The sequence below is a fragment of the Pedobacter riviphilus genome, assembly GCF_014692875.1.
In the GTDB taxonomy this organism is placed as follows: Bacteria; Bacteroidota; Bacteroidia; order Sphingobacteriales; family Sphingobacteriaceae; genus Pedobacter; species Pedobacter riviphilus.
On sequence record NZ_CP061171.1, the window covers coordinates 2824251 to 2881921 of the forward strand.

Below are 57671 nucleotides of genomic sequence, written 5' to 3' on the forward strand. Positions count from 1 at the left end.
GTAATTAATGTTCCATATAAAAAATCTTTATCGTTCATTACCTTAATCATGCCATCGGTATAGCTAGGTAAGCTCATTTTATAAAAGTTACCGAAAAACAATAAATTCACCTTCTTATTATCCATATCTTCCTGAGTGAATTCTCCCTTAGGAATAGACGGGCGGGTAGATAAAATGGAAACCACCACGCAGGTTAAACTCACCAATAATAAAATAAATGTGGGGATAATCAGGTTGCCGTGATCTTCCAACCGCCTTAACAATAAACTCACGATTAAGGAAAGCATGATCGAATTTACCGTAATCAGGATATGCGCCTTGTTATCGGCCATATCGCTTAGGCGTTGGTTATTGGCAGAGGTAATCCTAAACATCGTTTCAATACCTTTATCAGGCCGATCGTCTTTATCTTTCTTTTTTTTGTCTTTCTCTTTCTCTTTTACAATCGCTGGTGCAAAATTTACGGGTTCGGCCAATTCGGTACTAATTTCTTCCTGTGCTGTTAATTTGCTTTTCAGTTTTTCGATGTTTTTTTGTTTCTGATCGTTTAACAGCAGATTGGCATAATCGGTATGGTAATGATGCGATTCCATAAACTGGATATCCTTTTTACGCCAATCGAGCTTACTGATATCTTTTTTATAGATCAGTTCATTTTCCTTATGCATCAATTTCCCTTTTGCACGGAAATCGGGCAGACCTAAATGGAACAGATCTGCATCGCAGATAATTCTATCAATTTCATTTTTAGGTTTCTGGGGAATTTTAGTGGCCAGTATTGCGCTTTTAACATGATCACGGATTTCTTGATTAACCTGATGCTTTGCTAAAAAAGCATCAGCCAGCTCTGCTCCTTTTGCTTCGTGGTTTAATGCATCTTCAAAATAACCTGTATCATGAAAATAGGCTGCAACCGTTACAGAAAAAAAATCCTGCTCATTCAGCTGGTAATGATTGGCTATTTGCTGCGCAGCATTTACCACTTCTTGCGTGTGTTCCAGGTTATGATAAACTAAGCGTGGATCGTTATGGGTATGGAAGTAATGGCTAACATGCTTTTCTACATCTTCCTGCAATTGTTTATAGTTCATGAGCGTATTGGGGTTACGATAATTTAATATGATGAAGGAAATGCATTTCTTGAAAATCTTTAAGTCTAAAAATTATATTTTATGATTATAAAATTACGCTAATTTTTTAAAAACAATACTGATCTCTTCCTTAACAATAATAATGCCTTGTTTATTTTACAATAAGATTTAGAAATGGTTGATTTTTAAACTACAAATTATATGCAGTTAGGCCTATTCTCGTTCAAAAAAGTTTATAATCTGATATACACCTATCCATATTTTTGGTTCAATGTTTTAAACCTTTTAAGGTTTGTTTAGTCTGTAAACTTCTAGGAAATTATATGTGGAGATTATTTTCCGCCGGTCAATCGCCATTCATTTTACTGTACTGATTTAGCACGAGGAACAGAAAAAGCGTTTCAGGTTTGACTAAAATACCATCGAATTTGGCTAACACACCCTAAGCGGGTTATTTCAGCCTTTCAGAGGGTTATTTTGAACGAAATGAAAACAAAATAAGCAAGATAAATGGCCAAAAATTTTGATCGAATTATATTTTCCGGTAAGCGGTATCCTACATTATTATTATTCGACAGAAAAAAGGATATTCTAATTATTTAGAATATCCTTTCTGTTTAAATACAATATTTTTCGTTTCCTGCTGATCCGCTGAAAAGGATGTGGATTTAGATGAGTACCTGTTATTTTTCCGATGAATTATTTTACGGCATAATCAAAAGCCTTAAATTTTTGAAAAACATTAGCCGCGCAACCCAATAAACCGGCCTTATTACCTAACTTGGCGGCAACCACCAGTTCATTGCCAGGCGCAACCGGCACTGCTAAAGTTTTTATCCTTCTTTCTATTTCTCTAACATAAAAAGCTCCAGATTCACTTATGCCCCCACCAATTACAATTTTTTGCGGACTAAATACATTTATAAAACTAATAATGCCCGTAGCCAGATAATCGAAATGCGATTCCATGGCTTCAACTGCATATTCTTCTCTAGCCAGGTATTTTTCTACCATATATTTACCATCAATCTCTTCTGGTGAATTAGGGTTGATGGCATGATAATGGTTAAGCAGAGCCGATACCGATGCATACGCTTCTAAACAACCGCTGCCTCCGCAGGCACAGGCAGCCCCACGGTGTTGCACAACAATATGCCCTAACTCTGTGCCTCTATTTCTAAATCCTCCGTAAAGCTTGTTATCAATCATCACTGCGCCACCTATTCCCGTACCCACTGTAAGAAAAACCACATCACTACAATCTTTGGCAGCGCCGTAAGTCATCTCTCCTAGCCCCATTAAATTGGCATCGTTATCCATTACAATATTATAACGTGTTACTTCCTGCAGAATTTCGCCTAAAGCCAATTGTTTAAATCCTGGTAAATTATCTGCACCAGCAATAATCTTATTGTTGTAAATAATCCCCGGAAAGCCAATACCCACTCCAAGAATAGGATTTTTAATTTTTTTAGCACAGGTATTAATCGCCTCTACAATAAGTGCAATAATAGCCCCTTGCGTTTTCGCATTTTTTAACGATACAATAATGGAATATAAAATTTCGCCATTTTGATTTACTACTCCACATTTAAGCGAAGAGCCACCAACATCAATTCCGATAGCACAAGATTGTTCCACGTTGAAACTATTTAAATTAACCATATACCGAACTTAGTTTAAATCTTTTTTGCATTACTTTAATAAATATGTTTTTATCATTTTTCAATTCAGCATTTAAATATAGAATAAAATAGAATTAATGAAGCCATTAAACAACATATTTTCAACTAAAAACCTTAAATATTGATAAATTTTCAAAAAAATACCCTAAAAACTATCAATAAGCATAAAAAATATCCACTGAATTAAAATATAACTTAACCAAATACAAATATCTCTACTAATAACAAAAACATTTGCACTGTTATAGGCTAAAAAACTTACAAATACCTTTTTCTCCAAACTTGCATCATATATACATTTATTGCCCATTGGTCGGCAACTGGAAGATTGGTAAACGGAACGGTTTGCATATAACTGGGCGGGCCAAATTCAGTTAACATAGTCAGGATTTTACCCTGTTGTTTTTTTATGGCAACAACTTTGTCCCACCAGGCAAAATGCGCTTCAACTGCTTGCTTCCATTCCGGAGCTCTTGGATCGCTTACTTGTGGCCCTTCTGCATGGCCAACCCTGGCGTGAACATGATCGGTACGTGAAATGGCAAGTTCCACGGTTTCTGGTTGATCTTCGAGTAAACTTTCGCTCACATTACACCAATGAGAAATATCGAGGGTTAGCCTTAAATCAGGGTTTTCCTGTAAATATGGTAATGATGCAGGAGCCGAATAAAGCATACGCGACCGATGGGTTTCATGATAAATTGGAACACCCGTTTCCTGAGCATACTGAACTGTAAAATCAATGAATTTTTTGTTGTCTTGATATTGAAAAAAGTCCTTTCCGGAATGAACATTTATATACAATGGCTTTTGATATTGATGTTCAATGGCTTCTTTAAGTACTTTTTTAAAAGTTGCAAAATGTGGTACCGGAAGGGTTTCATCTCCACGGCAAAGAAAACCCACTTCTAATTGATATTTTTTTAATGCTTTAAATAATTCTTCGGCAATTTCTGCCGACCAAAGGATTTCTATTCCATCATAACCTGAGTCTTTAGCCTTTTTGCAAAAATCGGTTACTGAGCCATTAAAGCCCCAATAAGGCGCCATGATTTTTAGTGCGAAACCATTTGTCGATTTCTCAGATCCAGAAAAAGGCATACTAAATGTTTCCATTGACGTTAAAAATAAAGCAGATGTGAGTGCCAGGCTACCACCAATAAAATCGCGTCGGTTATATTTCATTTGATATATCTTTTAGAGGTTTAAGTTACACATTTTTAGTTTTTGAAAAATTTAGTTCATTTTGAAAGATGGTTTCATTTATAAATCAATGGAATAAAAAGCAAAAAACACCATTAATACAAAAAGAGGTTGTATCATAGGTAAAAATGATCAACCTCTTATGTACTTTAAATATTTAAACTTATTAATTTAAAATAATAAGTTTAGATGTACCCTAAAACAATTTAAATCCTACAGATAGATTAAACAGACCACTTTTTTCACCTAGTCCCTTATTAATTTTAGTAAGGCCCCTGCTGTATCTGGCATCGATACTGATGTTGCCAATATCTACCCCGGCATTAATCACTCCGCCAAAATTAAGTTTTTTATAATCAAAGCCAACTGGCCCTTTTGCTTCGTTGAGGGTATAATTAACATCAGGGCCCGCAGAAACCCTGAAATTTAAAGCTTCGGTATCGATCAGTTTGTAACCCACCATAAGCGGTAAATTAAGTTGGTTAAATTTTGGTGTATAAGTGTTAGCTGCATAAACATAGGAACTCTTAAAGCTAACATAGTTCAACTCTGGTTGAAAATATAGTGATTTACCAACACGTGCAAATACCCCCAAATTATAACCTACCTTTCCTTTTTTATCCGTTATAGCCTTTAAACTTGTTGGTAATGTTCCATAGTTTACACCAGCTTTTACACCAAATACCAGGTCAGAATCTTGTGCTTTTGCCGCCCCCGCTGTAATAACCATAACAGCAACTAATAAATAAAACTTGTTCATTTTCATACTTTTTGTTTTTTAAATAATTGAATATTTATTGTGTTTTTGAAAGTATGACAACAACATTTGTATTTACCCCTACGCCATTTTAAAAAAATATGAATTGATCTTAGGAAGACTATACCCCTTAAAATTGCCTATGTAGCACAAAACAAACAGGCTGTTATAAGTCCTGAAAAATAGTTATTAGGCAAATAGACTCTTATTGTTGATGTGGGTTTATGGTTCTCTCCTGCATATCGCGCTAATGGATGATTTAAGCCCGCGCATATTTTCGTTTGTATTCTACAGGCGATAGCCCCGTAATGCGTTTAAAGATTTTCCTAAATGCTTTCAAATCGTTATAGCCTGTATCTTCCATAATAAATGGCAGGTCTTTATGGTTCATTTCGATGGCTTTTTTTGCTGATTCTATCCTTACCCTTTGCAGATATTCGAAGGGTGTATTATTGGTGGCGGCCTTAAACCGACGGATAAAATTACGCTTACCCATATTAACCAGACTGGATACCTCGTCCATCGCGATTTCGTTCTGGTAGTTTTCTTCAATATACTGTTGGGCTTTCAAAATGTCTTTATCATCATGTTGATGCTGACCGGTAAATACCTTAAAATGTGCCTGACTGGTCCTATCCATCTCAATAGCAAACATCTTGCTGATCCATAAAGCAGCTTCGCGGCCACAAAATTTCTCGATCAGGTAAAGGATCAGTTTAAGTGAAGAAAATGCCCCACCACTGGTATAAACGCCATCCTGATCAGTAGTAACCAAATCGCTTTTCATCCTGATTTTAGGGTAACGTTTCTGCATATCGGCTGCTACCGCCCAGTGTGAGGTTACTTCCTTATCATCAAGCAAACCTGCTTCGGCCAAAAAGTAACTGCCAACGCATAAACTGGCCACCTCAGTTCGGGAGGCATACCTCTCCTTGATCCACCTGATGGCTGCTTGATTTCTGTCTAAAACGCCTTCATTGCCTACACTGAATGAGGGGATTATAATCAGGTTAACCTCTTGTACCTCCTCATAATTTAACAACTGAATATTGGCATTGTTAAAATGAAAAGGGATTTCGTGGTCTTTCTCTGCCACCAAACTTAGCGCAAATACAGGCTTTTTACCAACACGTTCCATATAACGGTTGGCACCACTCAATAAATCTACCACACCCGTAACCGATGAAGGAACAGCTTCATCGAAGATATAAAGGCAAACATTTAACATAATAAATAGTTATTTTAAGGATACCTAAATTAGGCATTTTTTTTGTCACTTTCATGCCTCTAAGTTGTCATTTATGCCACCTAAATGGTATCCATAATCCGTAGAGATTTGTAAACAGATAAAGCAATAGAAACAATGGGCAAATTAAATGTATTCAATTTTATCAGTTTGGATGGCTATTATAAGGATGCCAACAATGGCATAAACTGGCATCAACACGGCCAGGAAGAGGCCGAATTTAGTGCAAAAAATCTGGAGTACGATAGTATCCTGCTCTTCGGCCGGATAACTTATGAAATGATGGCATCGTGGTGGCCATCGCAAAACGCTATTAATGCAATGCCCGGGGTAGCCAATGGTATGAACCGGGCCGAAAAGATTGTATGCTCCAATACGCTGCAACACGCCTATTGGCAAAATACACGGATAATGAGTAGAGATATAGTGGCTCAGATAGCTGAACTGAAGAAAACATCGCCAAAAGATATTACCATTTTAGGCAGTGGCAATCTGAGTGCACAACTGGCTGAAGCAGGCTTGATTAACACTTATCAAATCATGATCGATCCGGTAGCCATTGGCAAAGGCACTTCCATTTTTAGTGGCATAAAAGGGCAATTGAATTTGAAATTAACCGATACCCGAAGCTTTAAAAGCGGCACCGTATTGTTGAGTTACGAAGCATTATAACTAAGAATCGATATTTAAATACGATAACCATGAAAACAAAAATTTGGGCCAATTTAGGCGTTAAAAAGGTAGAGAAAAGCAGCGCCTTTTATACCAAACTAGGCTTTGAAAAAAATGCGGGACTCGAAAGCGATGAGTTAGCCAGCTTTTTATTTGGAGCGGATAATTTTGTGATCCACTTTTTTAAAGAGGATAGTTTAAAAAAAGGCATGAAAGGCGAACTGGCCGATTTGAGCAAGGGCACTGAAGTCATTTTTACCCTTTCGGCCGAAACAAAAGAAGAGGTAGATGAATGGGCTGTAAAAGTAAAAAATGCGGGCGGTTCTGTATTCTCGCCACCAGAAGAATTTCAGGGCATGTACGGTTGCGCCTTTGCCGACCCAGACGGGCATAAGTTTAATATACTGAAGTGGAAGTAGGTATATGCAAGCGGTCTGTTTTATTAGAGGCCACGGCAGATATGTCGTAAAAGCGAGTCTCTTAGGCATGCTTTATGACCAAAAACCCCTCCAAAGTTACTTTAGAGGGGTTTAAGTTATGAGGTTAGCTGGTTTATGTATTTTAGAAAATATAATTCCTTTAAATTAAGCATCTGGTATTTCTGGCTCTACCAGCTTCGCTAGCTTTTCTAGCGATTCCTGCCAGCCCAGGTAGCACATCTCTACAGGTATAGCTGATGGAATCCCCTCTTGTGAAATTTTAATTTCGGTACCCACTAAGGTCTTTTTTAACCAAACAGAGGTAATCATCTCACCAGGCAGATTTGGATCATCAAACTGATCGGTATACTTTAGAAACTCGTTTGGTGTAATTTCAAGGTATTTCCCGCCGAATGAATGACCATTGGAAGTAGAAAAATTTTGAAAGGACATTTTAAAAGAACCTCCCAATGCCACTGTCATTTCGTGAACAGTACAAAGAAAGCCATATGGAGGTAACCATGAAGCAATTGCCAAAGGTTCGGTAAATGCACGGTATACTTTTTCTGGCGACGCTTTTAAAACTCTGTGCAATGAAACGGTGTTGTTCGACATAAAATTATTTTTTAATTCCCTACTCTTTAGGCTTTTCGGTTTCGCCCGTTTTTGGAGTGGTAGCTGCTCCACCATATGGTCAGGTTTTTAATATTAATTCCTGACTATACAAAGATGGCATGTAAATTCGGGTTTGCCAGTGGCAATATGCGACAATGTTAGTGGGGCTTTACGCCCAGACTAAGCGTATTTTTTAAAAAAAACATTGTAACTATTTGATTACATATAATTTGTTTATATATTAGATTTATCTGATCAATACATTTTAACCTAAACTAACTTAAACATGAAAAACACAAAATTTTTATCGCTAGCCATGCTATGCGCTTTATTTATCTACGCATCTTCTTGTAAAAAGAACAACACTTCAGAACAAACTGATAGCAAAGCCGAAATATCAGCAAGTACATTACAGCAAATAAAAAGTCTGGGATTTAGTGTCGAAAATGCACGTAAAGTGGATAACGGTTACCTTGTTGAAGGCGACATCGTTCTAACAGATGCCAACTTAAATGAAAAGTCTTCAAGTCCTAATTTAAACATTGCCGAAACCGAGCAGTACCGCACAACAAACGTGGTTAAATCACTACCACGTGTAATTACAATTTCTGTTACAAATTTACCACAGGTGTATAGTGATGCTGTTGATCTGATGATTTCAAGATACAACTCTTTAGGCCTGCGTATGACTTTTCAAAGAGCAAATACAGGTACTACAGGTAACATTGATGTATTTGGATTTAACGAAGGTCCAAGTGGAGGCTATATCACTTTAGGTTCATCTGGTTTTCCTACTTCGAGCGGCGAACCATTTAACCAGGTTAAAATGAATACGAATGTGAATGCCTATGGAACAAATCCTAATTTATTGTATGTTGCCTCTGTTTTACAACATGAAGTTGGACATTGTATAGGATTCCGTCATACCGACTATATGAACAGAGCGTATAGCTGTGGAGGAAGACGTTCTAACGAAGGAACAGCGGGAGTTGGCGCAATACAAATCCCAGGCACACCATCAAAAGCAGATGCAGAATCATTCATGCTGGCTTGCTCTAACGGTGGCGACCGTACATTTAATGCAAATGATGTAATTGCAATGAATTACCTTTATAAATAAACCAAATACAGATCAATAAAAAATAAAATATATAGATCAGATAAAAAAGAGGGAGCTGAAAAGCCTTCCTCTTTTTTTTGTACCTAAAAAGACTGGAAGTATCTATTTTTTTATGTTTTTAACAAAATCGTCTTTTAAAAAGCCGCAAACACAGCACAAACAACAACGAACAATATAATTCAGAAAAAAAATCGCCATTTTTCAATCAGTAACATGAGGCTCACTTCATCTTTACGTCATCGTGTTAAATTTAATCCTTAATTCTGAACCTATCAGTTGAAAATCCTTAACATTATTTTCAATTAACCTTATAATTCTTAATAATTTCTTAATTCTAATTGACAAAATCCCTAATCGGGTTAAGGCATCTTTGTGAGAAATTCACAGAGCAAGAACAATCGTTTGTTTCTGTGAATGATCCCAACAATCATAACCAATCATTCATGAAACAAAACTACAAAAAGACCTACTTGTCTTTTATTAGCAGATGGCAATGTCTTGTTGCAATGCTGCTTTTCTTTTCATTAAACACCCATGCTCAGGGCAGTAAAACAATAACGGGTAAAGTTATTGATGAAACCAACCAGCCATTACCAGGTGTAACAGTTAAAATAAAAGGCAGCAATTTAGGAACATCAACTGATACAAATGGCGTTTATACCATTCAGGCAAAACCGTCTGATATACTTACATTTTCGCTACTTGGAAGTTTAACGAAAGAAATTCCGGTTAATAACCAGGTTAAAATAAATATAACACTTGTTTCGGATAATCAAAACCTGAAAGATGTTGTGGTTATTGGTTATGGTACCGCTAACAAAAAAGATTTAACAGGTGCGGTAACTTCTGTAAAGTCAGAAGAATTTAATCAAGGCGTTTTGGTTAACCCTGCACAACTTTTACAAGGTAAAGTTGCGGGTTTAAATGTTACTAAAAGTGGCGATCCGAATGCTAAACCATCTACTATTTTACGTGGTCCATCTACTTTGCGTGAAGGTGCTGCGCAAGAACCATTTTACATTATCGATGGTGTTCCTGGAGCTTCAATTGATTTATTGGCTCCGGCTGATATAGAAAATATCGATATTTTAAAAGATGCATCTTCAACCGCAATTTATGGTTCAAGAGCTGCAAACGGTGTAATTATTGTCACCACAAAACGTTCTAAAAGCGGCCAATCCCGCCTAAATTATAGCGGTTATGCTGCAGTAGAGAAAGTTTCTAAAAAATATGATATGCTTTCAGCCCCAGAGTTAAGGCAATATCTTGCAGATAATAAGCAAACTTTAAACGCTGTAGATGATGATGGTTCGGATACAAACTGGCAATCACTTTTAGAAAGAACAGGTTATTCTCAGAATCACAATGTTTCTTATGGTGGCGCTGGTCAGACATCAGATTATGGCGCAAGTGTAAATTACCTCGATAATAAAGGAATTCTTAAAAATACATCGCTAAAGAGAACAATTGTTCGTGCCTTCCTTAACGAAAAGTTTTTTAATGACAGGCTTAAACTTGGCTTAACCATAACAAATAGTAATTCGAAAAGTTCTGATATATACCAGTCGCAAGCGCTACCCAATATGCTTTTCTATTTGCCAACAGTAAATCCTTTTAATACTGATGGCAGCTATAAAGAGAACTACAACCGCACGGGGAGCGGAACAAGAAATCCGTTATCCATTGTTGATAATAACATCATCAATAACCTGAACAACAAAACGTTGATTAATGGTATGGCCCAGGTAAATATCATAGATGGATTAAAGTTTACAGCAAGTGTTTCTTCTCAGAGAGATCAGAATAATTATAGCACTTATTTAAACAGCCAATCGGGATTAGCCAGGGGTGTAAACGGGCAAGCGCAAAAAATCGATGTGCTGAACAAAAATCAGATTTTAGAAGGTTATTTTAACTACGATAAAACTTTTGGCAAACATAGTTTAAAATTGCTTGGTGGTTATTCATGGCAAGAAGATAGAACCAATGATGGTTTTGGCGTAACTACACAAAATTTTTCAAATGATAATTTAGGTTCTAACAACCTGTTTTTATCTAACCCAACTTTACTCTCCCAAATCACTTTTAACGATGCGCCTATATCTACTTTAAGGTTAATTTCATATTACGGCAGGGTTCAGTACAACTATAATGAAAAATATTTATTCCAGGCATCTTTAAGGGACGACGGCTCTTCTGCATTCGGAAAAAACAATCGCTGGGGTTTATTCCCAGCTGTTTCTGCTGGCTGGAGAATAATTAGTGAAGATTTTATGCAATCTGTTCCGGTTATTAGCGACTTAAAACTTCGTGCTGGTTATGGCGTATCTGGTAACAGTTTAGGTTTCAATGCCTTCTCTTCGTTATTGATTTATGGAACACTTCCGGGAAGTAATAAATTTTTAAATAATGGTTCTATCAGCAATGCAATTGGCCCGGTTAGAAATCCTAATCCAGATTTAAAATGGGAAAGTACAGCAACAACCAATATTGGATTGGATTTTGGTTTATTTAAAGATAGGATTACCGGTTCGTTAGATTTTTACGTGAAGAAAACTTCAGATTTGATTTACGACCGTTACGAAGTTTCTACAACACAGTTTTTCTTACCAACCATTACAGCCAATGTTGGTAAAATGAAAAATACAGGAGTAGAGTTCTCTTTAAATGCAATTGCAGTTAAAACAGACAATTTCAAATGGACAACCTCTCCAAATATTGCACACAACAAAAACGTAGTAGAAACTTTATCTGATGATTTCTATAAAATCGCAGCCATCCAAACTGCCCAACTCGGAGGCAAAGGCCAGTCAGGTAATTTCAGTCAGCTGATTCAGCCAGGTTATGCATTGGGCACATTCAATTTATGGAACTATGCCGGTAAAAATGCGGCTGGCGTAAGTACCTATATTAATGCAGCCGGACAAACCATTGCTACACAACCCTTAACCACTGATGCTAAAATAGCAGGCGATGCCCAACCAAAATTAATTTACGGCTGGGCAAATACCTTCAACTATAAAAACTGGGATTTGAATTTCCTTGTTCGTGGGGTTTTGGGCAATAAGATTCTGAATGCTACAAAGGCATCTTTAAACAATCCTGCCGATGCAAAACTTCAAAACATTCCAAGGTTTACCCTGGGCGAATCTTTCAATGATATTAATGCTTATCTGATTTCAGACCGTTTTCTTGAAAGTGGTTCGTACCTGCGCCTGGATAACGCCACCCTTGGCTATACGGTAAAACCTAAAACACCGGCTATTAAAGCCATTAGGTTATATGTTACGGCAAATAATCTTTTTGTAATAACCAAATACAGCGGTTTAGACCCCGAAATCAACATTGGTGGATTAACGCCAGGAATTGATAACAATAACTATTACCCAAAAACAAGAACCTTCAGTTTCGGTGCAAGTGCATCATTCTAAAAAAAATAAAGATGAAAAAGATTATAATCCTATTTAATTTCCTTGCTTGCCTGATGGTTTTAGAATCATGCAGTAAGCTCGATGTTGATGTAGAATCGCAATACGTTAAAGACAATTTTCCTTTTACCAATTCAGATTACGCGGCACTTTTCGGCACCATGTATTCTAACCTTTCTTCTCAATATGGTGTTCCTTATTGGAGAATGCAAGAGCTTTCTACAGATGCCGCAATTATTCCGGCACGCGATGGAAATTTTGATGATGGAGGTCAATACCGTCAGCTCCACTACCATACCTGGACCATTGATCATCCAAATGTGAGAGATATCTGGCAGTGGGGATTTGGCGGTATCAATAACTGCAACCGCTTAATTAACCTAACCAATGAGTCTTCAATCTCAGCAACACAGAAAAGTAGCAGTATAGCCGAAGTAAAAGCAATGAGGGCCTTATACTATTATTTTATGATGGATTTATACGGTAATGTACCAATTATTGATACTTTCCCAGTGAGTACGCTCCCAGGAAACCAAAGCAGAGATAAAGTATTTGAATTTATTGAGAAAGAACTTTTATCCGTTATTCCGCAATTACCAATAAAGGATAATAACAACCGCGTATTGGTTTATGGCCGACCAACCCAGGCAATGGCTTATGCTTTATTAGAAAAAATGTACCTTAATGCTGAGGTATATACAGGCAAACCGAGATATGCAGATGCCGTAATTATGGCCGATAATATTCTGAAAAATACCAACTACGCTTTGGATAACAAGTATTCTGATATTTTTGATGTAAACAATGGGCCTCAAATTAACGAAACCATATTCGCTATTCCTTACGATCAGCAAATTCCGGGTAACCAGATTACAAGATTTGGTTTTTACCCTGCATTAGCAGCAGCTTATGGCATTAACGTAGGTTTCAGTATTGCCATGAGCACTACACCCGAATATTATAATCGTTTTAATTTAAACAATGATATCCGTAACAGTTTCTGGTTAATAGGCAAACAATATGCACCAGATGCCAACCGTAAGCCTGATTTAACTAAACCCGTTTTTGTTGCAGGAACCACTACACAAATCGAAATTACGCCAGATTTAATTCTGAAACCAGGCAAACCAATGGATTTAGGCAATACCGTTGCAGACCAAGCTAAAGGTGTTCGATCGGTAAAATACTGGCCAGATGTAAACGCAATTCAGGCCACACGTTTAAATGGTAACGATATGCCCGTATTGCGTTTAGCTGATGTGATGCTCATGAAAGCAGAAGCCATATTAAGAGGAGCAACTGCTACCACTGTTAATGGCGAGTTGCAAACGCCACTGGTACTTTTAAATAAAATAAGAAGCCGTGCAGGTGCCGAATTGGCAAGCACTGTAACATTAACGGTTTTATTAGATGAAAGAGCCCGCGAATTTAGCTGGGAAGCATGGAGAAGAAATGACTTAATCCGTTTCGGGCAATTTGAAACCGAATATCCGTTACCTAACGATGTACTTTTCATGAATAAGGATATAACCAGAAGAATTTATCCTATTCCGGCAAACGAGTTAAAGCTTAATACAAACCTGAAACAAAACCCAGGGTATTAATAATCAAAAAAGGTGTATGAGAATCATCAGTTACGTAAGCCTATTGCTGGTATTGCCAGCAATAGCGTTTATTACCGTTAAGGAAGATCCAACCATCAATCAGATTCAGGTTATTGGTTCGCACAATAGTTATAAGCAAGCCATCGATCCGGCATTATTTGCCATGTTTAAAAAAACGGACTCAGTAGCTGCCAGTAAGATCGATTATGAGCACATTTCTATACCAGAACAATTAAATATGGGCTTAAGAAATTTGGAGATTGATGTTTATGCTGATTCTGCTGGTGGCCGTTATGCGCATCCAAAAGGTTTAGATTGGGCAAAGGATCAGCCTGCCTTTGATGCCTCTGAAGAAATGAAAAAGCCCGGTTTTAAGGTTTTACACATCCCCGAACTCGATTTTAGAAGTTCTGTACCAACTTTTGTAGCGGCTTTAAAAGTGTTGCGTACCTGGTCAGAAACACATGCAGATCATACCCCGGTTTTTATTACACTAGAGGCTAAAGATGATTCGATAAAAAAACCTGGTTTTACATCACCAGAATTATTTACGCCAAAGGTTTTTGATGAACTGGATAAAGTGATTTTAGAGAATTTAGGTAAAGAACATATCATTCTTCCTGATGAAGTAAGAGGTAAATACAGTTCGCTTGAAGACGCTGTACTTCATCAGAATTGGCCAAAATTGAGCCAGGCGAAAGGCAAGTTTATTTTTGTACTGGATGCAACCGGAAAAAAAAGAGCAACTTATATTCAAAATCATCCATCACTAAAAGCCCGTGTAATGTTTACGAATTCAGACCCAGGTACACCCGAGGCTGCTTTTATGATTAGAAATAATCCGAAAGACAAACAGATTCCGGAAATGGTAAAAAAAGGTTACATCATTAGAACACGAGCCGATAACGATACGCAACAGGCTCGTAAAAATGATACAAGTGATTTCGATGCAGCATGTAACTCTGGTGCACAGGTTATCACAACAGACTATTACCTAAAAAGCACACATTTTAAGTCCAGTTACGCTGTTAGCTTTGCTAAGGGCGAATACTTTAGAGCTAACCCCCTATTTAAAGTTAGATAAAGAACAACCTGTTTGATAACTGGATTTCGAGAATTTATCCGGTAAGGGCTAATAAACTTAGCGCCTGTTTAAATTTTTATAACCAATATAAATGGCCTCTTGTTGTCAACACTGAGGAGTAATTTATTGGATGAAAATCAATATGAGTGACTGATAAATTTTAAGTATGTAATATTCCTCGAGAGATCGTCATTCCCAACTTGATTGGGAATCTTAATGCAAGCGTTCTAAGATTCCCGCATGCGCGAGAATGACAACCGCTCTAGTGGATTCTGTCAATGGTCACGTAGTCCAAGTGCATTTATTAATACGTTAATGATCTTCGACTACGCTCTCCACAGGAGTCCTTTGGACAGACTGATGTACGAAATAATTTTATTTAGTTTTTAAACGGGCCCTTAAAAGTATATTGATTTAATCTAGATTTTCGATTTTCCTAATAGCCAAACCAAAGACAATACATCGGTTAATCTATGGTTCCACTTTTCCTGGCTTTAATTTCGGGGATTTCCTTGCCATCAAGTTCCATCAATGTGGCTTCTATCATCTGGCACATTTCATTCAATGCAAGGTCATTAGATTCTGTACCAAAAGGCTGCTCAATCTCATCTGCAATGGCTTCAAAAGCGACAAAAGTATAGGCAATAAAAACAACAATAAATGGGGTTAGCCATTGGAGGCTATCTACAAGCCCAAAGGGAAGAAGAAAGCAGTAGAGGTATACTGTCCGGTGTAATAACACACGGTAACTGTAAGGTATTGGTGTTGATATGATCCGCTCACAGCCTCCGACAATTTCGGCCAGCTTGTCTAGATTTTCATCAAACCGCATCTGCTGAATTGAATCTATGCTTTCTTTGCTGCGTGCATGAGCAATCCAATCCCCCATCAGTTTAATAATTATGGTCGGTTTATAACGTGTAGCATGAATAAAGCTGAATTGGGTATCGCTGAGCCTTTTTTTAAGGTCATTTTCTGCATTTGTACCCCTTAGCTGATGTTTTAACGCATAGGTACATGATATCAAAAGATTGATGAAGCCTGTGGATTCAGATTTTTCAGATGAAGTGCGGGGAAGCGTTATGACTTGTCTGGCGAGTGAGCGGGTACAATTTAAAAGGGAGCCCCAAAGCTTTCGGGCTTCCCAGAACCTGTCATAACTCACATTATTTCGAAAGCCAAGGAACAATGCAAGTACAAAACCAAACAAGGTTAACGGTGTTGGATTTAAAGGCACTTTAAAGGAAAGGATTTTACCATGAAAGAACACCACCCCTATAGACAGTACAAAAAGTAAGATAAGCCGTGGCAATAGCCTGGGAAGAACCGAGCCATGCCACACAAAAAGCATTTTGAACCAATTTTCTTTTTTCCTGATTATCATATTATTTTGAGCTATTTATCATTTTGACAAAGGTAATTTTCATAGTCAAAGATACGATAAGGCACCATGCTTTAGGATTACTATTGCATCAGCCGATAATTTTCTTCTACTTTTTTTACCCGGTCATAAATAGTGGGTTCGTGCTTTTTAATTTTAATCTTTACGTATTTAGAAGCTGGCATATTACTTTCTTCTACCACATTGTTCACAGAAACCAAAACATTGGTTTCGGGGAAATAGGTTACCGTATTACGTTCAGGAATCTCATAAGGTACGATGATGAACAGCGGGGCAATCCGTTCAACGCCGTCGTCGAAATTAAACAAGTCTACTTTGTCTCCGGCTTTCATCCCCAGTTTTTCGATATCCTTCCTATTCATGAAGATCACACGCCGCTCATTTTTAATGCCGCGATAACGGTCATCCAGTCCATATATGGTCGTATTGAATTGATCATGTGTCCTGGTGGTTGCCATCATATACTCATCATGCTCGAGATTGTTATTGGGAATTTTTGTAAGGGTGAAGGGTGCACGGTCGCCGAATTCTTTGGTCATAAACTTTCCATCTCTTGCAGCGTTTGGCAAGTAAAACCCACCTTTTTGCCTAACTTTTTCATTGTAGTTTTCAAAGCCTGGAATGCATTTCTCTATCGCGTCGCGAACCGCGTCATAACTATCATGGTAGAGTTGCCAGTTAACAACCGATTTTTCTCCCAGTGTTGCCATTGCCATTCGGCAGGCTATCTGCGTTTCATTAATCAAGTTTTTGGATACCGCATCCAGCATCCCCTTTGAAGCCTGTACAACCCCCATAGAGTTTTCAGTAGAAATGATCTGTACCTCGCCATTTACAATATCTTTATCACTTCGGCCGTAAGTTGGCAGTATTAATGCTTCATTTCCGTGAATAAGATGGCTTCGATTGAGCTTGGTAGACACGCAAACCAGCAGATCCAGTTTTCGTACAGCATTGGCGGTATAGGTAGTATCAGGAGTTGCAGACAAAAAATTCCCGCCCATGCAAAACATAAATTTGAGCTTTCCCTCGTGCATGGCCTTGATTGCCCGGACCACATCGTAGCCATGCTCACGTGGCATTTTAAAGCCATAGTAATTTTCAAGGCGGTCGAGCTGTTCAGCTGTAGGCTTTTCATCTATAAGCATGGTTCTGTTACCCTGAACATTACTGTGCCCACGTACCGGACATACGCCGGCCCCGGGCTTTCCAATGCTTCCTTTAAGCAATAGAATATTAAGAATTTCACGGATCATTGCAACACCATTGGGCTGTTGTGTAAGTCCCATTCCCCAACAGAAAATGATTCTTTTTTTAAAGGCAATCATCTCCGCAGCCCTTAGGATATCTTCTTTGGAAACGCCACATAGCCCGGATAAATGATCAAGATTATAATCCTCATGTTCAAACTGCTTCAAAAATGCTTCGTATCCGGTTGTTTTATCTTTGATAAATTCCTGGTCAAAAACCTGTCCCGGAAATTTCTTTTCGAAATCGATCAGCAGAATTTCCAAGGCCTTAAGCAAGGCCATATCACCGTTGATTTTTACAGGGAGATATAAATCTGCCAGCTTAACCCCGCCCCCAATCATTCCCTTTATAGACTGTGGATCCTGAAAACCAAGCAATCCGGCCTCCGGCAGAGGATTAATGGCTATGATCATGGCTCCGTTTTTTTTCCCCTTAGCCAGGGCACTCATCATCCGAGGTGCATTTGTACCTGGATTATGGCCGATATCAATAATTACATCGGTTTCATAAAAGTCCTCTAGCGTAACGGTTCCCTTGCCAATGCCAATAGTTGGCCGCAGTGCAGAACCGGAAGTTTCATGGCACATATTCGAACAGTCGGGCATATTGTTGGTACCAAATTCCTTGGCAAAGAGCTGATACACAAATGATGCCTCATTGCTGGTTCTGCCCGAGGTGTAAAATGCGGCCTGGTGGGGCGACTCGAGTGCATTGAGGTGCGCTCCTATTTTCTTGAAGGCATTCTCCCAACTAATTGGTTCGTAATGCGTTCCGCCTTTGGGCATATACATTGGCTCGGTAAGTCTCCCGAACTTACCAATCTGGTAATCATCCAGCTTGGCCAGGTCAAAAACAGAATGCTTTTTAAAAAAATCAGCTGTCACTCTTTTCGTTGTTGCTTCTTCTGCAAGGGCCTTTGCACCGTTTTCACAGTATTCGCCAACAGGAGAGCGTTCATCATCAGGATCTGGCCATGCACAGCTCGGACAATCGAATCCCTTAAACTGGTTCATGTTCAAAAGTGCGTGGTTTCCCCTGAAAAATGTCTTCTCCTCTATCAAATCTCCCATGGCGGCCATTACCGCGTGCATTCCTGCTGCCGATTTCTCTACAGGTGTCAGTTTCAGATCAAGCAGCTTATATGGATTTTCTGCAGAAGGTGCCTTTTTATCTTGTTCCATAGCTTAACAGTTTATATTGGGATTGGGAAAATTATCACTCTGATCTTCTTCCACATTATCCAAACAGGTAAAATCTTTTTCAATGAGCAGGCTTACCGGACCAGATACATCGCTAAAACCGACCTTATCTGTATTGACCAGCTCCTCGATCATTTTTTCGGGCATATTCAGAACGATCCGGTTTTCCGAAAAATCGGCGGTAAGCTGTCCCTCGCTTGTTGTCATAATCGCATATTCCAGCGCCTGGCTAGCAAAGTGGGTACGTTCGGAAAGAAATCCAACCATTCCCAATGCGGCTACTTCAGACTTGGTTAAACGATATCTGAGCGAATTGCCCTTTATTCTAATTTTCATGTGATGTAGGTATTAAAATTCTGTCGTTACTGGTATAAATGTTAAAACGGTCTTCCTTTAAAAAACCTAAAAGGGTAATGCCAAATTCAGTAGCAAGTTCTACGGCAAGACTGGATGGGGCACCGATAGCGGCTACAATTGCAATTCCAGCCATGGCTGCTTTCTGAATCAGCTCAAAACTTGCCCGCCCACTCAACAATAAGATGTACTTGTTAAGGGGAAGCAGATCGCTGGCAAGTGCTGCACCAATGAGCTTATCCAAAGCATTGTGGCGGCCTACATCCTCCCTAAGCATCAGCATTTCTCCTTCAATCGTAAAAAGACCCGATGCATGGATTCCCCAGTAGCAGAGAAATTTCGCTGTGCCGACCTCAGCTTGCGTGGGAGCTGGTAGAGGATTTCAGGAGAGAGGCTGAGTTCCTGCTCACTGGCCAGACCTGAATAAATGCTTGACGTCCTGATAGACTGTATTGACCCCTTGCCGCAGACTCCGCAGCTCGATGTGGTGTAAAAATTACGGTCAGACTGCGAGAGATTAGGCGTAAATCGATCACTGAATTCAACACAAACAATGTTTTCCTTATCAAATTCACATGCCATTGCCAGGTGGGCAATAACAGTTACCTCCTCTTTGGAGGATACAATACCTTCGGTGAATAAAAAACCCAATGCCAGCTCCAGATCATTCCCGGGTGTCCGCATGGTTACAGAAATATTCTTTTTTACCCGAGCGTCTGCAGGCCCATATATTATCCGGATTTCCAGCGGTTCCTCTACAGAAAGAATGTCTAGTGCAGGGGAAGCGATAAATCCCGATACTCTTTTAACGGGCAAGTGTTTAATCGAAACCGATGGAATATCCCTCATAAAATCGTTCTAGTCAAAAATGAAATATAAAGATACTGATTGAGCAGAAAATTAGGTGCGCTAATATGTTTATTTTTTGCCGCTGTTACACAAAACCCCTAACAGGTATATCTTATTTCTCGATCAATAGTACCGTTTAAGTGGAATACGCTCCAGTTTAAACGGTACTATTTTCATTGTTTTACTTTACATCCTCAAAAGAAACGTCTGTCACATCATCCGGTCCGTCATTTGCAGGTTGGTTTACATTTTCTGCTCCCTGTGAAGGCTGATCGGTTTTGTACATCTCCTCACTGGCACTGTTCCATGCTTTGGTCAGATCTGCAAGGGAGGTATCGATAGCCGCAATATCCTGTTTTTCGTGTGCATATTTCAGGGCAGAAAGCGCACCCTCAATAGCCTGTCTGTTATCTGTAGAAAGTTTCTCTCCAAAGGTTTTCAATTGTTTCTCAGATTGGAAAATCTGGCTGTCCGCCAGGTTCAGTTTATCCACCCGCTCCCGGGCCTCCTTGTCAGAAACCTCATTGGCCTTAGCACTTTCCCTCATTTTTTCAACCTCTTCCTTACTCAGTCCGCTACCGGCCTCAATCCGTATTTTTTGTTCCTTATTGGTCCCTTTGTCTTTTGCAGTTACATTAAGTATCCCGTTGGAGTCGATATCGAATACAACCTCGATCTGAGGGATTCCCCTTGGCGCAGGTGGAAGTCCATCAAGGTTAAAGATGCCCAGGCTTTTATTATCCTTTGCCATGGTTCTATCTCCTTGCAATACATGTACCTGAACCCCTGGCTGGTTATCAGATGCAGTAGAGAACACTTCTGATTTTTTTGCCGGTATGGTTGTATTGGCCGGGATTAAGGTTGTCATTACACCACCCATTGTCTCTATCCCCAATGAGAGCGGCGTCACATCCAGTAGCACCACATCCTTTACGTCGCCAGATAACACCGCACCCTGGATTGCAGCCCCCAATGCAACCACCTCGTCAGGATTTACACCTTTACTAGGTTGCCTGCCAAAAAACTGCGCTACTATTTCCTGCACTTTTGGAATACGGGTACTTCCACCTACAAGGATAACCTCCTCAATATCTGCCGGTTTCAATTTAGCATCTTTAAGGGCCGCCTCGCAAGGTTTCAGGCAGCGCGAAAATAAACTGTCGGCTAATTTTTCAAATTTTGCACGGCTCAGTTTTTTTACCAGGTGTTTAGGAATTCCATCCACTGCAGTTACATAGGGTAGGTTAATTTCCGTTTCAGTAGCCGTTGAAAGTTCAACCTTGGCTTTCTCAGCTGCCTCCTTTAAACGCTGAAGTGCCATGGGATCCTTACGCAGATCAATCCCCTCCTCTTTCTTGAATTCATCTGCCATCCAATCTATAATTACCTTGTCAAAATCATCACCCCCAAGATGGGTATCACCATTGGTTGATTTAACCTCAAAAACACCATCCCCAAGTTCAAGTACGGAAATATCAAATGTTCCTCCTCCAAGATCGAAAACAGCTACTTTCTGGTTCTTATCTGCCTTTTGCAGGCCATAGGCTAAAGCAGCCGCAGTTGGCTCATTTACTATCCTTTTTACGTTAAGCCCTGCAATTTCACCTGCTTCCTTGGTTGCCTGCCTTTGGGCATCATTAAAATATGCCGGCACGGTAATTACAGCATCTGTTACCTCCTGCCCGAGATAATCTTCTGCGTTTTTCTTCATCTTTTGCAGGATGATGGCGGAGATCTCCTGTGGCGTGTACAACTTCCCCTCAATATCAACCCGGATAGTATCATTGTCGCCCCGAACAACTTTATAGCTACAATGTTTTATTTCTTCTGTTACTTCATCAAAACGACGACCCATAAAACGTTTGATAGACATAATCGTATTTTGCGGATTGGTAATAGCCTGCCTTTTCGCAGGATCGCCAACCTTACGTTCTCCATTTTTTAAAAAAGCCACAATCGAAGGAGTGGTTCTTTTTCCTTCATCGTTAGCGATCACTACCGGATCATTTCCTTCCATAACTGCCACGCAGCTATTGGTGGTTCCCAAGTCGATACCTATAATTTTGCCCATAATGTTAGATATAGTTTTAGTTAAAAATTTAATTATTTCAGATTAATACTTTCTTTAGCCAAAAACCCTGTCTATCGAAATCACCTGTCGTAAAATGGATGGTGATTATACGCCACAATAGAAATCCCAATTCCTAACCCCTCTCGGTGCTGGGGCATGTTCTGCATTTCTCACAACTATCAAATTTCATAACATCAGCCAATACAATATTAGATAATAAAAAAACGGCATCTTTCGATATCACTATAGAATAGCATGAAAATAGTAGCGTAAATTATCGATCCGAGAACTGCAAAAAACATCCAGACCGCTCGACCTGCAAAAATGATTTTGCAGGTCGTGGCACAGCCAGGCAAGATTTTGGATAGCAGAAAAATAAATATTAAACCTGTGTATTTTAGGCTACAGCCTGGATGAAAAGTGGTTTATTTAGGCTATTTTAAATATTAAAGTATAAAAGAAGAAACCCTAAAAACTATAAATATAGTATTTAGTGAAAATAATGTCGAATAATATGCATTTGCAGAAAATGTGAGCTGTATCACATTTACATAAACTAAATTTGGCTTATGCCTTTTAAAAACGATACCTGTGAACGTAAAAAAAATCTACTTATAAAAAAGCTACAGAAGTCTGAAATTTATTTGCATTATAGGAAGCAAAGAAATCATTGAATTCTTGTTTCGAAGTTTAAAAAAACAACAGTAATTTTTCCCATGAGCACCAACTTACTCCATTATTTTAGATCGTGTTATTGATATAATTATCGATATACCAGGCATTTTACAGGCAAGTTTTACCGTAATGGGAATTGATTTGGATAGCGTATATTTAAGATAAAAAAAAATCAGACAAAAGATAAAATTGAAAATTATAAACCCATAAGCGTGAATCAACCACAAAACGTAACAGACTATCCTAATAACAACACCATTTTTATGGTTTGGAAATTCAAAGATGGCGCAGCCATCAGGCCCGCCTTCGAGCAACTATGTGCCCTGGTAGAAAACATAAATCGCTCTTATGCAATCCGAATTGTAAAGGGACGGACAAGTTGTGTGCTGGGTGTAGGGTATGATGCCTGGAAAAAACTTAGACTACCCTCTCCCCTCCCAAAAGAGCTGGTAGAATTCGAACCCATTGTTGGAGAACGACATACCGCAGTGTCTACCCCGGGTGATCTACACCTACATTTACGGGCAATGGATATGGGCATATGTTTCGATATGGCCAGCGACATTACGGCGGTGCTAGAATCCGTAGCTGAATGCAGCCTGGAAATACATGGTTTCAGGTACTGGGACGGCCGCTCTATACTCGGCTTTGTAGATGGCACAGAAAACCCTATTGGAGATGAAAGGCAACTTTTTGCCCTTGTGGGAGATGAAGACCCGGTTTACAAAGGTGGGAGTTACTTATTTGTACAAAAGTACCTGCATGAGATGAAAAACTGGACAGCATTGTCTACCGAGGACCAGGAAAAGGTAATTGGCCGTTATAAAATGAGCGACATCGAAATGACCGATGAGGTAAAACCAAGCAATTCGCACAGTGCACTCGCCGGGATTGAAGATGCCGCAGGGAACGACCTTAAAATCATCAGAGATAACATGCCTTTTGGGCATCCGGCAAAAGGAGAAGTTGGTACCTATTTCATTGCCTATGCCAATACATTCAGTACTGTAAAAGAAATGCTCACCAGAATGTTTATTGGAAGCCCTCCGGGAAATTCTGACCGAATACTTGACTTTAGTACCGCTAAAACCGGCACACTTTATTTTGTACCAACCATTACTATGCTTCAGAATTATTCGGCAACTTCACAATAATTCAATCAAAGAAAAACGGTCACGTCTATTAAATCAAGATTCAAATTTAAGACAGCTTATTAAAGATAACCCAGCCAAATGGATTACATTGATTATTACAAAGTTCTTGGTGTTGGTAAAAATGCAACACCCGATGAGATCAAGAAGGCATATCGCAAGTTAGCCCGCCAGCATCATCCCGATCTGAACCCTAATGATCCCGCTGCAGGAAAACTTTTCCAGCAGATCAACGAGGCTAACGAAGTGCTCAGTGACCCGGAAAAAAGAAAAAAATATGATCAGTACGGAAAAGACTGGAAAAATGCAGAACAGTTTGAAGAGGCGCGCAGGCAACAGCAACAACAGTCTGCTTACAGCGGAAGTAACCCTTTTGGAGGTCAGGGCGGATATTATTCAAGCGATGATGATGGAGACTTTTCTGATTTTTTTGCTTCGATGTTCGGAAACCAGGGCAGATCAAGGGGAGGCAGACAGCCCCATTTTAAGGGGCAGGACCTTCGCGCCACGCTCCAGTTAAATCTATCAGAAGCTTATACAACCCATAAACAAACCTTTACCGTAAACGGGAAAAATATTAGGATTACCATTCCTGCGGGCGTAGAAAACGGCCAGGAAATCAAAATTAACGGGTATGGTGCCGATGGCGCTAACGGAGGGCCAAAAGGCGATCTCTATATCACAGTTGAAATTAAAAACAATACCGCTTTCATACGCAAGGGCAATGATTTGTATTTAACCGTCTTGTTGGATCTTTACAAAGCAATACTGGGAGGAGAAGAAATGATTCAAACAATGAGCGGAAAAGTTAAATTGAATATTACCCCAGAAACACAGAACGGAAAAAAAGTACGTTTAAAGGGCAAGGGATTTCCTGTTTACAAAAAAGAAGGGGCCTTTGGAGATCTTTACATCACCTTTGATGTGCAAATCCCCAAAAACCTCACCGAACGTGAAAAGGAGTTATTCGGACAACTTGCAAAAGAATCCAAAAAATAATAAAGCCGATGGAAAATTTAACGAAGATTTCAGTAGAACAGTGCTGTATCTACTATAAAATTGAATTGTCTTTTATACAAAAACTAGATCAACATGGATTAATAAGCCTTATTACATCGGGCGAAGGGGCTTTTATTACCTATGAGCAGCTGAACGACCTGGAGAAATACATTCACTTTCATTATGATCTGGAAATCAACATGGAAGGTATCGAAACGGTAGTGCACCTTTTAGAGAGGATCAAAAAGCTCCAGCAAGAAGTAAAAATCCTTCGAAATTATGGCCAAGAAGAACAATTCACAAACTTTGACACCGCGACCTAAAATAAATCAACATTACACAAGCTACATTATTAATTGTTAAATGTCTAAAACAAAGAGCTACATTGGGCATCCCGGCAGTGATCCAGGTTCCGAAAACAAAGCTTTCGTAGAATATAAGTACTTTGATAACGCCAGTATGCTCACCGCGGCTCTAGAAGGCGATTACTTTGCCCTGATACTATTTGAAAGCGGAACGGGAGAGCAAAACATCGCTTCTCAAAAACAAGTTATCAAGCCCCAGCAGATCTGCATATACCCGCCCGGAGAAATTCCGCAATGGAGGTTCCAGAATGAACCAAAGGGTCAAATCCTGCTGATAAAGCGGCCATTGATTGAGACCTTTCCCACAATCTTACAATTTTCATTTTTGGGACGTAATGCGCACTCGATCCTGGATCTGGATACGGAAATGTACGAAAAAGTCTGCGCAGAATTTTCGGCCATTAATAAGGAACTGTCCGCATCTACCGTTTTCAGTAAGCTGGTTAATGCAAGATGCCGTTTAGTCGGTCTGATGATCACCCTATGGGTAGAGCATACCTTTGGCGATCATTCGCCACAACGGTCCAAGTCCATTGCTTATAAATTCCAGGCAATGGTTGACAAGCATTTTAAAACCCAGAAATCGGTATCATTCTATGCAAACCACCTTTGCATCACATCCAATTACCTGGGAGTATTATGCAAAAAGCAGTATAAGATGTCTGCATTAGATTTTATTCAGGAACGTGTTTTACTGGAGGCAAAGAAATTGCTTCACAGTTCTGACCGATCCATCAAGGAAATTGCTTTTGATTTGGGTTTTAAGAGTCAGACCTATTTCTGTTATTTTTTCAAAGTCAAAACAAGTTTAACACCGAGAGAATACAAGATAATTTTAGGGAAATCGTAAGAAATCAAACACATCACATTCAATTTATTGACTTTAAATATATCAACCTAAAAAACAAGCAAACTAAGATCAAAAAGTGAATTAACAAACAGTCCGAAAATGAGGAGAGGCAAAATTAAAAGTATATGTTTAACAAATCGTTCTGGAATCATCATTGATGAAAACAGACAAACAATCGGCTTCAGCCGGTTAAATGATTTAGATTTGGAGTTAAATGAAACTGTGTTTTTTGAGATAGAAATGAAGGAAAATGGGCTTGAAGCGGTAAACATAAAAAAGATGCAAATACTCGCCATAGCTAAAAACTATAGTGCTGCTGAGATTCTGTTGTTGCATTAATATTTCAGTTACCTGCAATTGTAACATGTATTTATTACTTTTTTTTGAGGAGAAGTTCCTTAAATAATCTACACCATGCCTGCTACTGCCAATGATCCTGCCTACTTTACTCGAGAATGCGCCATTTACGCCTTTTGAATACCTTGCCATAATTTTTTTATTGAAAAATGTTTGTTCAAAAAAGGATTTCTGTTTACACCCCTATGTTTAAATCCATGCTCAAACCTAGCAGTTTAGCAGCATTGGCACCTCATTTTGAGCTAAAATGAGCTAAATTGAGCTAATTAAGACCATTATTGAGCTGAAATGAACCGTCACAGTTGTGGGGCTGCAATGCAAAGACCGGGCGCTTATGGCAACTCGATATCATTGGGGTAAACCATTCGGCACGAAAAATAATTTAACCACAGATAGAAAGGGTGCACACAGCTACAAAAATCTGTGTTTATCTGTGCGCATCTGTGGTTAAACGCTGAGCTTAATGACATGGAGTGGCGCCCTGCTTAAGGGCAGCATAACCCTAAGCAGTGGCCCCATTCTGCAAAAACAAACGTTGGCTTTACCTTTTAGGTAAGCAAAAGGTAAAGCAGAGGTAACCCTGGGGTAACCCTGGGGTAAGCCTGGGGTTAACCTGGTAGCAAGAAAGGGTAAACAAAGGGTAAACAACAGGTAAAGGAAGGGTAAACAAATACATTTAATATTAAATACAAAATAGCAATTCCAACGCTATGTATCGGCTTTCTTTTGAAAGTAAGTATTGCAAAAGCTCAATAAAACACAACCCAAATTCTGTAACTGATAAGTTTAAAGAACTGAAAATGAGTTTATATTAGTTTTTTCATAAAAAATTGCGAGAAACATTTTCCTAATTTCAATTCAAATTTGTAACATTGCACTCGCAAAAAAGGAATGCCTTTTTTCCGGGCCTATAGCTCAGCTGGTTAGAGTAGAAGACTCATAATCTTTTGGTCCCTGGTTCGAGCCCAGGTGGGCCCACTGCTTTAAACCCCTTTAAGGATAACTTGGAGGGGTTTTTTGTTGCCTGATCTTTTTTAATGCTTCTTTTTATAGAACCCTACTATAGGCAGGATTTTCAAAAGGTGGTAACACAAACATATGACCACTTTTTTGCGTTCCAAAAGCTCGATGTTTGATTAAAATGTTCTATTTTTTTTTACATTTTAGGAATTCACTTTTTAATGAATTAATTTGAGTTACAATTAACAAATTATTAACTTAAATCGTTTAAAAAATGAAAAAAATGAACCTACTCAGCAAAGCTGAAATGAAAAGAGTATTAGGAGGTAACACTCCTGTTGGCGGTGGCGATGATTGCCCAGCTGCAGAATGTACGAAAGATTCTGATTGCGCAAGTTCGCAATATGGAAAAACCTGCAAAATTACAAATTGCTTGTCAACTGATAAGCCTGCAAACTATTGCTATACACCATCAGTTTAATCGATTTTCCAGTGCCATTCATTTGAATGGCACTTAGATGATTATTTTATGTACTGGGGATGAATAGCTTAGAAGACTCATCATCTTTTGGTCCCTGGTTCGAGTCCAGGTGGGCCCACTGCTTTAAATCCCTTTAAGGATAACTTAGAGGGGTTTTTTGTTGCCTGATCTTTCTTAAAAGCACTTACCCACTTGGATGGTTATATGTGAGTATTATTCCAGACGAATTACCTTTTAAAGCGACAGCAAACACCACCTTTGGATCAACATAAGTACCACTAACACCACCCATTGATATATTGACAATCCCAAACACATGGTTACTTCGGTTAAGGAGTATCACTGTCTCGTCCTGTTATAACTTGCCATTTTTCTGTTCTTAGTGACAAGCCATAGCACGACGAGACAATTTTGGCATATCATATCTTTTCGTGCAACTGTGGAGGTATGAGCTTGTACATTACCGGGGTAACGATCCTTGATAATATGGTAGAGCTGATCAGCCCCCAATCAGCACAATGGCAAGTGGCGCTATCTGTGGATTGGGATTCATAGCAATCGGGATCAGACCACAAATGGCCGTAATAGAAGTAAGTACAACAGGCAGGAACCTGGTTTCACCGGCAATATGGATTGCCTCGTCTATGCTTTTTCCCTCTTCCCGCAATTGGTTGGTAAAATCAACTAATAACAGTGAATTCTTTACCTGTATGCCTGATAAACCAATGAAACCGATGATAGATACCAGCGACATCGGATTTCCTGTCATCAGCAGAAATATCACTCCACCCAAAACGCCCAAAGGAATAATTGACAAAACGATAATAATCCCTTTAAATGTCTTAAACTGTAGCAGCAGTACAGCGATAAACAGGAAGGTACTTAGGATGATCACCGAAAGGAAATTTCCGCCCAGCGCATCACCTTCCGATTCAGCCTCTCCAGATAATTTATAATAATAGCCCTTGGGCATTTTCAATTTGTTGAGTTCGGGCACAATATCCTTGAGGATATCGTTTGCCAAAACATTATCCTTGGTAAGCGAGGTAACCTTTGCAAATCGCGATTTATTGAAATGGTTGATTGCAGTTGGAGAGGTTTCAAGCCCAATGGTTGCAATCTGATCGATCTGAATTGGTGCACCCTGGATATTGTTCACATAAAGGTTCTTCAATGCATTTAAATTTGAAAACTTATCACGTGGAATGGTGATCACCACATTCCTCGAATCACCCCTGTCATCAATGTAATCCCCAACAGTCAGTCCGGCAACAGCCAGCCTGATCACCTTGTCAATGTCGCTGGTCAGTACGCCCAATGTCCGGGCCTTTGCCTTATCGATCTTAATCTTTACGTCCGACTTATAGGCATTGAGTTCATTGTTGATGAAAAAAGTACCTGGGTGTTTACGTAGCAGCTCCTCCACTTTGAACGAGAGTGATCGCAGGGTATCCTGATTCTCTCCAAAAATCCTGACTACGATATTCGCCTCTATTGGAGTGCCTTGTTCAAAATCCTTCACCTCTATTTTTGCATATGGGAAATCAGTGAATCTGCTTCTAAGTGTTTTGATCAGCTCAGTTTTGTCATTTGGGCTTGTCTCTTCTTCCAATTGCACAAAAATCTGTGCAAAATCTGGTTTTATATCTTGCTGATGCACGTTGTAATAGATCTGTGGATTACCTTTTCCTACATTTGAGGTGTAGTAAACGATTTCCTTATGCTTTTTCAGTTCCATTTCCACCAGCTTTGCCGCTTTATCGCTTTCTGGGATATTTGCCTGTAGCGGCATTTTAATATTAATCAGAAACATTGGTTTTTCTGAGGTAGGGAAAAGCTTAAAACCTGCCAGTGGGAACAGTAAAAAAGCCAATACGCTCAATGCAATAGATATACTAATGGTTACCTTTGGCCACTTTAGCGCCAACGGCATAATGCCACGATACGACCAGGTCAAAAAGCCCTGCAATTTTTTTAAGAAATAATTTCCTTCCGCATGGCTATGGGTTTTCAGGATCTTGCTGCCGATAAAAGGCACGAGCGTAAGCGCCACAATCATAGAGGCCAATACACTGGTAATAATGGCCATAGGCAGACTTCGGATAAATTCTCCGGCCATATCCGGCAGAAAGGCCAATGGTAAAAATGCGATAACAAGTGTTGCGGTACAGCCTACAACAGCTACCCCAATCTGCTTGGTGCCCTTTAAAATGGCATCCTTTCTGGAATGGCCTTCCCTTAACCACCTTTCTATATTCTCTACAACAACGATACTATCATCAACCAATAGCCCCAATGCTACCACAAGCCCAACGATACTAAGCTGGTTGAGCGAGAAGCCTAAAAGGTTCATTGCAATAAGACCAAGGGCCAGGGAGAGTGGAATGGAAATCATTACGATCAGCGATGGTCTGAAGCCCAAAGGCAACAGGGTAACCACCACTAATAGTATGGCCAATCCAAAATCAAAGCCCAAGTGCCCTAGCCGCTTTGATACCATATCTGCCTGGTCAAAATTTTTAACCATTTTAATGTTCTGAGGCAAGGTTTGGGAAAATTGTTCCAATACTGGAGTATACTCTTTCTTAACCTGACTGATATCCACGTTGTTCTTCATCGAAGAGGTAACCAATATACAGCGCTGTCCGTTGATCCGGGTAATGTGGTTAATCGTGCCGTCCATATAGCTCACATGGGCCACATCCTTCAGGTATATTATTTTTCCATTGGCATTATAAATGATCGTATTCGCCACATCTTCAATATTTTTGAATTTGCCACTGGTCTTTACGTTAAAGACCTTACTGTCCATATTGATACTTCCTCCCGGAATGTCGGCTGCCTCGCTTTGTAGGCTACCTATAACCAGGTTCAATGGTATTTTTAGCTGGGCCAGTTTATCGAGTTGCATGTCGATGCGGATTTCCTGCTCTGGCATTCCAGTATACTTTACCTCTCTCAGATTGGTGATCTTTTCCAGCTGGGTTTTCAATTTGTCTGCATTGTCGCGCAATATTTTGGACGAAGCGGTGTTTGAGATCAGCGCAACCTGAATAATCTTTACGTCTGATGAGGCAATTTTTTCGGTCTTGATCTGATAAATGTCTTTTGGAAGCTCGCCGTTTTTCAGCGCATTGATTTCCGTTGATATTTCCTGATACTTGTTATCCACATCAACCCCATACTTGAACTTGATCTGTATCGCTGCTACACCATCTTCAACCGTGGTCAGGATCTTATCGATATTCTCCAGGCTATAGATCTTATTTTCTATGGGCTTTACCACTTGTTCTTCCATATCCTTCGGACTGGTGCCTGGGTAGATAACCGTTACCAGATATTGCGGAGGGTGGGTAGTCGGATCCTCTGAGCGGGGCATGGTAAAGAGCGTAAGCAATCCTACCACTGCCACAAGCACAAATATGATCAGGGTAAACTGGTAGTTCTTTACAGCAAAATTTGTAATTTTCATCTCGTGGTTTTTATTTGATAATTTTTACGGTTGACTGTTCGTTGAGGTAGGCACTGTTAGAAATAACTATGCGATCTATTCCTTCCAGTTTATCTTTTAGGTAAACATTTTTATTGTCAAACTTCAGGATGGTTACCGGCACTTTTCTAACGCTGTTTGTACCCTTAGGAGTAAAGATGTAACCTGTCTCTCCATCTGCCTCTACAAGGGCGCTAAAGGGAATTACGGTCCTGTTTTCAGAAGTATTGGTTTCGATTTCCGCCTTCCCGAACATGCCAATTGCAGGTTTCAGATTGCCCATCTGGAGTTTCAGTTCTACCTGAAAAGATCCTATAGCGGCATCAGCAGATTGAAGTTTACGCAGTACCGTTGCCTGGAATGGCTGTTCGGGATATCCATCAAGATAAACAACAGCCCGTTGCCCTGCACTGATTCCTGCCCACTCCAGGTCAGTTACCCCAACCTTTAACAGGTAGCTATCACTTTTTTGGGTTGAGCCCGTCATCAGCACCGGCATTCCGCCACCAATCACTTCGCCTACACTGGCAACCTTTTTGGTTACAAAACCATCAGAGGCCGCATAGATCCTGGCATAACGCTGATTGAAGGCAGTTGCCTCGCTTGTTTTTTTTGCAACATCCAATGCCGTTTTGGTATTCTGCAGTTGTTCCAGCGTAAAAACGCTGTCTTTGTAAAGATTAACTGCCCTGGCATAGTCACGAGCGGCCTTATCTACACCAAGATTCGCTTGGGCCAGACCAGCCGCAATCTCGGTGGTATTCAGGGTGGCCAGCAATTGCCCCTTTTTAAAAAATTGTCCCTCATCTACCAGGATGCTGCTGATTACCCCGCCAATTTTGAAGGAATAGTTCGCTTCATTTTCGGTACCTACCAGTCCAGTGACCTGAATGGAATTTGTTATCCCAAAAGAAGAAATGAGCGCAACCTTTACAGAGATGATATCTGGCTGGCCAAGGGGATTTGTATTTTTTGGTTTTTCTTTGCAAGCGAACAATAGTGATGTAAGCGCAATAAGTGTGAGTTGTGTCTTGTTCATGATATTTATTGTATGTTGAAACTAGCGTTGGCGCGTTCGATAGCGGTAAGGGATATCCAGGTGTCAAATAGGGCAATGTTGGATTGAAGCTGCGCATCTACCCATTGGTTCTGGGCATCAAGCAGCTCTATATAAATGGCCATTCCCTCTTTGTAGAGCTTGGTCATGTCATTATAATAGGTCTGACTGGTTTTGAGTTGCGATTGGGCTGCCCGGTACTGAGCTGAAGCGCTTTGCAGGTTTGCCCTGCGCACGTTCAGTTCGGTAAGCAGTTGCTGCGTAACATGATCGGCCTGTGCCGACACAGCCCGTTCACTGGCGATAGCCTGTTTTATCTTATAACTGTTCCGTCCTGAGGAGAACAGGTTCCATTCCAATGAAACGCCCAATAGATAATATCTGCTTTTCTGGTTAAACTTCCAGTCAAAGGCCTGGGAACCCAGATCGAGCGAAGTGCCAACTTTAGGTATGAGATAAGATTTGGCAAGGCCGGTAAGGTTTTTATTTATTCCTTTGGCAATCTCAAGCTTCGCCAGTTCCTCACGGCCATTAACATCATTAAGCAACAGATTATCCTGGGCGGGCAGTAATGGAACATCATCGGTCAGAATGGGATCCGTTAATGGCCTGTTCAGTAGAAAGTTGAAATAATAACGGGCAGATTCCTCTGTTTTTTGGGCAGTAGTAAGCGATGCGTTTATTTTTGACACCTCGTTCTGGCTACGGATCACGGCTGTACGGTTGATCTTGTTGTTCTCAAAGAGTTTCCGGTTTACCCTTTCACCTTCTTCGAGCAGTTTCAGAAAGGATTGATAGATCCTTATGGCATTGGTGGCTTTAAGATAGTTATAATATGCCGTCTTGATTTCTTTGACCAGTTCGCGTTTATACATCAGTATTTCCGCTTTCTGCAGGTCTACTTGTTGTGCTTTGATCCTTTTGTTGTATACCAGTTCGGCATTCAGGATGGGAAGACTGGTGCGGAACTTGGCATCGTAGAAATTATCGGGATTGAGCAGTATACTCTGGTTCTCCAGCTGGGGGAAAGAGTTACTTCCTGTGAGCTGGTTCAACGTGGCGTAGGTGGCATTAAAAAGATCGCCTGTAGGAAAATCAATTGTTCTGCCTCCGTCGGCTTTCGTATAAGTTGTAGAAAAGGTTACGCTGGGCAGGAACATGCTTTTTGCCTCTTGTAGGGCATAGATGTTCTTTTCCAAAAGGAAGTTTTGCTCCTTGATGCTCTGGTTTGACGCTAACCCCTGTGAGATATAGTCATTCAAACGATTTTGGGCACTTAGCCCCAATGGGAGCAAGATGACTGAGAGCTGTACGATCGTCAGTCTGTAAATAGTAGGCAGATTTCGAAGATAATTAATCATTGTATTAAATTTAAACAGTGTTCAATATTATGGCAAAAAAAAGGTTTTACCCTTTTTCCAGGAGCTTAACCAAACAAGCGTAACCATTGTCCATGAGCGCTTCATTTGTCTTGTTCGTAAAACTTACGGTCCGGTCCTTACAGAACAGGGCGCAGATCCCGTGTATGGCGGAGAGGAACATAAAAGCGAAATAATCAGTATCCATATCCGTGAACCGGCCATTGTCCTGACATTGTCTTATCAGGTTATGCAGGTGGCTGATGGCGCTCTGAGCGATTTGAAAACCACCTTCTTCACCGCTTTTTAATGGTTCTTCAACCATAAACATGAGGTTATAATAATCTTTATTTTCCTGAGCAAACTGAATAAATACACGACCAACGGCTTTTAACCGTTCGAATGGATCTACGACTGAATCCAGTACATGAAGCTGTTTAAGCAACAGATTAAAGCCTTCTTTATGGAGCTCATGGAAGATTTCACCTTTATCCTTAAAATGGAAATAAATCACCCCTGCACTATAGCTGATCTCACTGGCGATGTTGCGCATACTGGTCTGCTCATAGCCGTTCTGAAGAAATACTTTTCTAGCACCATTTAATATGCGCTGCCTCATTTCTTGCTTTTCTCTTTGCTTTCTTTCTGTAATGCCCATGGATAAAATAATTTAAAAAGATATTAGCCTGATTTAGGAAATAACTTTTTCATTTGCAACTGCTCATTTTAATTGACCGTACAAATGTATTGAACACCGTTCAATAAAACAAATGTTTTTTTTAAATGATTGTATATTTTACTTAACCTTGATGATTTTGCTTCTTTCGTTCCCGTAGAAAAGCTGAAGAACAAGGTATAGGTCGATATAAAGAGCCGTACTGTGATCAATGTTAGACCGCATTTGATTTATGCATTAACTTTACTAAAAATGGTGTAGGAGTCATTCGAGCCAAAGCCCATTCAACACTAATCGAATGAGCTTATCTAATATATTTTGATTCTATTATATTCTGTATCCGCCAGAAACTACTATTCTTTTAGTATTAATCCATTTGGAATCGTCTGTACAAAGGAATGTTACTACACTTCCAATCTGAAAACTGGGAAAGGGAACTGGTACTGGATGAAAAGGGAGAAGCTTTTGCCTGTTTGCAGAATAAAGCAAGGTGGTTTTTTAGTGTAATATATTTATTTAGACTAATTTTAGATAATGTTTTTATCTTTGCCGAATATTTAGTCATCCTTATTGTATTATTTGATGAAATCATTGTACTTATTGGCCTGCTTTTTATTTGCAGGCAATATTGTTTTTGCCCAGACTTCCGGAAAGATATCTGGTAAAGTTCTTTTAGTCGATGGCCTGCCTTATGCATCAGCCTCTGTGACTGTTTTGGAAATCAGAAAAACCACGCTGACCGACGAGCAGGGAAGCTACAGTTTTTCCGGCATCGAACCTGGAAATTATACGGTGAGAATTCAGCTACTGGGATTTCCGCAGAAAGATTTAAAAGTAACTGTTGCTAACGGTGAGACCACGAGGGCAGACTACAGGCTCGAAAAGGAGAACGTACAGGCCCTTCAGGAAGTTACCGTTGCCGGTACGACCAATAAATTCATACAGAAGGAAAGCATGTATATTGCGAGGCTTCCACTTAAAAACCTGGAGAATCCACAGGTATACAATTCTGTTCCAAAAGCTTTGTTTCAGGAACAAATGGCACTGGATTTAGGAAGTATTGCCAAGAACGTACCGGGCGCAGGCATCCCAATGATTGCCAATCAGGGACGCGTGACGTTCCGTTCACGTGGTTTCGATACGGAGCCCAATGCCCGTAACGGGGTAGCCGGTGCAGCTTTTTCTTTCATTGATCCAGCGAATTTAGAACGTATTGAAGCCATCAAAGGGCCGTCTGCTACACTTTTCGGTAACAGCATTGCTAGTAGTTATGGTGGTTTGTATAACCGTGTAACCAAAAAACCTTACAACGGTTTTGGCGGTGAGGTAGCTTATACTACTGGGAGCTGGAACCTAAACAGGCTTACCGTTGACGTGAATACACCAATCAATGCCGATAGGACTGCTTTGTTCCGGTTAAACGGTGCAACTACCTGGGAGCACAGTTTTCAGGATCTTGGCTATACCAACAGCATGAGCATTGCCCCAAGCTTCTCTTATCAGATTACAGACCGTTTATCGCTGCTGCTGGATGTGGAATTTGGACAAGCCAAGGGAACTTCAGTCGTACGTTTAAATCCCTACGTGGCCGTTCCTACAGGTACCGCCGAGATTACAAGATCAATTGCCGATATCGGTTTTCCATACAACAAAACTTTCCTGAGCAATGATCTGACCTATAAAACCCAGATGATGAACATCTTTGGCCAGATTAATTATAAGATATCTGAAGAATGGACATCTCAGACCATTCTTTCAAGGGCGCGTTCTTCGATCAGTGGAGATATTACCGCGCTTAACGGAAGAAGTGAGACCACCATCCGCCCCAATGTAATTGTAGGCTACACCCAGTTTATAGCTACAGATTTTCAGCAGAATTTTATTGGTGATTTCAAGATCGCCGGACACCGTAACCGCTTAGTGGTTGGATTGGATTATTATAATAACTATAACGATTTCGACCGTGTTACGGTCAATCTTCCTGATGTAGACTTTATCAATACACCTGCGAGTTACCGTGTGAGTCAGTTTAAGGTAGATTCTTTGACTTCAAGAGGAGTGTTACGAAAGGAAACCAACCGAGACAATACCTACGCTGTTTATGCTTCAGATGTATTCAGCATTACAGAACGTTTGAATGCAATGATGAGCTTAAGGGTAAACCGCTACCAATATAAAGGTGTTTATAATATTTCTACGGGCCAGACTTCAGGTGGTTTAGGCGCAGGCGGGGTACAAAACGGGCCATTTAATCAGACCAGTTTATCTCCGAAATTTGGATTGGTATATGAGGTATACAAAGATCATGTTTCGCTTTTTGGGAACTATATGAACGGCTTTTTTAATAAAAGCGGTGTAGCAAGAGACGGAAGTGCGTTTAAGGCCGAATATGCCGACCAACTTGAATTTGGCGTAAAAGCCGATATCTTCGACCATAAATTGGTCGGTACGGTGAGTTACTATGACATTAAGGTCAAAAATATGCTGCGACCTGATCCGGTTGATCCCAATAATTACAGTGTCCAGGATGGCTCGCAGCTGAGCAGGGGGTTGGAAATCGAGTTAACGGCAAATCCAATTGCAGGATTAAACATTGTTGCAGGCTATGCTTATAACGACAGCAAGCTCACCGCCGCTGCAGACCCACGCAATAATGGTTTGCGCCCTGGGCAGTCTGGTCCGCCAAACACCTACAACTTTTGGGTCAGTTACCGCATACCTATGGGTAAATTCAGTGGTCTTGGTGCGGGTGTAGGCGGCAATATCGGTGATATGTCTTATTATACGAATGCTTATCCTACGCTTACGAGCGGTTTATCCAAGTTTATTATCCCATCGTATAAGATATTCGATGCAAGTGTTTTTTACGATCATACAAAATTCCGTATCGGCTTAAAAGTAGATAACTTAACCAGTGAAAAGGCTTGGTCTGTACGCCTTACCCCACAGGCACCGGCGAGGTTCACAGGGAACTTCATCCTAAAGTTTTAAGCTTAACCAAAAGAAAAAGGTTTCTGGATATGCATATCCAGAAACCTTTTTTATTTAGCTGTTATTTTAATTAAGCTGTAGCTGCTTTTTTCTTCTTCTTTCTCCGTCCGAGGTAAATCAATAAGCTTGTAATACCTGACGATTGACCATAAAATGCCGGAAGCAACGACAGCGTATCATCCAACCGAGATCATTTCAATTTTATGCTGTTCGGGAGTAACTTATTCTACTTTTTTTATCAGCCTCGCTGGGCATCGGAGCTACCTCATATTTGCAATTCCATTCTTTTATACTTTCTAAAATTGGCAAAAAAGCTACGCCTTTTTCAGACAACTTATATTCTACCCTGGGCGGTAATTCCTTATAGGCTATCCTTTCCAGCAATCCATCTTCTTCCAATTCTTTAAGTTGTTCGGTTAGTACTTTCCTTGAAATGTGTGGTATAATGGAATCCAGCTGACCAAAACGAACGGTGCGGGTTGAAATTACATTGATAATGATCGGCTTCCATTTATTACCAATGGTGCCAATAGCTCTCGTGAACGGGCAATTCGAATTACAAAATCTTTCGTCTCTCATATCTTTTAAAAATTGTGGTAACCTGTGCGTAACCAGTATCTATGATAATGGTTACAAATATAAACTAATGATAGTAACTTTGAGAAACAAATTTAATATTAAATTAAAAATGAACAGATTAACAAATAAAGTAGCTGTAATTACAGGCGGAAATAGCGGCATTGGATTGGGCATTGCACTAGAATTCAAGAATGAAGGTGCAAAGGGAGTTATTGTTGGCAGAAATCAGGAAACGTTAGATAGCGCTGTGGCGAAACTGGGGGATGATTTTATCGCCATCAATGCCGATGTGACCAATTTGGCCGACCTGGAGAGCGTGTTTGCTACCACCGCTGAAAAATTTGGTAAAATTGACGTGATCGTCGCCAACGCTGGTGGTGGCGCTGTAGGAACGGTGGCAACGACCAGTGAAACCGACTTTGACCAGGCCATTGAACTGAACCTGAAAAGTGTTTATTTCACCGTTCAGAAAGCACTGCCCTATATGAATGATGGTGCTTCTATTATTCTGATCGGATCAAACGCGGCACACCGGGCCTATGCGAATTTTACGCTTTATGGCGCTGCCAAAGCAGCGGTGATCTATTTAGCAAAAGGATTTTCAAGCGACCTTTTAGATAGAAAGATCAGGGTAAATGTCATTACACCAGGTACAACAGATACACCGGCATTTGACAAGTTTGTTCCTGCAGAACAAATGGAAGCAGTAAAAAAACACTTTGCAGATCAAATGCCGATAGGCAGGATCGGGCAACCGACTGACATTGGTAAAACAGCGGTTTTCCTGGCCTCTGATGATTCTTCGTTTATGTTGGGTGCCGAACTTCTTGTGGATGGCGGTATGACTTATTTATCAAAATAATTAAATAATTCTTAAAATGAATAATTCACAAAACAACGTAGCAAAAAGTTACGCAATTATCGGCTTTGGTAAGATTGGCAAGGCCTTGGCGAAGGCGTTCGCTCGTAAAGGCATCGAAGTATCCATTGCTACCACGCGTAACCCGGAAAGTTTTGCATCCGAGGCCGCCGCAATCGGACCCAGTATCATTCCCACCACACTGGCGGAAGCCCTGAAGGCAAACGTCATCTTTTTAGCGGTGCGTTTTGAGTCGCATGCAGATGTCGCAAAGACGCTGCCCAACTGGCAGGGGAAAATCATCGTCGATGTGACCAACGCCTATGGCGTACCGCTTGAGCAACTGGGAGGACAGCCTTCTGCAAGTGTCGTTGCCCAAGCCTTCACCGGCGGTAGGCTGGTGAAAGGCTTCAACCATTTGGGCGCTGCCATTCTTGAGCAAGATCCTGCCGTACATGGTGGAAGCAGAGTAGTTTATCTGGCAAGCGATGATGACACTGCAGCAGCTGAGATCGGTGAACTTGCAAAAAATCTCGGTTTTTCACCAATCCAATTAGGTGGGCTTTCGGAAGGTGGACTTCTTGTGCAGGCGCAGGGAAATAGCTGGGGTAAATTGATCTTTAAGGATCTGATCAAGTTCGACTTATAAAATCAAATATTAAATTATAAAATCATGAGTAAATTAATAAACAAAGTAGCAGTAGTTACCGGTGCTTCGAAAGGAATAGGCGCAGCGATCGCAAAACATTTCGCGGCAGCAGGCGCAAAAGTTGTTGTAAATTATGCCTCAAGTAAGGAAGGCGCAGATAAAGTGGTGAAAGCCATAACCGACAATGGTGGCATGGCCATTGCGATACAGGCTGATGTTTCGAATGAAGCCGATGTAACCAGGCTGTTTGAAGAAACAAAACAGGCTTTCGGTACCTTGGACATTTTGGTCAACAATGCGGTTTATCAGGGATATGCACCTATTGAACTGATATCTGCAGAAACATTTCATAATAGTTTCAATGTTAATGTACTTGGCCCCATACTAACTATCCAAGCAGCTTTGAAACTGTTTGGCGATAAGGGTGGGAATGTCATCAATATCAGTTCGGGTGCCAGCAAGATGCCTCTTCCGGGAGCTTCTTTATATTCTGCAACTAAAGCCGCATTAGATGCCATAACGATCTCTTTGTCAAAAGAGCTGGGTGCAAAAAACATTCGTATCAATTCTATTTTGCCGGGTGCTACAGAAACAGAAGGTGCAATTAGTGCGGGTGTCACCGCTGGCAGTGAGTATGAAAAAATGTTCATTGCCAATACACCGCTCGGTCGCAGAGGTAAGCCCGAAGACATTGCTAAAGCCGCAGTATTCCTTGCTTCCGATGAGTCGGCTTGGATTACGGGAGAGCAGATTTCCGTTTCGGGCGGTATGTATGGTTTTTAAATTGATAAACTCAAAAAAGAAAGACTGCTTTAAACCCCTTTAAGGATAACTTAGAGGGGTTTTCGTAGTGCTAAATAAATCTAAGAACATTGTGGTAACTATACTTAAATCATATAACAACCATCTTTTTAGACATTTTCTCTACTTTCAGCTATTGACCAATCATTTTATAATCAATATTTTTACGCGCTAACGCTCTATACCCAATGATGTTAACACGCATACTCCTGTTTCTGTTCTTCTGGTCGTTTATTATTAAAGTACAAGCTCAGGCTCCAGTGAATGACGATATAAAAACAGCCACACCAATTAAAAACATTACGGTATACTGTTCTAACGATGCCGCCTTTACCAGTATTAATGCTACACCAAGTGGTTATAGAAAGGGCTTTTTTTGGAATAGCGAGGGAAAAGACATCTGGTATAGCTTTACAGCCATTGGTACCGATATTACGGCCACGGTAACCGGGCAATCGGTAGGAAACAGCAACACATTGGTTAATCCGCTCATTGCCTTTTACACATACAAAGACAATGTACTTACCGAACAGATCGGTTCGATGACTTCAGAAAGTAATATTACAATGGCTTATAAAGGTGGCTTGGTTATAGGTGAAACTTATTATCTGCGTATCAGTGCAGATAATAATGCCACAGGAAGTTTTAAGCTCTGTGTAAACAGCTACAATCCGCCGAATAAACCTGGTCAGGATTTCACATCTGCTTCTTACCTATGCAGTAAAGACAGTTTTACCGAGCTTAAAGTAACGGGTGCAGGCCCAAACAACCACGAAGCTGCCGGTACCTGTTTAAGCGTCGAATCGAACAGTGCCTGGTATACCTGGATAGCAGCCAATAATGGTACTTTAGGTTTTACCATTACGCCTACTGCTGTTACCGATGATATAGATTGGGTATTATTTGATTTAGGCCCCTCAACAAGCGCTGCCACACCATCTTCTGTTAATGCCATCCGCTGCGCTGCAGGTAGTGGTGTCGATTGCAGTCCGAGGTATTACATTACAGGCGCCAACAGCGCTTCGGCAGACCTAACTGAGCACGGTGGCTGTTCCCCGGATCAAGATGGTTTTGTAAAGGCAGTAGATATGATTGAAGGTCACCAGTATGCTTTGCTGATCGACAATTTTTCGAACAGAAACAACGGTTTTAGTCTCGCCTTTGATGGTAACGGGGAATTTGCAGGACCAAAATCAGCTATAAATATAAAAACCGAGAATGCCTGTCTCAGTACACAAAAATTTATATTTACAGCCGATGCCAGTAACTACAGCAGCTTAAAATGGAGCTTTGGTGAAGGTGCCAGCATTGCCAATGCCAGTACCACAGGTCCTGTTGAAATTACTTATGCTACGCCAGGTACCAAAACAGTAGTGCTCGAAGCCTTTTCTGTAAGGGGATGCCGCACCGTAAGCAGTTATTCTTTTTATGTGGCTTTAAAACCCGATAAACCAATTATTTCTGCCAATAGAACCAATTTTTGCTTGGGTACAACGATGGAACTTAGCATAGCAGAAGTACCGGATGCTACCTACCAATGGACTGGGCCTGCCAATTTTAGCGACTCAACAGCAGTAATTAGTGTACCCATAACCGATTTTGCACAGGCCGGCGACTATGCGGTAACCGTAAAAGTGGGCAATTGTTATAGCGAAATGGCCACAATCAATATTCCAACCATCGTGAGAAACCCTGTAGCAGATTTCAAGACAGATCCTATTGTGCCTGGTAAATTTGCAGCCCCTGTTCCCATCACTTTTTTAAACCATTCGCGAAATGCCGATTATTTTGAATGGAGTTTTGGTGATGATGAAATCTCTTCCGATTACCAGCCCACACATGTTTACCAGAAAAAAGGAAATTATACTGTAATACTTAAGGCTTTTACAAACAATGGCTGTGTAGATATATTTACGCTCCACAACCTGATGGTGCTGGATGGAAGTGAACTGCAGATCCCAAACTCTTTTTCGCCGAATGGAGATGGCATTAACGACCTGCTGAATATTAATGTAAGCAATTTAAAAAGATTTAATTTTAAAATCTTTAACCGTTATGGTGATGAAGTTTTCTTTACTACTAATATTTTCGACTCCTGGGATGGTACCTGGCGTAATAAACCTGTACCGGTTGGCGCTTACTATTATGTACTAAACGGAACCAACGTTTTTAATCAAGAGGTGCGTTTTACGGGGTCTATTACATTGATCAGATAACTACCATTGCCGTTGCGGACATACCACTTTATAAACGTTATTGAGCAATAAACCCAACACAATTTCATGGCTCCCTTTACTGGCCTGATTAAGCGTAGAAGTGGTAACATCATAACTATAGCTGAGGTTAAAGAGGTGGCTGATATTAAAACCAGCCATCATATTTAAGGCATCCTGTTTTCTATAACCTGCACCAATCCAGATGCGGTCTTTAAAACCCATCTTTACATTTATATCTACCGATAGCGGTATGTTTGGTGTGTACTTAAACAATAAGGAAGGAGTAATATTCAGATCTTCGGCCAGGTAAAACTTATAACCACTATTAAGAAAAACATGCTGAACCTGTTTGCCTGTTTGATATTGTTTATCTCCAGAAAAGCTTAATTTCTGTGGCAAAATCTGCTGCACGGAAAGTCCCGAAAAAAAATTGGCTCCATACAACCATGCGCCTACAGAAAGATCGGGTAAAAGCCTCGCATTAACGGCATTGTTTAAAGCCGGATCCTGTGGATTTTCGAACAGAAGGGCATTAATATCGATCGCTATGCGGCTGATACCGCCGGCAACGCCCAATGAAAGATTTAATTGATTGTTTAACTGCAAGTGGTAGGCATAACTCATATCAAAAGTAGTGGTAGTGAGCTGACCAGCTTTATCGGATACGGCGATAAAACCTACGCCATGGTGTGCAGGAGAAGCAGTGTAGTTTTGGGTATAACTCCTGGCACGTGGATCATTACCATCCGTTTCAAATGATAAGGCATTAGACCACAAGTATTCATCGCCAAGTGCCCAATGTGCAGATACAAAAGCCGTTTTAGGTGCATCCTGCAATCCAGCCCATTGCTGCCTGTACCCCACTTTTACATCCGTATAGTTTTCAATGCCACTTAGCGCAGGGTTTAACAGGTAACTATTAAGCAGATATTGGGTATACTGTGGCCGTTGCTGTGCGTAAAGCCTTACATTTGCACACAATATTAACAACAGCAGCCACTTTTTCATTACCGGTTTTTATTTACTATTTGGTTCTACCCACGTTACTATTTGTCTAGCTTTTTCTCTAATAAGCGAAGACGTAACTCCTGCTTTTTTACATCATTGAGCAATTCGCCATATTGTTTATCTTTTTCGATCAAATGCAGCGTAAGCTCCTCTATCTTTTTCAGTAACAGTTTGTTCATCTCTCCAACTGCGATTCCATCTCGTTCAAATTCTTTTGCAGATGGTATTTCGGGAAGGTGTTTGTTCGCTTTGATATACCTTTCGAGCTCTGCCAAGGTTACAACCTTATAATTTTCTTCAAATACATAATCAGGTGCATTGGTACCATCTACCCTGATTTCGTTGGCCTTAATTTTACCGTTAACGGTGAGTTTTTCATTTGGAAAAAGCGTACCAATTCCAACCCGTCCGTTTAAATCCATAAACATGGCCGTATGATAATCGAGCATTTCATAACTGGTTTTGCCCTGTGCATATTGAAATTGCAGACCAGGTCCGCCATTATCAATATTGGCCATTAATCTTATACCATAAGAACTTTCTGTTGAGTTATGGTTAACCATTTCTAAAGCAGAATTTCCATTCCCTAACTGCCCAAGTTGGATTCTCTCAAAATTGTAAGTACCAGGAACGAGAACATACTTTGGCTGATTAGAATTATTGAAATCACCTAATTGTAGTAATGCCATCGGATTTTTTGTTCCTATGCCAACGTTGCCATCCCATGCTAACCTCATTTTTTCTGTTTCACCCGAATAAAAAGATAAAGCGGTTTTATTACTGTGCAAATTCTCTGCTACACTGGCTATACCTGCCCATTTATCATCTCCTATATATCCTGAATAAAACTTTACCCCATTAATATCGCCAGGGTTAAAAGCATTGGTTCGCAAGCTTAATGGCCAGCCGCTACCAGTGGTTTGTACCTCAAGCTTCGAAGTCGGAGTAAGTGTTCCCAGGCCTAAGTTACCTCCCGAAAGCATCATAAAAGTTTGTCCCATATCTCCCCACATCTGCGCTCCTGTAACAGGGTTTCGCTCCCACCACGTCCTGGTATTTACCTGTGGCTGTAAAAAAGAAACATCCACCGCAATACCGTCATGTAATGATGTAGTAAGCCAATCGTTACCAGCTTGATTGCGATAAAGCCATATTTTGCGCATCATATTATTACTTACTGTTGAGCCGCCGATATTCGATATTTCGAATATGTCGCCCTTAGCAATTCCTAACTGGGCCTTTACACTATTTAAAAAGCTGCCTAAGAATGTTAATAGCAATATTATTTTCTTCATTTTGTTATTTTCTGGCTTTAAATAATGTTTCCAGCTTTGCAATTCTTTCTTCCTGCGATTGATTTTTTTCTTTTTCCTGAGCAAGTTGTTTATCCTTTTCAATCAGATGCAACGTAAGCTCTTCTATCTTTTTTAGTAACAATTTGTTCATCTCTCCAACTGCGATTCCATCTCGTTCAAATTCTTTTGCAGAAGGCACTTCGGGTAGGTGTTTGTTCTTTTTAATATAGCTTTCCAACGCTTCCAACGTTGCAATCTTGTAGCTATCTTCAAATACATAATCGGGTGCCCCCTGCCCATCCACTCTGATCTCGTTCGCTTTTATTTTGCCATTAACGGTAAGCCTTTCAGTTGGTGTAGTTATACCAATTCCAACGTAGCCTAGTGCAGTACCATCTGTTTTTGTTGCTAAAATGGTACTGCCATTCATCGATTTGATCACATCCAAATCGCCCCCATCAGCATTACTATTAACTCCACTTCCATACTGGTAAACACTTCTTAATGCCCAGTTTTTTGCACCTGTAATGCCTGCATACCCTAGGGCAACTATGTTTACTACATTTTTTGCAGGAAAAGCACCTTGATCCAGAATAAGCCTAAAATTACCGTTTACAACCAGTTTTTCGCTGGCTTCAGTAGTGCCTATTCCAACATTTCCATTTTGTAAAAAACTAAAAACATAGGGTTACCGGCATTAGAAAAATTACCTGTATGCCCGCCGAAACCATAATCCATTGCCTGCAATTTAAACACTCCGTTGCTTGTTCCCATTTTAAATGATGATATACCTGGCTGATGAAAAGTGATAACAGGCTGGTTGGCTTTAATTTCGAACAATTCTTCTGGTGTTCTAGTACCGATCCCAACATTCCCGTTAGGAGCTACAGCAAGGCCATTGGTGTACGAATTGTTGCTAAAAAAGGCCACTCCTTCGCTTGAGCCAATTACTGCGGTGCCATTGTGATCGGCTCCTGTTACACTGATATTCCCGCCCCATATGTCTAGTTTTTCTCTTGGAGATAAAGTATTAACCCCCATATTTCCATTTAGATCGATATATGTTCGAGGAAGGCCTCCAGTAAAAAACTTGATTCCAGAATAAGAAGACAGGTAAGCATAAGGTGGCCAATCTACAGATTCATTATACCAACCAAGGCTATAAAAAGATACATCTTTTCCCAGATAGTTAAAGTGATCATTTGGTGCAACAGCAATACCTGCCTGGTTAGCATTGGTATTAAAGGTTTGCGCACAAAGGTTAAATCCAGATAGACACAACAAAAAGCTTAAGAAAATCTTACTTAAGTGATAATAGCTCATGATGATTATTTTTTATTCTTTTCTAATTTCAACAGCCGCTTTTGCACATCAATAAGTACCTTATCCTTTTCAATCAGATGCAACGTAAGCTCTTCTATTTTTTTCAACAACAGTTTGTTCATCTCCCCAACTGCCATTCCATCGCGTTCAAACTCCTTTGCAGATGGCATTTCAGGCAGGTGTTTGTTCGCTTTAATATAACTTTCCAACGCTTGTAGCGTTTCAACTTTATATCCATCATCAAACACATAATCAGGAGCATTGGTACCGTCTACCCTGATTTCGTTGGCTTTTATTTTGCCGTTAACGGTAAGTCTTTCTGTAGGATTGGTTACACCAATACCCACATTACCCCAGGGATCTATCCGCATGCGTTCTGTATTGTTATTGGTACTAAAGGTCATAAAGCCACCCGTTTGACTACCACCCCTATAAAAATTCACCGCACTATTGGTTTGTCCGTAAAAACTATGTTCCAGGGCGAAAGTTTTGCCATTGTAATTCGAAAATGTGGTTTCATAACCTTTAATGCCAAGGTAAGTTCCGGTGCCAGACGCATCTCCTTCTGGCATTCTGGAAAGTACACTGGCCAGGCCACCAGAACCAGAATATGTGGCAACGTCCAATAGTGCCCTTGGGCTACCCGTACCTACCCCAACGTGACCAAAATAATCTATGGCTATTCCATTATTAAGCTGATTATTAGCAAAATAAGAAGTACCGCCCGAAGAAGATATGATTGCTGTTCCATTGTGATCTGTTCCGGTTACCGAAATATCACCACCCCAAACATCAAACTTAGTGCGTGGAGTGGTTAAACCCAATCCGATAAATCCGTTTTGTGCCATTACCAAATTAGGTATACTTCCCATTTGTTTGGAAAGAAAACCCAGTGATCGGGAATTTCCTTCCAGCTGGATTGAAAATTTTTCATCGCCTGGCACCCCTACATCCACACCCGAATCGGCTTCATTTTGTGCAAACACGATAGCATTTCGGGCACCAGAACCAAATGTCCAGGCATCATTTAGCGCCTGAAAACGTCCTGTTATGATAAAGCTTGTCCGCCCAAAATCAGTGGCATTATTCGTAAGGTAAAATTTAGTTGAAGCATCGAACCAGGAATCGCCCCTTACCTGAAAATGACCGATAGGATTTAGCGTATTCACGCCTGCCGGGCCTGTACTGGTAAAAGTATTTTGAGCTTTTACCGTGTTTAAGACCGAAATAATTAGACTGGCCAGGGCTGTAATGTGGGTTCGTACACTCATTTTTTTTGTGCTTTTAAAATTTGTTCAAGTTCCGTAATTTTAGTTTTCTGATCGAGTAAGAGGCGATCTCTCGTCAGGTTTTGTTTACGTTCTTCAATGATGTAAAGCGTAAGTTCTTCTATCTTTTTCAACAACAGCTTGTTCATCTCCCCAACAGCAATGCCATCACGCTCAAACTCTTTTGCCGAAGGCACTTCTGGCAAATGTTTGTTCGCTTTAATATAGCTTTCCAACTCTGCTAAGGTTGCAACTTTGTAACTATCCTCGAATACATAGTCAGGTGCACCAGAGCCATTAACCCTGATTTCGTTGGCTTTGATTTTTCCATTAACGGTAAATTTTTCTTCAGGTGTTATGGTTCCTATTCCCACATTTCCATTTGGTCTGATTGACATCGCAGTCATCTTACTATCCGCAACCTCAGGATTGAGATGCACATTAAAATTCAAAGCAATATTCTTAATGCCCGGATAGCCTGCACCAGGATATCCACAGCATAGCCATTCTGGCACGGCTTCGATGGATGCACCGAAATAGTTTGGCACAACATCTCTAAAGCCGGCAAAATGGATCCCTTTTAGGCCGTTACTGCTATCATAACTGCCCAATGTAATAAATTCGTCGCCGGCAATATGAAGTTTGCTAGCAGGAAGCGGGGTACCAATACCCAGGTTTCCATTTTTATTTATCGAAAATACTTCCTGCTCCGGACTTTGCCCGCCATTTAAAGAAAAAAAACCTAAACGCTCATAGTCGCTGTTGATGCTGTTCATTTCGATTCTGAAACGTCTTGAATTATCAGAAGCGTGAAAACCAATGCGTGGACGTTCGGGGCTTCAGCTCCAATAGCAACACCCGAGTTATTATCAAAATTGTAAGCCTTGATGTCGCCACCCGCAACCGCTAGCTTATAAGCAGGATTTTGTGTACCAATACCCAAACCTGCAGCAAAATACCCTTGTCCATCTGCCCGCACCGTAAAATTTGTTACGCCTGCTGTAACACCTTCATAAAAAAAATTACTCGGTCCGTTAGGATTATCCGTAATGGCTTTAAAAATCCCACCAGGAAAGCTGTAGGTTCCACCAGCCTGATGGCCGGTAAAAAAATTTTGCCCACCTGAGGTAAGCATGTATATCTTTCCGTTAAGGTTGCCATTGGTCTCGGTAAGTACCCTCGACCATTCGGTATTAGGCACATTATTGGTCTTTCTAAACCAAAGGCTCTGGTCAAAAAAGCTGCCCGCAAACTGCATGGCGAAATTATTGTTCACATTACTGTGCCGCACATCAAGCAAATGCCACCAACCATTTGCGCCTGCAGGAAAATTGACAGGATTATACGTTTCAAAAAAACCGGATATACCACCCATTTGGCCCGCATCATCTTTTGGTTTGGTTTCCTGCGCCAAAAGAAAATAAGGGATGCCTAAAAAAAATAAAAATGTAATAAATTTCATCATAACTTTGTTTGATATTTGCGACTCAAAAGAATTAAATGAGGTTAGTTATGCCTCCAACAGACGTAATGAGCCAATCTAAAATCTTCAATTAAAACCACAAAAAAAACCGTGTTTGATGAAACCAAGGGTTTTGACAGTCGAAAGCAATAAAGTAAATGACTAATCTATATATTGCTATCTCTTACTTTTCTCCAATTTCAATAATCTTTCCTGTACATTATTTAGCACTTTATCTTTTTCTATGAGGTGTAAAGTCAGCTCTTCTATTTTCTTTAACAGTAATTTATTCATTTCACCGAGTGCAATCCCATTTTCGGCAGCTTCAGAAGCCGATGGAATTTCGGGCAGGTGTTTGTTTTTTTTGATGTATTGCTCGATTTCTTTAAGTGATAAATTCTTGTAATCCTCCTCAAAAACATAATCGGGTGTTCCTGCACCATCAACCCTGATTTCTTTTGCTTTTATCTTACCGTTAACCGTAAATTTTTCTGAAGGGTTGTTAATACCGATACCAACATAACCAGAACCATCAATGGTAATATCATCACCATAATACCACTGTTGTCCGCTACCATTTTTATCGAACATTCTTCTGGTCCCTAAAATCATCCTTCCTGTAGCATTATAACTTTGATCGTTAGCGGCAACTGTAATAATCCGGCCCTGGCTATATATATTATTACCATCCGTATTGGCTGGTATGGCAAACTCCAGCTGCGCACCATTTATTTGAGACCTCCCCCCGGTATTGGCCTGAATTACCAGCCCACCTGAAGTGATTGGATTTTCGTTACCAGCATTTTTTGAAACCCCTGCATCAACAATATGGAGTTTACCATAAGGGCTGGTTGTACCAATACCCAAATTCCCTGCGGCGCTCCATATTCCGTTAGGCAATCCGATATTTGCCTTGCCAAATCCACCGTCGTAACCCAAATCAATCACTCCGTTACCTGCACGGATAAAATCAACCCTGTTACCCGAATCGTGAAAACCAATGGTGGCATAATCCTGGGCATTCAGGAGAAGCGTAGTTTTACTGATCCATTCCTGAAGGGTTGGTGAAGAGTTTTCTAAAATATTTCCCAAACTCATGTAACCATCTGTATTATGGCTAAGTACATGGCTCCCAATACCAGCGCACCTCCTTTTACATCAAGCCTGGCTTGGGGGCTTGCCGTTCCTATACCCACAAATTGATTATCGGAACGGATATGGAATAATGCATTGTACTGTGTGCCTCCTGTTTGATGGCTAATGGTAAAATCGTTTCCTGTTAAACCCGAATAACCAAGAGCCCAGTTTCCTTCGAAATTCCCGGTACTGGGATCATTTCTGGTAAAACGAAGACCCGACCAGCCATTGGGCCTTATTATGGTAAGCCCCTCGGCCCAACCTTCTTCAGCAGCCATAATCTTTAAATTACCCTCAAATACCCCCTTACCCATCACATGCAGCGGTACCTGTGGTGCAGTTGTTCCAATGCCCACTTTACCATCGCTTTCAGTTACAACTTTTACCCAGGGCTGTTGGGCATAATTATTGGTTTTACGCAGATAAAAGTTCTGATCGAAAAAGCTACCGGCAAGCTGCATGGCAAAATTATTGGCTCCGTTCGAATGCCTTACATCGAGCAAATGCCACCAACTGGAAGCTCCGGCCGGAAAGTTGATAGGTTCTGACGCTTCATAAAAACCAGCATTAACATTAGCCTGACCCGCATCATTGCGGAAAACGGTTTGCGAAAAGCTACATATTGGCAAAAGCAGTACCAAAAGCAGAAGTAATTTTAGTTTCATCTCATTGTTGTTTAGTTATGGCAGTTGCTAATCAGATAAGTTAATCCCAAAACAATGCGCCATTTTAAATATCAGACAATGTGGGCATTAAAAAAAACCTGATTGACGAAACCACGGTTTTTGATAGTTGAAAACCCTAAAGTAAATGACCAAATGTGTTGGTGTATTTGCTAGGTTCATAGCATAGATGGACTGAATAGTGATTGTTTAAATATATGTCATTAAATTTCTGATAGGGTTAAACAGCTAATTGGTTAACACAAAACGACAAACAGCTAATTGAAAACTGGTCTTTCCTATATTAAAAAGGTATGTTGAAAAGGATCTGGAAACGAATGGTTCCCTGTTTTTCGGGTAGTGTAGTCCCGCCATTCGCTACAATCTTTTTGTTGCGTTATCCCTGAGATTATCGAAGGGACAACAAAAAGGATTTCCGCTGTTGTCGGGTTTAGTTAAGAGGGCTTGTAGCTTTTGGCAGAGGTTGAATAGCGATTGTTTAAATATATGCTCTTTAAATTTCTGATATGGTTAATGCTTAAGCGATTAACTGAAAATTCCATCATCAAGACTTCTGTTTTTTATAAGCGTTGTATTGCTTAAACATTACATCGATATCATTGTATTTAATTTCTTTATCCTGAATTTTCTTTACCAATTCAGGAAAATCGGCAAAGGCTTCTGTTAGAATTTCCTTATAATTACCTCTTCTAAGTGGATAGGTTGTATCTCCATCCTGGTAAATATAAATTGCCATCTGGCCAGAAATAAAACTGGTAGATGTGGGTGTGTTGGTATAATTATTAGATGGGCTAGGGCCAATATGCCCCATCATGCTTGAAGTACTATAAGACACCGTATAGTAACAAAAAAACTTCCTTACGGGTGTAACTGCGATTAATGAACAGTAATGTTTTTCTAACTTTTCCCTTCCGTAATTTAAAACGACCAAACTATCCTCATTTATAAGTAGCGACGATACCGAATCTATTTTTATTTTCTGCTTCTTCGATGCTGCATTACTTTTAAAAGTAATGTACTTAACCAAGGGATGATGCGCAATGAGCCCGGATCTTTTTGTCCCGTGTAAATCATAATAAGATGCGGGCTTAAAATATTTGTCGGCCTGTGATTGTGCATTAAAGCTGATCGAACAAAGTAATATTAAGATAATAGTGTAACGCATAAGGAAGCTTTAATTTAGTCGTATTTTTGTCCTAATTTATATATTTTATGCTTAGTTCGTTATTTTCCTTTTTTAATTTTAGCAGAACGTCTAGCGCAAGTCTTAGCCCCTCGCCCCAAGCAAAGGCCTGACTTGTGCTTTAAAATCAAGCTCTAATTTAAAATTCATCCCCCAAGCTGGTGCGAGCTTGTAGCTCGTATCCAAATTAACTTAAATTATATCGATTTCTAACAAACCCTTTTCTCCAGAAAAATCTATTGCACTACTATACTTCCAATGATAATCTTCTGCTACAAAGCCTGCCTCAACCGGATTGTTGTGAATATAATCGACTTTTTGATCAATTACTTCATTTGACCACAGCTCAATAGGCTTATTATGCTGTTGCCAAAATTGGCCATTTGTTACATTACTGTTTTTCTCTCCTGCTCGTTTAAACATCCAAAGCAGCCACTCTCTTCTACTTTCTTGTATATTTTCACTAATCTCCTTTTGAAGTTTCTTGGATGTGTGTACTTTAAAATCGCGTAGTGTATCGCCTGGATTATTATTTTTTGCACTGAATATTAAATGTACATGGCTAGGCATTATGCACCAGCAATAAATTTCCATGCCTTTATTTTTTCGACAATAATCTAAGCCCGCTATCAAAATGTTAAAATATTGCAATCGAACAAAAACATCAATCCAATATACAGTTGCAAAGCTGACAAAATATAGGCCCTCTTTGTTATAAAACTTGTATTTTCTGCTCATTTTGTGCTATTATCTAATTTATAGCAATTTAGATAATCTATGATTATTATGCCTCGAAAATTATAAAAGTTTAGGATTGCGACTTTCTAAATTTTAGAACTATAGCTTTTTTATATTGGTACGAGTTAAAAACTCGCACCAGCACAATTTATCTAATTACAATCCACTCGGACTAGCAGGAGTAGGGGCACTTGAAAAGTAAAAAGCCCGGTCAAATCGCCAGGCTAGTAATTTATTATTTTAAGCACAAGTCAGCCGACACGCCGTTCTGTTCGCTAAGACTTGCGCTAGCGAGGGATTTCAGATATAAAATCCAAAACCCTATTGATATTTTTATTATCTGAAAATAAAGCACTTAAACTATCATCAATTATATCACAATCAATACTATCCAATTCCCAATTGTTATCAATTAGTTTAATACGAAAAGTAATAAGACTTCCCTTGTACAATCCACCCCAAACTTTTCTAATAAGACCATCTCTTTTTTCTGGGTTTAAATGAATAAATCCTGTGAAGCCCAATTCATTCAATCTAACATCATTCATACTTATTTTCTCTTAAATATAACATCAACTCCCGTATAATTCCCCCAAGCTGGTGCGAGCTTGTAGCTCGTATCCAAATTAACTTAAATTATATCGATTTCTAACAAACCTCTTTCTCCAGAAAAATCTATTGTACTACTATATCCAATGGTAATCTTCTGCTACAAAGCCTGCCTCAACCGGATTGTTGTGTCTCGAAAATTATGAAAGTTTAGGATTGCGACCTCCTAAATTTTAGAACCATAGCTTTTTTATATTGGTACGAGTTAAAAACTCGCACCAGCACAATTTTATCTAATTGCAATCCGCTCGGACTAGCAGGGGATTATTCACATTTTTTTAAAATCTCGATAAAAATCGATTTAATATCAAGGTCAGTTGCTATGTTGAATTCTATTCTATCATCAAATTGAGGAAGATAATGAGTTTTATTATTATTTCTTATACTCGGAATAAAATAAAGGCTGTTCCCCTCAAGAATAACTGTAAAGCTTTTAGCTACTTTTTCTATCTTACTTCCTTTTGTTAAGCCCAATAAACTGTAATAATCAGCTGGCGACAAAGCATCTTTCTCTTTTAAATTTTTACTGGATGCTTTTAAACACAGTAATAATTTTTCATTAAAACCAATATTTGATTCATTTTTGTCAATAGTTTCAACAAAACTAGTCGCTGACCAAACTCCTGATTTTAACTGCGAATAAGTCACTATTTTATAACAATCATTCAACTCATATACTACACTTCTCATTCTATTTTACTTTATTAAATTCAACATTAATATTTTTCTCCTTACCATATTCTTTTATTTGATTAAATATTTCTAATTGTGATTTTGTTGCAACTCCATTTTGGTAACCAACATCTAAACTTTTAGAATTATAATCCATAGGTGTTATACTTTTGCCACCTGCTTGACCAGATTTAAATTTTTCTAATGCATCTACATATTTTTTTAGGGTATTATACAAAAGCTTTCCTGATTTATAGGATTTTGATTTGAGATCGATTGATTTTATACTGGTTACTTCGTTACCATAAAGTTTATCAATTGTTGGGAAATTATTTGGTAAATTGCCACCTTTCATTTTTTCATAAGCAAATCCTCTAACATTTGGTTCAAACTGAAATATTGATGGGTTTTCTTTAAGTAAACCTTTATATAAAATAGCTGTGGAAGCTAAATGTCCCCAGCTTTCTGGATTTGACGGATCATTTATGACCCCTCCAATTGCCATCCCACTTCTAGCGCAAGTCTTAGCGCACTGGCCCAAGCGAAGGCCCGACTTGTGCTTTCGTTAAATGAACACACAAGTCTCTTTAAAAACTTCAAAGCACAAGTCAGCCGGTCCACCTTATCCTAAGCACTAAGACTTGCGCCAGTGAGGGCTAGGAATGTTTTTTATATTGGTACGAGTTAAAAACTCGCACCAGCACAATTTATCTAATTGCAATCCTCTCGGACTAGCAGCGCAATAAAAGCCAGGCTTATCAAACTCAAAATGCTGGAAAAGTAAAAAGCCCGGCAAAAGGCCAGGCTAAGATTATTAAACGCACAAGTCAGCCGGTCCAGTGCCTCGCTCGCTAAGACTTGCGCTAGGAATGGGGGCAATTGAAAAGTAAAAAGCCCGGCACAAGGGCCAGGCTAAGATTATTATTCTTTAAAGCACAAGTCAGCCAGCAACACTGCCTCGCTCGCTAAGACTTGCGCCAGTGAAGGGTACGAGTTAAAAACTCGCACCAGCACAATTTATCTAATTGAATCCGCTCGGACTAGCAGGGGGTAGCATAGGAATTATGGATATAAACGTTCGAGTTCATCTATATTTATCCACTCTAACCAAGATTTTTGGATAGCCATGTTTTTTTCAGTATCGCTTTCCTCAATGTTTTCAAAAAGCTGAATATAGATTAAACCTTCTTTTAGTTCTTGAATTTGGAAAGCATTTGGAAAACTAAGGATATGTTGTTTAGGAACGATATCGTAAAATTTTTCCCCAAACCACATTTTCCAAGCGGCTACAATCCATGTCCCTCCGATTAAAACACTTCTGCCTGGATTAAAACTTATATCAAACATTTTCATTTTTGTATAGGGATCTAGCTTATAGGGCGTGTTTTTTATGGATTCTAATGGATATCCCATGCCTTCTATGTTGCCCTGAAAAACAGTTGATTGAACTTTCTCATAAACTGAGTCGAATAAATAGGCTGACGTAAAACCATCATAACACAAAAATTTATCAATATCTTCATCATCTATCGATAAGTCATTTTGCGAAATCCATATAGATAGATGCGGTTTACAGGTATTTGTCTCAGTAATTGTAAATAGTTTTTCATTTGCACTAACTAAAAGTCCATCATCATAATCCATATTATAGATTTGATCAACATCTTTTGCTTTCCAATTCTTCACTTTCCAAGATTTTCCACTTTTTTTTAGCGAAAACCTATCGGGTAGAAATTCTACCTTCTTATTAAAAAGCCACAGGTAAAAGTCACCCTTTACTGATCCTTTGTTAAAATTTAATGAAATAGTTCTCTGCATATTATTGTTCAAATATTTTAAGTGGGATTTTTTTATCTTTAGCATATCGACCAACATCATCTAAAACACGTCTATCATAGCCTTTCGGGATAACAATATCTAATCGAACACTTTTCAATGTCCGCTCTGCGCCATTTGATGAAATTGACCCAGCATTTTTTGCTGCAACAAGAGCATCAATATTATCTGTAATATTTTTAAATACAAAATTTTCTTTTGCATTAACCGTTTTCAAACTGACACCTACTTGCGCAGCTTCATCATAGAAATCAATTGTTCTAAAAAATGGAGAAACTGTTTCAGACAAATGTTCAAGTCCTTTATAGATGGTTTGCGAAAGTCTATACTCCATTAGTGTGCCTCGCAGAAAGTTACCCTCTCTCCATATTGCAGCTGTTGACATAGCTTTTCCAACTGCACCTATACCTCTCAATTCTGATATCCCCAATAATGCAAAGGCGGTATTTACACTTCCCCTAAGCTGGTGCGAGCTTGTAGCTCGTATCCAAATTAACTTAAATTATATCGATTTCTAACAAACCCCTTTCTTCAGAAAAATCTATTGCACTATTATACTTCCAATGGTAATCTTCTGTTACAAAGCCTGCCTCAACCGGATTGTTGTGTCTCGAAAATTATGAAAGTTTAGGATTGCGACTTTCTAAATTTTAGAACTATGGCTTTTTTTATTGGTACGAGTTAAAAACTCGCACCAGCACAATTTATCTAATTGCAATCCGCTCGGACTAGCAGAGGGAGGGCAATTGAAAAGTAAAAAGCCCGGCACAAGGGCCAGGCTAAGATTATTATTCTTTAAAGCACAAGTCAGCCAGCAACACTGCCTCGCTCGCTAAGACTTGCGCCAGTGAAGGGAAGAACATCTTAATAAGATTTTGACTAACTAAGTATTATGAAGGCACAAGTCAGCCACCCCACTAGCCCAAACACTAAGACTTGCGCTAGTGAGGAGCAAAAAGATAACCGAACTCGCTAAACTGCACGGACGCTCTTATGGCGCAATAAAAGCCAGGCTCATCAAACTCGGAATGCTGGAAAAGTAAAAAGCCCGGCACAAACGCCAGGCTTAGATTATTTTAAAGTACAAGTCATCTGGCCTGCAACCCCACAAACTAATACTTGCGCTAGTGAGGGATACATTATCATAATTTACAAATCAGTGCTTCAGGTAGATAATTTAAGGGATTATCAAACTTACCTACCCAGCTTTCGTCTGGAAGATATTCCTCAATATCTATATCATCAAAGTAACTAATGAAAATCTTCGAATCAAAATCGATGAAAAATAAAAATATGTTCGCAAGATCGTATTTCTTAACATCTACCGAATCTAAATCTATTTTATCTAATTCAATAGAGCGTAAGTAAAGTTCAATGTTTTCATCACTAACATTTAGTAAATTATCTCTGTATATATCATCCCAATCTTTTGGATTATATGTAGGATCATATTTTGAATAATTTAATATCCAAAAAGCTATCGGCATTAAATAAAATGATAAATCATTTTTATACTTCATACATCCGAACAAATAACTATTTTCTATATTTTCCTGTATTTTATCTATCATGATAGTTATGGTTTTTCTATTTTTCCAGTTCCCTTTATAGCTCCCTTCTGTAATTTTTCGATATAATTAGCAGGCAACCCATATGCGCTTCCAGATTTTGTAGGGTCTGAGATCTCCGGTCTATCTGGATATGATTTAGCTTGTAATTGTGGGACTGCCATCTTTCTTATATCATCAGCGACTTCTTTTTTTACTTGGAATGAAATAATTGATGCTCCACCTTCTGAGCCACCCTTTTTATTGTAATAATATTCAACATGGTTAGCGTCATCAATTGTTATGTATAATTTAGTTTTACCAACAATTTTTACTTCTCCTGATT

At 39.7% G+C, this 57671-nt stretch carries 51 protein-coding genes, 1 tRNA gene and 1 pseudogene (2 of these 53 cut by a window edge); 18 read left to right on the forward strand and 35 right to left on the reverse strand.

Translation table 11 applies throughout. The features are described from left to right. The 5 genes from H9N25_RS11600 to H9N25_RS11620 form a co-directional block, all read right to left on the reverse strand. Positions 1-1091 carry the 5' portion of a Pycsar system effector family protein gene (locus H9N25_RS11600; protein ID WP_190328994.1) on the reverse strand. It extends 136 nt beyond the left edge of the window, so the window shows 1091 of its 1227 coding nt (coding positions 1-1091); the start codon lies at positions 1089-1091; its stop codon lies off the left edge, out of view. A 699-nt stretch (positions 1092-1790) separates the two neighbouring features. Continuing rightward, positions 1791-2732: an ROK family protein gene (locus H9N25_RS11605; RefSeq protein ID WP_223833723.1), complete on the reverse strand. Its 942-nt coding sequence runs from the start codon at positions 2730-2732 to the stop codon at positions 1791-1793. Positions 2733-3034: 302 nt separating this feature from the next. Further along, positions 3035-3961 carry a sugar phosphate isomerase/epimerase family protein gene (locus tag H9N25_RS11610; RefSeq protein WP_190328996.1) on the reverse strand — a complete coding sequence of 309 codons (927 nt, stop codon included), beginning with the start codon at positions 3959-3961 and terminating at the stop codon, positions 3035-3037. A 214-nt stretch (positions 3962-4175) separates the two neighbouring features. Then, entirely contained in the window at positions 4176-4739 is a 564-nt protein-coding gene (locus tag H9N25_RS11615; RefSeq protein WP_190328997.1) for a porin family protein, read from the reverse strand. Positions 4740-4995: 256 nt separating this feature from the next. Continuing rightward, positions 4996-5964, reverse strand: a complete 969-nt coding sequence (locus tag H9N25_RS11620) for a GlxA family transcriptional regulator (protein WP_190328998.1) — start codon at positions 5962-5964, stop codon at positions 4996-4998. Between the two features lie 135 nt (positions 5965-6099). On the opposite strand from H9N25_RS11620, the gene H9N25_RS11625 reads away from it, so the two are divergent. Together H9N25_RS11625 and H9N25_RS11630 are read left to right on the forward strand one after the other, a co-directional pair. After that, a complete protein-coding gene (locus H9N25_RS11625; protein WP_190328999.1) occupies positions 6100-6654 on the forward strand; it encodes a dihydrofolate reductase family protein in 555 nt (184 codons plus the stop codon). 29 nt (positions 6655-6683) lie between these two features. Then, positions 6684-7073, forward strand: coding sequence for a VOC family protein (locus H9N25_RS11630; RefSeq protein ID WP_190329000.1), 390 nt, complete (start codon positions 6684-6686; stop codon positions 7071-7073). Positions 7074-7238: 165 nt separating this feature from the next. On the opposite strand, the gene H9N25_RS11635 is transcribed toward H9N25_RS11630, so the two are convergent. After that, positions 7239-7688, reverse strand: coding sequence for an SRPBCC family protein (locus H9N25_RS11635; RefSeq protein ID WP_167294934.1), 450 nt, complete (start codon positions 7686-7688; stop codon positions 7239-7241). Between the two features lie 286 nt (positions 7689-7974). On the opposite strand from H9N25_RS11635, the gene H9N25_RS11640 reads away from it, so the two are divergent. From H9N25_RS11640 to H9N25_RS11655, 4 genes are all read left to right on the forward strand, one after another. Further along, on the forward strand, positions 7975-8808 hold the full coding sequence (locus H9N25_RS11640; RefSeq protein ID WP_190329001.1) for a M57 family metalloprotease: 834 nt from the start codon (positions 7975-7977) through the stop codon (positions 8806-8808). Between the two features lie 443 nt (positions 8809-9251). After that, on the forward strand, positions 9252-12239 hold the full coding sequence (locus H9N25_RS11645) for a SusC/RagA family TonB-linked outer membrane protein (RefSeq protein ID WP_190329002.1): 2988 nt from the start codon (positions 9252-9254) through the stop codon (positions 12237-12239). Positions 12240-12250: 11 nt separating this feature from the next. Then, the gene (locus H9N25_RS11650; RefSeq protein ID WP_167294937.1) at positions 12251-13840 is read left to right on the forward strand and encodes a RagB/SusD family nutrient uptake outer membrane protein; all 1590 of its coding nucleotides are present in this window, start codon (positions 12251-12253) and stop codon (positions 13838-13840) included. A 16-nt stretch (positions 13841-13856) separates the two neighbouring features. Next, complete coding sequence (locus tag H9N25_RS11655; RefSeq protein WP_190329003.1) at positions 13857-14924, forward strand: phosphatidylinositol-specific phospholipase C1-like protein; 1068 nt, start codon at positions 13857-13859, stop codon at positions 14922-14924. A gap of 466 nt (positions 14925-15390) precedes the next feature. On the opposite strand, the gene H9N25_RS11660 is transcribed toward H9N25_RS11655, so the two are convergent. From H9N25_RS11660 to dnaK, 5 genes and pseudogenes are all read right to left on the reverse strand, one after another. After that, positions 15391-16308 carry a bestrophin family protein gene (locus tag H9N25_RS11660; RefSeq protein WP_190329004.1) on the reverse strand — a complete coding sequence of 306 codons (918 nt, stop codon included), beginning with the start codon at positions 16306-16308 and terminating at the stop codon, positions 15391-15393. Between the two features lie 80 nt (positions 16309-16388). Further along, on the reverse strand, positions 16389-18758 hold the full coding sequence (locus H9N25_RS11665; RefSeq protein WP_190329005.1) for an FdhF/YdeP family oxidoreductase: 2370 nt from the start codon (positions 18756-18758) through the stop codon (positions 16389-16391). Between the two features lie 3 nt (positions 18759-18761). After that, positions 18762-19112, reverse strand: coding sequence for a DUF7009 family protein (locus H9N25_RS11670; RefSeq protein WP_167294941.1), 351 nt, complete (start codon positions 19110-19112; stop codon positions 18762-18764). Beyond that, a pseudogene (fdhD, locus tag H9N25_RS11675) lies at positions 19102-19979 on the reverse strand (formate dehydrogenase accessory sulfurtransferase FdhD). Before fdhD ends, H9N25_RS11670 begins: the two are co-directional and overlap by 11 nt. A 181-nt stretch (positions 19980-20160) precedes the next feature. Beyond that, the gene (gene dnaK, locus H9N25_RS11680) at positions 20161-22050 is read right to left on the reverse strand and encodes a molecular chaperone DnaK (RefSeq protein ID WP_190329006.1); all 1890 of its coding nucleotides are present in this window, start codon (positions 22048-22050) and stop codon (positions 20161-20163) included. A gap of 887 nt (positions 22051-22937) precedes the next feature. Between dnaK and H9N25_RS11685 the strand changes: the two genes are divergently transcribed. From H9N25_RS11685 to H9N25_RS11715, 7 genes are all read left to right on the forward strand, one after another. After that, a complete protein-coding gene (locus H9N25_RS11685; RefSeq protein WP_211189416.1) occupies positions 22938-23879 on the forward strand; it encodes a Dyp-type peroxidase in 942 nt (313 codons plus the stop codon). 78 nt (positions 23880-23957) lie between these two features. Continuing rightward, positions 23958-24875 carry a DnaJ C-terminal domain-containing protein gene (locus H9N25_RS11690; protein WP_190329007.1) on the forward strand — a complete coding sequence of 306 codons (918 nt, stop codon included), beginning with the start codon at positions 23958-23960 and terminating at the stop codon, positions 24873-24875. A gap of 8 nt (positions 24876-24883) precedes the next feature. After that, positions 24884-25198: a chaperone modulator CbpM gene (locus H9N25_RS11695; protein ID WP_190329008.1), complete on the forward strand. Its 315-nt coding sequence runs from the start codon at positions 24884-24886 to the stop codon at positions 25196-25198. A gap of 40 nt (positions 25199-25238) precedes the next feature. Further along, positions 25239-26090: a helix-turn-helix domain-containing protein gene (locus tag H9N25_RS11700; protein ID WP_190329009.1), complete on the forward strand. Its 852-nt coding sequence runs from the start codon at positions 25239-25241 to the stop codon at positions 26088-26090. A 99-nt stretch (positions 26091-26189) separates the two neighbouring features. Further along, a complete protein-coding gene (locus H9N25_RS11705; protein ID WP_190329010.1) occupies positions 26190-26429 on the forward strand; it encodes a hypothetical protein in 240 nt (79 codons plus the stop codon). Between the two features lie 922 nt (positions 26430-27351). Next, a tRNA-Ile gene (locus tag H9N25_RS11710) sits at positions 27352-27425 on the forward strand. 265 nt (positions 27426-27690) lie between these two features. Continuing rightward, positions 27691-27888, forward strand: coding sequence for a hypothetical protein (locus H9N25_RS11715; RefSeq protein WP_223833724.1), 198 nt, complete (start codon positions 27691-27693; stop codon positions 27886-27888). 184 nt (positions 27889-28072) lie between these two features. Here H9N25_RS11715 and H9N25_RS11720 read toward each other — a convergent pair whose 3' ends face one another. The 5 genes from H9N25_RS11720 to H9N25_RS11740 form a co-directional block, all read right to left on the reverse strand. Further along, positions 28073-28231: a JAB domain-containing protein gene (locus H9N25_RS11720; RefSeq protein WP_190329012.1), complete on the reverse strand. Its 159-nt coding sequence runs from the start codon at positions 28229-28231 to the stop codon at positions 28073-28075. Between the two features lie 156 nt (positions 28232-28387). Next, positions 28388-31360 carry an efflux RND transporter permease subunit gene (locus tag H9N25_RS11725; protein WP_223833725.1) on the reverse strand — a complete coding sequence of 991 codons (2973 nt, stop codon included), beginning with the start codon at positions 31358-31360 and terminating at the stop codon, positions 28388-28390. Between the two features lie 10 nt (positions 31361-31370). Continuing rightward, positions 31371-32417 carry an efflux RND transporter periplasmic adaptor subunit gene (locus H9N25_RS11730; RefSeq protein ID WP_190329013.1) on the reverse strand — a complete coding sequence of 349 codons (1047 nt, stop codon included), beginning with the start codon at positions 32415-32417 and terminating at the stop codon, positions 31371-31373. A gap of 5 nt (positions 32418-32422) precedes the next feature. Beyond that, positions 32423-33796, reverse strand: a complete 1374-nt coding sequence (locus H9N25_RS11735; protein ID WP_190329014.1) for a TolC family protein — start codon at positions 33794-33796, stop codon at positions 32423-32425. Between the two features lie 46 nt (positions 33797-33842). After that, positions 33843-34451 (reverse strand): TetR/AcrR family transcriptional regulator, encoded by a 609-nt coding sequence (locus H9N25_RS11740; RefSeq protein WP_190329015.1) that lies wholly within the window; start codon positions 34449-34451, stop codon positions 33843-33845. Between the two features lie 600 nt (positions 34452-35051). Between H9N25_RS11740 and H9N25_RS11745 the strand changes: the two genes are divergently transcribed. Further along, positions 35052-37460, forward strand: coding sequence for a TonB-dependent receptor (locus H9N25_RS11745; RefSeq protein WP_190329016.1), 2409 nt, complete (start codon positions 35052-35054; stop codon positions 37458-37460). 201 nt (positions 37461-37661) lie between these two features. Here the strand turns inward: H9N25_RS11745 and H9N25_RS11750 are convergent, their stop codons facing one another. Further along, positions 37662-38039 (reverse strand): winged helix-turn-helix transcriptional regulator, encoded by a 378-nt coding sequence (locus H9N25_RS11750; protein WP_167294950.1) that lies wholly within the window; start codon positions 38037-38039, stop codon positions 37662-37664. A 109-nt stretch (positions 38040-38148) separates the two neighbouring features. Between H9N25_RS11750 and H9N25_RS11755 the strand changes: the two genes are divergently transcribed. The 4 genes from H9N25_RS11755 (at position 38149) to H9N25_RS11770 (ending at position 42564) form a co-directional block, all read left to right on the forward strand. After that, on the forward strand, positions 38149-38901 hold the full coding sequence (locus H9N25_RS11755; RefSeq protein ID WP_190329017.1) for an SDR family NAD(P)-dependent oxidoreductase: 753 nt from the start codon (positions 38149-38151) through the stop codon (positions 38899-38901). 16 nt (positions 38902-38917) lie between these two features. Beyond that, a complete protein-coding gene (locus H9N25_RS11760) occupies positions 38918-39547 on the forward strand; it encodes an NADPH-dependent F420 reductase (RefSeq protein ID WP_190329018.1) in 630 nt (209 codons plus the stop codon). Positions 39548-39571: 24 nt separating this feature from the next. Continuing rightward, positions 39572-40330, forward strand: coding sequence for an SDR family NAD(P)-dependent oxidoreductase (locus H9N25_RS11765; RefSeq protein WP_190329019.1), 759 nt, complete (start codon positions 39572-39574; stop codon positions 40328-40330). A gap of 206 nt (positions 40331-40536) precedes the next feature. Further along, entirely contained in the window at positions 40537-42564 is a 2028-nt protein-coding gene (locus tag H9N25_RS11770) for a T9SS type B sorting domain-containing protein (protein WP_190329020.1), read from the forward strand. On the opposite strand, the gene H9N25_RS11775 is transcribed toward H9N25_RS11770, so the two are convergent. The 18 genes from H9N25_RS11775 to H9N25_RS11860 form a co-directional block, all read right to left on the reverse strand. Continuing rightward, a complete protein-coding gene (locus H9N25_RS11775) occupies positions 42565-43572 on the reverse strand; it encodes a PorP/SprF family type IX secretion system membrane protein (protein ID WP_190329021.1) in 1008 nt (335 codons plus the stop codon). It abuts the gene before it with no gap. A 38-nt stretch (positions 43573-43610) separates the two neighbouring features. Beyond that, a complete protein-coding gene (locus H9N25_RS11780) occupies positions 43611-44867 on the reverse strand; it encodes a hypothetical protein (protein WP_190329022.1) in 1257 nt (418 codons plus the stop codon). A gap of 4 nt (positions 44868-44871) precedes the next feature. Continuing rightward, entirely contained in the window at positions 44872-45297 is a 426-nt protein-coding gene (locus H9N25_RS11785) for a hypothetical protein (protein WP_190329023.1), read from the reverse strand. 215 nt (positions 45298-45512) lie between these two features. After that, on the reverse strand, positions 45513-46190 hold the full coding sequence (locus H9N25_RS11790; RefSeq protein ID WP_190329024.1) for a hypothetical protein: 678 nt from the start codon (positions 46188-46190) through the stop codon (positions 45513-45515). Positions 46191-46195: 5 nt separating this feature from the next. After that, on the reverse strand, positions 46196-47461 hold the full coding sequence (locus H9N25_RS11795) for a hypothetical protein (protein WP_190329025.1): 1266 nt from the start codon (positions 47459-47461) through the stop codon (positions 46196-46198). Beyond that, positions 47458-48234 carry a hypothetical protein gene (locus H9N25_RS11800; protein WP_190329026.1) on the reverse strand — a complete coding sequence of 259 codons (777 nt, stop codon included), beginning with the start codon at positions 48232-48234 and terminating at the stop codon, positions 47458-47460. Before H9N25_RS11800 ends, H9N25_RS11795 begins: the two co-directional genes overlap by 4 nt. Then, positions 48231-48923, reverse strand: coding sequence for a hypothetical protein (locus H9N25_RS11805; protein WP_190329027.1), 693 nt, complete (start codon positions 48921-48923; stop codon positions 48231-48233). The genes H9N25_RS11800 and H9N25_RS11805 overlap by 4 nt, the downstream gene beginning before the upstream one ends. A gap of 174 nt (positions 48924-49097) precedes the next feature. Continuing rightward, positions 49098-50018, reverse strand: a complete 921-nt coding sequence (locus H9N25_RS11810) for a hypothetical protein (protein ID WP_190329028.1) — start codon at positions 50016-50018, stop codon at positions 49098-49100. Further along, a complete protein-coding gene (locus H9N25_RS11815; protein ID WP_190329029.1) occupies positions 50015-50722 on the reverse strand; it encodes a hypothetical protein in 708 nt (235 codons plus the stop codon). The genes H9N25_RS11810 and H9N25_RS11815 overlap by 4 nt, the downstream gene beginning before the upstream one ends. Positions 50723-51284: 562 nt before the next feature. Beyond that, positions 51285-51905 carry a hypothetical protein gene (locus H9N25_RS11820; protein ID WP_190329030.1) on the reverse strand — a complete coding sequence of 207 codons (621 nt, stop codon included), beginning with the start codon at positions 51903-51905 and terminating at the stop codon, positions 51285-51287. A gap of 210 nt (positions 51906-52115) precedes the next feature. Then, complete coding sequence (locus H9N25_RS11825) at positions 52116-52661, reverse strand: REP-associated tyrosine transposase (protein ID WP_190329031.1); 546 nt, start codon at positions 52659-52661, stop codon at positions 52116-52118. A 287-nt stretch (positions 52662-52948) separates the two neighbouring features. After that, entirely contained in the window at positions 52949-53209 is a 261-nt protein-coding gene (locus H9N25_RS11830) for a hypothetical protein (RefSeq protein ID WP_190329032.1), read from the reverse strand. A gap of 325 nt (positions 53210-53534) precedes the next feature. Next, positions 53535-53960, reverse strand: a complete 426-nt coding sequence (locus tag H9N25_RS11835) for a hypothetical protein (RefSeq protein WP_190329033.1) — start codon at positions 53958-53960, stop codon at positions 53535-53537. Between the two features lies 1 nt (position 53961). Beyond that, positions 53962-54447: an endonuclease toxin domain-containing protein gene (locus H9N25_RS11840; RefSeq protein WP_190329034.1), complete on the reverse strand. Its 486-nt coding sequence runs from the start codon at positions 54445-54447 to the stop codon at positions 53962-53964. Positions 54448-55004: 557 nt separating this feature from the next. Further along, positions 55005-55760 (reverse strand): hypothetical protein, encoded by a 756-nt coding sequence (locus tag H9N25_RS11845; protein WP_190329035.1) that lies wholly within the window; start codon positions 55758-55760, stop codon positions 55005-55007. A 1-nt stretch (position 55761) separates the two neighbouring features. Beyond that, entirely contained in the window at positions 55762-56208 is a 447-nt protein-coding gene (locus tag H9N25_RS11850; RefSeq protein WP_190329036.1) for a hypothetical protein, read from the reverse strand. A gap of 712 nt (positions 56209-56920) precedes the next feature. Further along, the gene (locus H9N25_RS11855; RefSeq protein WP_190329037.1) at positions 56921-57349 is read right to left on the reverse strand and encodes a hypothetical protein; all 429 of its coding nucleotides are present in this window, start codon (positions 57347-57349) and stop codon (positions 56921-56923) included. Positions 57350-57354: 5 nt separating this feature from the next. After that, a protein-coding gene (locus H9N25_RS11860; RefSeq protein ID WP_190329038.1) for a hypothetical protein crosses the window boundary here: on the reverse strand, positions 57355-57671 show its 3' portion. The gene runs 316 nt beyond the window's last position; the window shows 317 of its 633 coding nt (coding positions 317-633); its start codon lies beyond the right edge, outside the window; it ends in the stop codon at positions 57355-57357.

Excerpts from the sequence above, each read along its gene's own strand:
- H9N25_RS11630 (WP_190329000.1), top strand. The coding sequence starts at position 6,684 with ATGAAAACAAAAATTTGGGCCAATTTAGGCGTTAAAAAGGTAGAGAAA.
- H9N25_RS11635 (WP_167294934.1), bottom strand. The coding sequence starts at position 7,688 with ATGTCGAACAACACCGTTTCATTGCACAGAGTTTTAAAAGCGTCGCCA.
- H9N25_RS11670 (WP_167294941.1), bottom strand. The coding sequence starts at position 19,112 with ATGAAAATTAGAATAAAGGGCAATTCGCTCAGATATCGTTTAACCAAG.
- H9N25_RS11640 (WP_190329001.1), top strand. The coding sequence starts at position 7,975 with ATGAAAAACACAAAATTTTTATCGCTAGCCATGCTATGCGCTTTATTT.
- H9N25_RS11755 (WP_190329017.1), top strand. The coding sequence starts at position 38,149 with ATGAACAGATTAACAAATAAAGTAGCTGTAATTACAGGCGGAAATAGC.
- H9N25_RS11740 (WP_190329015.1), bottom strand. The coding sequence starts at position 34,451 with ATGGGCATTACAGAAAGAAAGCAAAGAGAAAAGCAAGAAATGAGGCAG.
- H9N25_RS11800 (WP_190329026.1), bottom strand. The coding sequence starts at position 48,234 with ATGAACAGCATCAACAGCGACTATGAGCGTTTAGGTTTTTTTTCTTTA.
- H9N25_RS11750 (WP_167294950.1), bottom strand. The coding sequence starts at position 38,039 with ATGAGAGACGAAAGATTTTGTAATTCGAATTGCCCGTTCACGAGAGCT.
- H9N25_RS11695 (WP_190329008.1), top strand. The coding sequence starts at position 24,884 with ATGGAAAATTTAACGAAGATTTCAGTAGAACAGTGCTGTATCTACTAT.
- H9N25_RS11790 (WP_190329024.1), bottom strand. The coding sequence starts at position 46,190 with ATGAGCTATTATCACTTAAGTAAGATTTTCTTAAGCTTTTTGTTGTGT.
- H9N25_RS11830 (WP_190329032.1), bottom strand. The coding sequence starts at position 53,209 with ATGAATGATGTTAGATTGAATGAATTGGGCTTCACAGGATTTATTCAT.
- H9N25_RS11855 (WP_190329037.1), bottom strand. The coding sequence starts at position 57,349 with ATGATAGATAAAATACAGGAAAATATAGAAAATAGTTATTTGTTCGGA.
- H9N25_RS11735 (WP_190329014.1), bottom strand. The coding sequence starts at position 33,796 with ATGATTAATTATCTTCGAAATCTGCCTACTATTTACAGACTGACGATC.
- H9N25_RS11810 (WP_190329028.1), bottom strand. The coding sequence starts at position 50,018 with ATGAGTTTGGGAAATATTTTAGAAAACTCTTCACCAACCCTTCAGGAA.
- H9N25_RS11805 (WP_190329027.1), bottom strand. The coding sequence starts at position 48,923 with ATGATGAAATTTATTACATTTTTATTTTTTTTAGGCATCCCTTATTTT.
- H9N25_RS11690 (WP_190329007.1), top strand. The coding sequence starts at position 23,958 with ATGGATTACATTGATTATTACAAAGTTCTTGGTGTTGGTAAAAATGCA.
- H9N25_RS11725 (WP_223833725.1), bottom strand. The coding sequence starts at position 31,360 with ATGAAAATTACAAATTTTGCTGTAAAGAACTACCAGTTTACCCTGATC.
- H9N25_RS11705 (WP_190329010.1), top strand. The coding sequence starts at position 26,190 with ATGAGGAGAGGCAAAATTAAAAGTATATGTTTAACAAATCGTTCTGGA.
- H9N25_RS11825 (WP_190329031.1), bottom strand. The coding sequence starts at position 52,661 with ATGAGCAGAAAATACAAGTTTTATAACAAAGAGGGCCTATATTTTGTC.
- H9N25_RS11745 (WP_190329016.1), top strand. The coding sequence starts at position 35,052 with ATGAAATCATTGTACTTATTGGCCTGCTTTTTATTTGCAGGCAATATT.
- H9N25_RS11715 (WP_223833724.1), top strand. The coding sequence starts at position 27,691 with ATGAACCTACTCAGCAAAGCTGAAATGAAAAGAGTATTAGGAGGTAAC.
- H9N25_RS11645 (WP_190329002.1), top strand. The coding sequence starts at position 9,252 with ATGAAACAAAACTACAAAAAGACCTACTTGTCTTTTATTAGCAGATGG.
- H9N25_RS11840 (WP_190329034.1), bottom strand. The coding sequence starts at position 54,447 with ATGGCAATTGGAGGGGTCATAAATGATCCGTCAAATCCAGAAAGCTGG.
- H9N25_RS11845 (WP_190329035.1), bottom strand. The coding sequence starts at position 55,760 with ATGCAGAGAACTATTTCATTAAATTTTAACAAAGGATCAGTAAAGGGT.
- H9N25_RS11820 (WP_190329030.1), bottom strand. The coding sequence starts at position 51,905 with ATGCGTTACACTATTATCTTAATATTACTTTGTTCGATCAGCTTTAAT.
- H9N25_RS11815 (WP_190329029.1), bottom strand. The coding sequence starts at position 50,722 with ATGAAACTAAAATTACTTCTGCTTTTGGTACTGCTTTTGCCAATATGT.
- H9N25_RS11760 (WP_190329018.1), top strand. The coding sequence starts at position 38,918 with ATGAATAATTCACAAAACAACGTAGCAAAAAGTTACGCAATTATCGGC.
- H9N25_RS11665 (WP_190329005.1), bottom strand. The coding sequence starts at position 18,758 with ATGGAACAAGATAAAAAGGCACCTTCTGCAGAAAATCCATATAAGCTG.
- H9N25_RS11780 (WP_190329022.1), bottom strand. The coding sequence starts at position 44,867 with ATGAAGAAAATAATATTGCTATTAACATTCTTAGGCAGCTTTTTAAAT.
- H9N25_RS11650 (WP_167294937.1), top strand. The coding sequence starts at position 12,251 with ATGAAAAAGATTATAATCCTATTTAATTTCCTTGCTTGCCTGATGGTT.
- H9N25_RS11610 (WP_190328996.1), bottom strand. The coding sequence starts at position 3,961 with ATGAAATATAACCGACGCGATTTTATTGGTGGTAGCCTGGCACTCACA.
- H9N25_RS11660 (WP_190329004.1), bottom strand. The coding sequence starts at position 16,308 with ATGATAATCAGGAAAAAAGAAAATTGGTTCAAAATGCTTTTTGTGTGG.
- H9N25_RS11785 (WP_190329023.1), bottom strand. The coding sequence starts at position 45,297 with ATGAATGGCAGTACCATTTTAGCAACAAAAACAGATGGTACTGCACTA.
- H9N25_RS11620 (WP_190328998.1), bottom strand. The coding sequence starts at position 5,964 with ATGTTAAATGTTTGCCTTTATATCTTCGATGAAGCTGTTCCTTCATCG.
- dnaK (WP_190329006.1), bottom strand. The coding sequence starts at position 22,050 with ATGGGCAAAATTATAGGTATCGACTTGGGAACCACCAATAGCTGCGTG.
- H9N25_RS11615 (WP_190328997.1), bottom strand. The coding sequence starts at position 4,739 with ATGAACAAGTTTTATTTATTAGTTGCTGTTATGGTTATTACAGCGGGG.
- H9N25_RS11730 (WP_190329013.1), bottom strand. The coding sequence starts at position 32,417 with ATGAACAAGACACAACTCACACTTATTGCGCTTACATCACTATTGTTC.
- H9N25_RS11655 (WP_190329003.1), top strand. The coding sequence starts at position 13,857 with ATGAGAATCATCAGTTACGTAAGCCTATTGCTGGTATTGCCAGCAATA.
- H9N25_RS11835 (WP_190329033.1), bottom strand. The coding sequence starts at position 53,960 with ATGAGAAGTGTAGTATATGAGTTGAATGATTGTTATAAAATAGTGACT.
- H9N25_RS11765 (WP_190329019.1), top strand. The coding sequence starts at position 39,572 with ATGAGTAAATTAATAAACAAAGTAGCAGTAGTTACCGGTGCTTCGAAA.
- H9N25_RS11770 (WP_190329020.1), top strand. The coding sequence starts at position 40,537 with ATGATGTTAACACGCATACTCCTGTTTCTGTTCTTCTGGTCGTTTATT.
- H9N25_RS11700 (WP_190329009.1), top strand. The coding sequence starts at position 25,239 with ATGTCTAAAACAAAGAGCTACATTGGGCATCCCGGCAGTGATCCAGGT.
- H9N25_RS11625 (WP_190328999.1), top strand. The coding sequence starts at position 6,100 with ATGGGCAAATTAAATGTATTCAATTTTATCAGTTTGGATGGCTATTAT.
- H9N25_RS11775 (WP_190329021.1), bottom strand. The coding sequence starts at position 43,572 with ATGAAAAAGTGGCTGCTGTTGTTAATATTGTGTGCAAATGTAAGGCTT.
- H9N25_RS11795 (WP_190329025.1), bottom strand. The coding sequence starts at position 47,461 with ATGAGTGTACGAACCCACATTACAGCCCTGGCCAGTCTAATTATTTCG.